The sequence below is a fragment of the Streptomyces sp. NRRL B-24085 genome, assembly GCF_001282115.1.
Taxonomy (GTDB): domain Bacteria; phylum Actinomycetota; class Actinomycetes; order Streptomycetales; family Streptomycetaceae; genus Streptomyces.
Genome location: NZ_LJBR01000360.1, coordinates 1 through 42,115, shown reverse-complemented (window position 1 = coordinate 42,115; position 42,115 = coordinate 1). Strand labels below are relative to the sequence as shown.

Genomic DNA, 42,115 nt, shown 5'->3' with positions numbered 1-42,115 from the left:
CCCCACTACCGCCCTCCCCGAGGACCTGGCCGAACTCATCCTCCAGGCGCGGCAGTCGGAGCAGCAGGGCCACCCGGACGCCCGGGCCTGCTTCGCCCGACTGCGCACGCTCGTCGCCGCCCGCGACTACACCCACCCCGACGACCCCGCCGTCGGCCCGCTGGTCCTGCTGCGCGCGGACCTGCTGGCCGACGAGGCGAGCCAGGCGGGCAACAAGGACGCGTTCGCCGAGGCCGCGGCCCTCCACGAGGAGGCCGCAGCCCTCTACGACGACGCCGCCGAGCCCGGTCTCGCCGCGGTCGCCCGCGCCTGCGCCCTGTTCGCCACCGCCCAGATCCCCGGGGAGGAGGCCGACGAGGCCCGGGCGGCCACGCTGACCGCCGCCCACGCGTCCCTCGTCCGCCTGCACGAGGAGACCACCGGCCTCGCCCCCTACCAGGAGGCCCGCCTCCTGCGGCTGCGGGCGACCGCGCTCGGACTGCGCCTCCAGACCACGGGAAGCAAGGAGCACGTGGCGCCGGTCTTCGCCGAGGCGGACCTGCTGCACGCCTTCGCCACCCGGCACGACCTCGACGGGCAGATCTCCGGGGCCCTGCTGCTGCGGGCCAGCACGCACGCCATCTCCGGCGACCTGCCCGCCGCGGTCACCGAGATCGACGCCCTCCTCGACCGGCTGAAGGCGCAGGGCCCCGCCTGGCACCTGCCCCGCACCCTCGGACTGCGCGCCCGGCTCCAGCTCGCCCTCCAGGACCCGCAGGCCGCGCACACCGACCTCACCGAAGCCCTGCGCCGGGCCGCCGAATGGCCCGCCGACACGGTCGACCTCACCCGCCTCCACGGCGATCTCGCCGAGGCCAGCATGCATCTGGGCCGCCCCGACGAGGCCCTGCGGCACCTGACGCGTTCGGCGGAGGCCGGCCTCCGTGACGGCAACCGCATCGACGCGTTCTGCACCTACAGCAACGCCGCCCAGCTCAGCCTCGACCTGGGCCGCGTCGAGGACTGCATCGCCCTGCTGGACTCCCTGCTGACCGAACCGGACGTCGCCGCCGGGGAGCTGGACGACCGGCTCGCCGCCCAGCTCCGCCTGACCCGCGCCCGCGCCCTGCGCGCGGGGGAGGACACCAAGGCCGCCACGGCCGAGTTCGTCGCGCTCGCCGCCGAGTCGGCGGGCTGGGACGACGACCCCGGCAGCCACGCCATGATCGCCGCCGAGACGGCCGTACTCCTCGGCGAGTCCGGTGAGTTCGGCTCCGCCCGCGAGGCCGCGGACCAGGCGATCGCCGCCCACGCCAAGGCCCCGCGCTACGAACTGCTCAGCAACTGCCTGCGCGAACTGGGCCGGCTCCAGGCGCAGCAGCGGGGTGCCGAGGGCCTGGCCGACGCCCTCGCCTACCTCGCCGACGCCCGCCGGATCGCCGACGAGGCCCGCGCCGCCGGGTACGAGGCGGCCGGCCGGTCCCTGGACTCCGCCCTGGCCTACGAGCACGGGCGGGTCAACGCCTACGCCGGCGCGTACGAGGACGCGCTGGCCGCCCTGGAGAAGGCCCTGGCCCTGCTCGGCGAACCGGGACCGGGGGACGACCGGGCCGGCGAGTGGGCCGAGTGCGTCCGCCTCGCGGGCGCCGTGGAGGGCATCTACCTGGAACGCCCCGCCCCCGCCCTCACCCGCCTCGACGCGGCGATCGCCCTCCTGACCGCCGTCGGCCACACCGAGGAGACCGAGTCGCTGACCTCCCTGGCGGCCCGGCTGCGCGACGAGGAGTGACACGGCGGCCGGCCCGCGGGCACGGGTTCCCGTTCCGTGGGCCGAGCCCGGTGTCATAACCTCGGGAGGCAGACATCGGTGGCCCGGTGCGTCCGTCCACGCTGAGGAGGCGATGGTGCTCGGAAAGGGCACGTGGTTGATCGTGGGGGCCATGATCGTGGCCTGGATGGTGCTCTCCGGTCCCAGTGCCCCGAGCGGCGCCCTCGACGCAGGATCGCTGCCCCCCGAACCGGTCCAGGACGTGGTGCCGAACCGGGTCATGACGTGGAACCTCTGCAACCCCTGCGAGACGGGCAACGACGACCGGGCCGCCGAGATCGCCCGCTTCGCGCCCCAGGTCGTCGGCGTGCAGGAGGCGTGCGTGGGCGACGTCGAGAAGATCCGCGACTACCTGGAGAACCTCCACGGGCTCGTCTACCACGTCGAGTACGGGGCGGTTCTGAAGAGCTGGGGCCGGTGCGGGGGAGCGCCCTGGAACCCGGGCGGCTACGGCGAGGCCATCCTCTCCGTGGCCCCGATCAGCGACGTCGTCACCGAGGAGTACCCCGACGGCGGCTCCGAGGACCGCGGATACATGGCGGTCACCACCACGGTGGGCGGCCGGCCGGTCCGCGTCTTCAACACCCACCTCGCCGAACGGCGCCAGGAGCCGGTCCGGGCGGAACAGGCCGGGGTGCTCGCCAAGGAGGTCGCCCGGCACGACCGCACCATCGTCATCGGCGACTTCAACGCCGTGCCGGACGCCTACGAACTCACCCCCCTGTGGAAACTCGCCACGGACGCCGACCCCGGGTGCCGACCCGGCGGCGACGGCTCCTGCGAACCGACCACCGACTGGCAGAGCAAGTTCGACTACGTCTTCCTGCGCGGCTACGCCCCCGTCCGGCACCGGGTCGACCCGAACCCGGTGTCGGACCACCATGTCCTGTACGCCGACGTGAACCCGGCGTAGGGGGCGACCGGACCCGGCCTAGAAGAACCCGAGCTTCTTCGGCGAGTACGAGACGAGCAGGTTCTTCGTCTGCTGGTAGTGCTCCAGCATCATCTTGTGCGTCTCCCGCCCGATCCCCGACTGCTTGTACCCGCCGAACGCGGCGTGCGCCGGGTACGCGTGGTAGCAGTTCGTCCAGACGCGGCCCGCCTGGATCGCCCGTCCCGCCCGGTACGCGGTGTTCATGTCCCGGGTCCACACGCCCGCCCCGAGGCCGTACAGCGTGTCGTTGGCGATCTTCAGGGCGTCGTCGAAGTCGTCGAAGGACGTCACCGAGACGACCGGGCCGAAGATCTCCTCCTGGAAGATCCGCATGCGGTTGTCGCCCTCGAAGATCGTCGGCTGGACGTAGTAGCCGCCCTTCAACTCGCCGTCGTACTCGATGCGTTCACCTCCGGTGAGGACCTTCGCGCCCTCCTGCCGGCCGACGTCCAGATAGGAGAGGATCTTCTCCAGCTGGTCGTTGGACGCCTGGGCGCCGATCATCGTGTCGGTGTCGAGGGGGTGGCCCGGCCTGATGAGCTCGGTGCGGGCGACGGCCGCCTGGAGGAACTCGGCGTAGTTGCCGCGCTGGATCAGCGCCCGGGACGGACACGTGCAGACCTCGCCCTGGTTCAGGGCGAACATCGTGAACCCTTCGAGGGCCTTGTCCCGGAAGTCGTCGTCCCGGGCCCAGACGTCGTCGAAGAAGATGTTCGGCGACTTGCCGCCGAGTTCGAGGGTGACCGGCTTGATGTTCTCCGAGGCGTACTGCATGATCAGCCGCCCCGTGGTGGTCTCGCCGGTGAACGCCACCTTCGCCACCCGCGGACTCGACGCGAGCGGCTTGCCCGCCTCCACCCCGAAGCCGTTGACGATGTTCACCACGCCCGGCGGCAGCAGGTCCGCGATCAGGCTCATCCAGTAGTGGATGGACGCCGGGGTCTGCTCGGCCGGCTTGATGACGACCGCGTTGCCCGCCGCGAGGGCCGGGGCCAGCTTCCACACCGCCATCAGGATCGGGAAGTTCCACGGGATGATCTGTGCGACCACGCCGAGCGGCTCATGGAAGTGGTACGCCACCGTGTCGTCGTCGAGCTCGCCGAGCGAACCCTCCTGCGCGCGGACGGCTCCCGCGAAGTACCGGAAGTGGTCGATGGCGAGGGGGATGTCGGCCGCCAGCGTCTCGCGCACCGGCTTGCCGTTCTCCCAGCTCTCCGCCACGGCGAGCTTCTCCAGGTTCGCCTCCATGCGGTCGGCGATCCTGAGGAGGATGTCGGAGCGTTCGGTCACCGAGGTCCGGCCCCAGGCGGGCGCGGCGGCGTGCGCGGCGTCCAGCGCCCGTTCGACGTCCTCGGCGGTGCCCCGCGCGACCTCGGTGAAGGACTGGCCGTTCACCGGGGACGGGTTCTCGAAGTACTGCCCGCGCGCGGGAGGCACGTACTCGCCACCGATGAAGTGGTCGTAGCGCGCCTGGTAGGAGACGATCGCGCCCTCGGTGCCGGGTGCCGCGTAACGGGTCATACTGGCCAGCCTCCTTCAGCAGCGCCGCCCGCCGTTGGGCGGCTCTGCGCGTGAGGCTAGGAGCGCGGACGTTGCAACCACGTTGCCGTCGGCGCGGCCAGCTCCGACTCCAGCGCGGCCAGCCGGGCCCGCACACTCGGCGTGGGCCGTACCGCCGCGAGCGCCCGCCACACCTCGACGTCGTCCTCGCCCCACGGCGCGTGTGCCCAGTCCGCCAGCAGGTCGGGGTCCCGGCGGGCGACCAGCGCCGTGCGCAGCCCGTCGGCGACCCGGCGCCTGAGCCGTACCACCGCCGGGGCCTGCGAGGCCGGCAGCAGCGGGCCGCCGTACCCGCGCGCCGCCGCCGTCACCGCCCCGCTCTCCAGCCGCCGCTCCACGACCGCCACGTCCGACTCCACCGGCACGGTCAGCCGGTACGGCCGTGAGGCCAGCAGCCCGGGCCCCAGGACCCTGCGCAGCCTGGCCAGTTCGGCCCGCAGCGTCACCGGCGTCACCGACTCGTCCTCGTACAGCGCGCACAGCAGCTCGTCCCCGGTCAGGCCCTCCGGGTGCCGGGACAGCAGCACCAGGATCTCGCTGTGCCTGCGGCTGAGCCTGATCCTGCGGCCGCCCGCGGCCAGCAGCGCCTCGTCCCGGCCCAGCGCGCTCAGCTCGGGCCGGTCCGTGGCCGGCTGCTGCGGCAGGAGCAGCGCGAGCTGGGACTCGGCGGCCCGCGCGACCGCCTGGACGAAGCCCAGGCTGTGCGGATGGGCGAGCCCGTCCCCGCCGGTGATGTCCACGGCCCCGAGCACCCGCCCGGTCCGCGGATCGTGCACCGGCGCCGCCGCGCAGGTCCACGGCTGCACCCGGCGGATGAAGTGCTCCGCGGCGAACACCTGCACCGGCCGGTCCACCGCGACCGCCGTACCCGGCGCGTTCGTCCCCACCGCGGTCTCCGCCCACCGCGCGCCCGGCACGAAGTTCATCCACTCCGCCTGCCGGCGGGTGCGCGCGTGACCCTCCACCCACAGCAGCCTGCCGTGCTCGTCGCACACCGCGAGCAGGTGCTCCCCGTCGGAGGCGAAGGTCCCCATCAGCTCACGGAACAGCGGCATGACCCGTGCCAGCGGATGCTCGGCCCGGTACGAACCCAGGTCACCGTCGCTGAGTTCGACGCTCGCCGTCCCGTCGGGCCCGACGCCGGCCCGCGCGGAACGCCGCCACGAGTCGGCCACCACCGGCCGCACCGGCCGCTGCACCGTGCCCGCCTCGGTGAACGTCTCGTGTGCGCGCCGCAGCAGCCGGACCCGCTCGGCGGGGTCGGCGCCCGGCTCCAGGGCCACCCACGGATCGGTCAACTCGGCCTCCCGGAACGCGACGCGGCTGAGGACATCGTCACTCCCGGTACGCGCGCAAACAACCTCTTCGACAGGCGTCACCCGAACGATGGGCGGCTCACACGGCCTGGACCATGCGCAGGTAGCGGTCCCAGTCCCAGAGCGGACCCGGGTCGGTGTGGTCCGTGCCCGGCACCTCGTAGTGGCCGATGATGTGTGCGCGGTCCCTGGGGATGCCGTGTCTCCCGCAGATCCCCGCCGTGAGCTTCGCGGACTCCTGGTAGAGGGCGTCGGTGAAGTAGGCGGGCCGGTCCACCCACCCTTCGTGCTCGATGCCGACGCTGTGGGTGTTGTAGTCCCAGTTCCCGGCGTGCCAGGCGACGTCCGCCTCCCGTACGCACTGCGCGACATGACCGTCGGCCGAACGCACGACGTAGTGGGCGGACACCTTCTTCGCCGGGTTGCGGAAGATGTCCAGGGCGTCGCCGTAGGTGGTCTGGGTGACATGGATGATCACCCGGTCCACCTGGTAGGACCAGGGGCGGTCGGAGGCCGTGAAGTTGGCCGACGTGGCCGGCTGCCACTCGGCGAACGGGTGGTCGACGGGCTGCGGGGCTGCCCCGGCCCGGGTCTCGGGGAGCAGCGCGTACGGTACGGCGGCCAGGACGGCCCCCTTCAGCAGCCGCCGGCGGTCGAGTGGCGGTCTGGCGCGTTCCATGGTCAAGTGCCTTTCGTCTCAGCGGCGTTCGGCCGAGCGGGGTCACCGCGGTCGCACGGAGCCGGTCAGGTGCTCCGGGGTCGCACGGAGCCGGTCGTCCGCTCCGCGGTGAGTCTCGCGCGCCGACGACCGTTACGGGCGGATCTCCGTGACGTGGGTGCGGTTGGTGTCGCGGACGGACCGGGCCTCGCGAAGACCGTTCGTCCGTCCGCGGCAGCGGCGTGCCTCGTGTGCACCACGCTACGGCCGAAGCGGGCCGGGCGGGACGATGCCGGCGTTCCGGTGGACGACGCCGTGCATGTGGACAACTCGCTCACCCGAACGGGTGAGTTGACGGGGGCTCAGGCCCGTTCGCCCACAGCCGCCGGGTCGTCCAGGACGGCCCGCACCACCGAGTGTGCGGCCCCCAGCAGTGGTCCCTCGGAACCCAGGTCGGACACCGAGACCGGGCAGGCAGGACCGGCCGTGCGCCGGGCCAGCTCGTCCCGCAGGGAGGGCAGCAGCCAGGGCGCGAGCCCGGCCAGCGCACCGCCGAGCACCACGGCCTGCGGGTCCAGCAGATTGACCGCCCCGGTCAGCGCGATCCCCAGCGCCTGCCCGGCCTCGCGCAGGGCGCCCCGTACGGCCTCGTCGCCGTCCGCCGCGTGCTGGGCGAGCAGTCCGACCCGGTCCTCGCCCGGCTCCAGGCCGGCCGCCCGCAGCACGGCCTCCTCACCGGCGTACTGCTCCAGGCAGCCGCGTCCGCCGCACGGGCACCCGGGTCCGTCCGGGCGCACCGGGACATGGCCGAGCTCGCCCGCGAAACCGCGGGTGCCGCGCAGCAGTTGCCCGTCCACGACCAGCGCCGCGCCGATGCCGATCTCCGCCGAGACGTGCAGGAAGTCGTGGGGGGTGCCGTCGCCGAGCCAGAGTTCGGCCAGCGCGCCGAAGTTGGCCTCGTTGCCCACGGTCAGCGGCAGGTCCTCGGGCAGCAGGGTGCTCAGGTCCGTGTCGTGCCAGTCGAGGTTCGGGGCGCGGACGACGGTCCGGGCGTCACGCGCGACCAGACCGGGCACGGCCACCGCGAGACCCGCGGGCCACAGACCCTCGCCCTCGGCCTCCGCCACCACCCGGCGCACCAGCGAGGTGAGTTCGGCGATCACCGGTGCGGGGGAGCGGTCCCGGTTCGCGGCGTAGCGCACGGCCCGCGACCGCACCCGGCCGCGCAGATCGACCGCGCAGACCGCGAGGTGGTCGACGCCGATCTCGGCGCCTATGCCGGCGGGCCCGCGTCCGCTGACGGCGAGTGCCGAGCCCGGCCTGCCGACCCGGCCGGGCCGCTCGGGGCCGAGCTCCTCCAGCAGCCCCGAGCGTATGAGTTCGTCGACGAGGGTCGACACGGCGGCCCGGGTCAGGCCGATGCGTGAGGCGACCGCGGCACGCGAGAGCGGTCCCTCGGCACGCACGGCGTGCATCACGCGGGCCAGGTTGCGGCGGCGCATGCCCTGCTGGGTGTCGGGCAGGTCGCGCCCCGGTCCCGCCGGGTGGGCGTCGTGCAGCGGTGCGGTCATGCCTCCCTCACTCCCCAGAGGTCCCCCGCTCCAGCAGCGGCGCCGCGTCGGAGAGTACCCCGGAGATCCTCGCCAGCGTCTCGTCGTCCCGCTCGACGGCCTCCAGCACCGGTCCGGCCGCGGTGTTCCAGCGCCGGGCGACCGCGCCCGGGTCCTCGCCGGTCAGCAGCCCCGCGGCCTGGGCGGCGGCGCCCAGGGCGACCAGTTCCTTGGCCTCGGGTACCTGGACGGGCCGCCCCGAGAGCCGTCGGACGGTCTGCTGCCAGGCGGTGCCCTGGGCGCCGCCGCCGATCAGCAGGAGCGGCGTCGAACGGTCCGCGTCCTCGTCCAGCACCAGGTCCAGCGCCCCGAGCAGCGCCTGTACGGCACCGTCGTAGGCGGCCTGGAGGAGCTGGCCGCCGGTGGTGTCGTGGCGCAGGCCGTGCAGCAGCCCGGAGGCGTTGGGCAGGTTCGGGGTGCGCTCGCCGTCCAGGTAGGGCAGCAGGGTGACGCCGGAGACCGGTTCGACGGCCTCTCGGTCCAGGTTGAGCAGGGCCGCGACCCGGTCGACGGCGAGCGTGCAGTTCAGGGTGCAGGCGAGCGGCAGCCAGTCGCCGTGGGCGTCGGCGAAGCCCGCCACGGTGCCGGTCGGGTCGGCGGGGCGGTGCCTGGACACGGCGTAGACCGTGCCGGAGGTGCCCAGGCTCATCACCGGCGTCCCGGGGCGCAGACCGAGGCCCAGCGCGGCGGCCGCGTTGTCGCCGGTGCCGGTGGCGACCAGGGTGCCCTTGGAGAACGGCAGGTCGTGGCCGTCGCGCACGGTTCCGGCCACCTCACCGGGCCGGACCACGCGGGGGAGCAGGGCGGGATCGAGGCCCACGTGGGCGAGGATCTCGCTGTCGTACGACTCCGTCGCGGACGCCCACCAGCCGGTGCCGGAGGCGTCGCCGCGGTCGGTGGTGCCCTCCCCGGTGAGCCGCTCGGTGAGGTAGTCGTGGGGCAGGCGGACGGCCTTGGTGGCGCGCAGGGCCTCCGGCTCGTGCTCGGCGAGCCAGGCCCACTTCGTCACCGTGAAGGAGGCGCCCGGGACGCTGCCGGTCCGCTCCGCCCAGGCCTTCGGTCCGCCCAGCTCCTCGATGAGACGCAGGGCCTGCGGTGCGGACCGGACGTCGTTCCAGAGCATGGCCGGGCGTACCGGCTCGCCCTGGGCGTCCAGCGTGACCAGGCCGTGCTGCTGGCCGCCGATCGACACCGCGGCTGCCTCGCGAGCGGCGTCCCCGCACTGGCGCAGGGCCTCGGACAGCGCGTCCCACCACTGGCGCGGGTCGCTCTCCCGGCCGGCCCCGGAGGACACGGTGTGCGGCGCCTGGCCGCGCGCGACGACCCGGCCGGTGGCGGCGTCGACCACCAGCGCCTTGGTGGACTGGGTGGACGTGTCCACGCCGACGACGAGCGGACCCTCGGCTGCTGACATCGGGCTCTCCCTTTTTGCGCGGCTCATGATCTTGATGCGGCTGATGTCTCACCCCGAAGACACCTTGTCTCTTCCCGGAGACGTGTGTGCATACTAATTTGTAAACCGCCATGACGAAATAGTCCGGAGCAGCAAGGAGCCGCGTCATGAACTACCAGCCCACCCCCGAGGACAGGTTCACCTTCGGCCTGTGGACCGTCGGCTGGCAGGGAAGGGACCCGTTCGGCGACGCCACCCGACGTGCCCTCGACCCGGTCGAGACGGTGCAGCGCCTGGCCGAGCTCGGCGCCCACGGCGTGACCTTCCACGACGACGACCTGATCCCCTTCGGGTCCTCCGACAGCGAGCGCGAAGGCCACATCAAGCGCTTCCGTGAGGCCCTGGACGCGACCGGCATGAAGGTGCCGATGGCGACCACCAACCTCTTCACGCACCCGGTCTTCAAGGACGGCGGGTTCACCGCCAACGACCGCGACGTGCGCCGCTACGCGCTGCGCAAGGTCATCCGCAACATCGACCTGGCGGTCGAGCTGGGCGCCGAGACCTACGTCGCCTGGGGCGGCCGCGAGGGCGCCGAGTCGGGCGGGGCCAAGGACGTACGGGTCGCCCTGGACCGCATGAAGGAGGCCTTCGACCTCCTCGGCGAGTACGTCACCGAGCAGGGCTACGACCTGAAGTTCGCCATCGAGCCCAAGCCGAACGAGCCGCGCGGCGACATCCTCCTGCCCACCGTCGGCCACGCGCTCGCGTTCATCGAGCGCCTGGAGCGCCCCGAGCTGTACGGCGTGAACCCCGAGGTCGGCCACGAGCAGATGGCCGGGCTGAACTTCCCGCACGGCATCGCGCAGGCCCTGTGGGCGGGCAAGCTCTTCCACATCGACCTCAACGGCCAGTCCGGCATCAAGTACGACCAGGACCTGCGCTTCGGCGCCGGCGACCTGCGGGCCGCCTTCTGGCTCGTCGACCTGCTGGAGAGCGCCGGTTACGCCGGCCCGAGGCACTTCGACTTCAAGCCGCCGCGGACCGAGGACCTCGACGGTGTGTGGGCGTCGGCCGCGGGCTGCATGCGCAACTACCTCATCCTCAAGGAGCGTGCTGCCGCCTTCCGCGCCGACCCGCAGGTCCAGGAGGCGCTGCGCGCGTCGCGTCTGGACGAGCTGGCGCAGCAGACGGCCGCGGACGGCCTCAAGGGGCTGCTCGCGGACCGCAGCGCCTTCGAGGAGTTCGACGTGGAGGCGGCCGCCGCCCGCGGCATGGCCTTCGAGCAGCTCGACCAGCTCGCCATGGACCACCTGCTGGGTGCGCGCGGCTGAGTCCCCCGCGCGGAATGTGCCGGAATCATGCGGTCCACGGCATGAGGCCGTATCAAGGTCCGGGCGGGCCTGGCCCGACGACCGGTTCGAGGCGACCGTGGACGGTATGGCCAAGCCGCCGGTACCGCCCCAGCCGCCCGGACCGCCGGGTGACACCCCGCCCCCGGGCGGGGGCTTCGGACCACCTCCCGACGACTTCGGGCGCAGCGGCCCGCAGGGGTACGGCGGTATGCCGTCGACCCAGCCGATACCGTCCGTCGGCCACGGCCCGGACGGACCCGGCCCCGGCGCCCCACGACGCCGCCGTGGCCCGTTGTTCGCTCTCCTGGCCGTGATCGCGGCGGCGCTGGCCGTCGCCGTCGTGGTGTTCATGGCGTCGGGCGACGACGGCTCGCCGGACGAGAGCCCGACCCCGTCGACCAGTGCGAGCGGTTCTCCCGAGCCGTCGTTCAGTCTGCCCACCCAGCTCCCCAGCGAGTTGCCGAGCGAGCTCCCGTCGCGGTTGCCGAGCGACCTGCCCAGCGAGTTCCCGAGCGATCTGGAGTCGTTGCTTCCGTCCCTGATCGGGTGATCGGGCGAGCGGGCGACCGGGGCGGGTCAGAGTTGGTGCGGCAGCCTGACGTACGTCACCGTCGTCTCCACCCCGCTGTCCACCAGCTTGCCGCCGGCGTCGAACGCCCCGGTTCCGTCCGTCATCCCGAGTCGTTGTCGTTGATCAGGGCCAGCGTGTCGTGATCCACGCGCGCGACACCCTCGATCTTCCCGGGCGTCTACCCCGTGCGTTCGGCCGAAGCGAGTTCCGCCGAGGCCAGGGCCGTCGCCGGGTCCAGCGCGGTCGGCCCCGCGGGCGTCCAGCGTCCGTGCTCCTCCCGGTACGGCCACCATCGGCCGTCCCGCCCCAGGCGCACCTGAGCCGGCGTGCCGACGACCGTCCACCGGTTGCCGTCCGCCGTGAACTCCGGCCGTTCGTCCTCGTCCCAGGCCGCGTCCAGAGCGGCACGCGCGCGTGCGAGCGCACCGCCCGAGGGCTCCCATTCCTCCTCCAGCACGGACAGCGCGTCCGCGCCTCCGAGCCCCCACGCTTCCGTGGCGTCCGCCAGCGACTGCGGAGTGCGCCCCGATCCGGCGGCGAGACGTTCCGTCAGCACCCGTTCGGGCGCGGCGACGGCGAGGCGTACGGCGTCCTGACCGAGAGGCAACTCGGTGATGCAGGCGTGGCCTTCGGACGGTTGCCGGATAGCCTCCGCGAGCAGCCGATGTGCCTCCACGGCGGTCCGGGCGGCCAGGTGGCGGACGGCGACCGGGTCGACTCCCGGCCCCGGTGACGCCTCGGTGTCCAGTGAGGGCGGCAGACCGGGCTCCTCGGGCGGTTCGGCGGGCTCGGGCAGGGGCGGCAGGATGTCACCGGCCGCGTACGCTTCGGCCGCAGCCACTCCTTCCGGCTCGGGAGCCTCCATTGCCGGCACGGCACTGCTGCGGGCCTGGAGGTCGTCCAGGAGGGCCTGCTCGCCCCGGCCGCGCATCAGCAGCAGCACGAAGGGGTCCTGGTCCAGCAGGCGGGCCATCTGGTAGCAGAGTGCCGCCGTGTGTCCGCAGTGGTCCCAGGCGCCGCAGTCGCACTCCGGTTCGAGATCGCCAAGGCCCGGCAGGAGTTCGATGCCCTCGGACGCCGCGTCCTCCACCAGGTGCGGCGGCATCTCGCGGTCCAGCAGCGCCGCGACGTGCCCCGCTCGTTCCACGGCCATGTCGAGGAGGCGGTCCCACTGGCCGTCCGACAGTTCGGCCAGCAGGACGTCGGCGCGGTGCCCGGTGCGGTCCCGGTCCTGCACGACGGCCGTGATGCGCCCGGGACGCACCGACACGGCACCCACCGCCCCCGCGCGTGCGAGGGCACGGCCCGTCTTCACCTGCCCCGAGTCCAGCGCGGTGTCCTCCAGGGCCCGCAGCCAGGCCTGGCCCCACCACGTCCGGGCGAAGCCCCGCCCGTGCGCGGGCGGCAGCGCCGCGAACGTGCGCTCCGTGTCACCCTCGTGCCCCGTCATCGTGCGCCCCCTCGCAGTTCCACCAGATCGGCCAGCTCCGCGTCCGTCAGCTCGGTCAGCGCCGCCTCGCCGGAGCCGAGCACTGCGTCGGCCAACTCCCTCTTGCGGAGCAGCATGTCGGCGATGCGGTCCTCGACCGTGCCCTCGGCGATCAGCCGGTGCACCTGCACCGGGCGCGTCTGGCCGATGCGGTACGCGCGGTCGGTGGCCTGCGCCTCGACGGCCGGGTTCCACCAGCGGTCGTAGTGCACGACGTGCTCGGCGCGGGTGAGGTTCAGACCGGTGCCCGCCGCCTTCAACGACAGCAGGAACACGGGCACTTCACCGTCCTGGAAGCGCCGCACCATCGCCTCGCGCCGGGCGACCGGTGTCCCGCCGTGCAGGAACTGCGACGGCAGACCGCGCGCCGCGAGATGCCGCTCGATCAGCCGGGCCATGCGCACGTACTGCGTGAACACCAGGACGCCCGCCCCTTCGGCGACCATGGTGTCGAGGAGTTCGTCCAGCAGTTCCAGCTTTCCGGAACGGCCGACGATGACCGGCTCCTCCTCCTTCAGGAACTGCGCGGGATGGTTGCAGATCTGCTTGAGCCCGGTCAGCAGCTTCACGATCAGTCCGCGCCGCGCCATGCTGTCCGCCCCCGCGATCTCCTCCAGGGTCTCGCGCACCACGGCCTCGTACAGGCCGGTCTGTTCCGGGGTCAGCGACACGGCACGGTCGGTCTCCGTCTTCGGCGGCAGCTCCGGGGCGATGCCGGGATCCGACTTGCGGCGCCGCAGCAGGAAGGGGCGCACGAGCCGGTTCAGACGCTCCGCGGCGGCCGGGTCCTGACCGCTCTCGACGGCCTGCGCGTACCGGGCGCGGAAGGCGCCGAGCCGTCCCAGCAGCCCCGGAGTCGTCCAGTCGAGGATCGCCCACAGCTCCGACAGGTTGTTCTCCACCGGGGTTCCGGTGAGCGCCACGCGTGCGCGTGCCCCGATCGAGCGCAGCTCCCGCGCGGTCGCCGAGTACGGGTTCTTCACGTGCTGCGCCTCGTCCGCCACGACCATTCCCCACCCGGCCCCGGCGAGCCGGGACGCGTCCAGCCGCATGGTGCCGTAGGTGGTGAGCACGAACTCCCCGTCGGCCAGGCCGTCGAGCTCGCGTCGCGGACCGTGGAAGCGGCGCACCGGCGTACCCGGTGCGAACTTCTCGATCTCGCGCTGCCAGTTGCCCATCAGGGACGTCGGGCACACCACGAGGGTGGGGCCGGCGGTCTCCGGTTCGGTCTGCCGGTGCAGGTGCAGCGCGATCAAGGTGATCGTCTTGCCGAGTCCCATGTCGTCGGCCAGACAGCAGCCGAGGCCCGACGACGTCATACGGGCCAGCCAGTTCAGGCCGCGCCGCTGGTAGTCCCGCAAGGTCGCGGCGAGCGCGGCGGGTTGCGGGACCGGCTCCTGGCCCTCCGGGTCCGCGAGCCGGTCCCGCAAAGCCGTCAGCCACCCGGTGGGCCGCACGTCGACCCGGCTGCCGTCGACCTCGGCGGAGCCCGTCAGAGCGGCTCTCAGGGCGTCCACGGGCGTCACCTTGCGGTCCTGCCGCGCGCGGGCCCGGCGCACCTCCTGCGGGTCGACCAGCACCCACTGGTCCCGCAGTCTCACCACCGGCCGGTCTGCCTCCGCCAGCCTGTCCAGTTCCTCGCGCGTCAGTTGCTGGTCGCCCAGCGCGAACGACCAGTCGAACGCGAGCAGGGCGTCGGCGGACAGGAACGACGGAGTGTCCGACAGGACCCGGTCGTGGCCGTCCGGGGGACCGACCGTCGCGCTCGTCGTGAGCCTTCTGGCCATGCCTTTCGGCCAGTGCACCTCGACGCCCGGCTCGGACAGCGCCCGTGCGCCCGCCGAGAGCAGATCGGTGATCTCCTCGTCGGCGAGTTCGACCGCGTCCGGCACGGCCGCCGAGAGCAGCGGGGCGAGCGGGGGCCACGCGCGTGCCGCCCGTCGGAGCGCCAGCAGTCCGTCCATCCGCGCGTGGGGGCCGAAGGCGGTGGCACCGCCCCATACGTCGGCGGTGTCCGCCACCAGCGTCGGATCGCTCACGCTGTGCATCTGGAGAACGGCCCGGAAAGCCGGCTCCCCACCTCCGTCCAGCCCGTGCGCCTCGATCCGCAAGGAGACGCGGACGCCCGCGTCGTGGCCCGCGGCGACATCGGCCGCCCACGCCCGCTGCTCGGGCATGTGCTGCGGTTCCCGGGCCGCGTAGGCGGGCCCGCCCGTCAATAGGGGCGCCGCGGGGGAACGGGGCAGGGCGTCGGCGACCGCGTCCAGGAAGGCGCGCAGCAACTGTTCGGGATCCGGCAGCCGCAGCGGCTCGGCGCTGCTCGACGGTAGGGCGGTGCTCAGTGGTTCGGCGGTGTTCGACGGGACGGCGGTGCTCTGTGACTCGGTGGTGCTCAACGGGACGGCGTGCGCCTCGGGCGGCATCGCCGCGGCGAGTCTGCGGACCAGCTCGACGTCCGCGGCGCCCAGGGGACCCACGCGCCAGGCGTCGTGGTCGGTGGGGGACAGGCCGGGCAGCAGCAGCCCCCGCGCCACGCATTGCAGGGCCAGCAAGCTCGCGGCACCCCAGAACACCGTCGCCCGGTGCCCGTGCGGGGAGGTACGCGCACGCGTGAGGACCGGCAGGGCGGCACGGACCGGGAGCAGCAGCGCGGGCAGGCTCACCAGCCCGACACCGCCGTCGTCGGGCCGTACGAGCGCCAGGTCCTCGACGGTCCCCGCCGCGACGGCGGGGGGAGGAGCGCCGTCGGGCCGCCAGAAGGCCACCCTGCCGGTCCGGGCCGGGTCGCCGGGCACGAACACGGCGCTACAAGAAGCCAGTTCGGAGATGTCGGACGGTGATGCCGCGGGGTACCTCTGAACAGGGATCGCGGGACTCCTCAAACTTGACTACTTGGTCGGAGTGGTCGAGGGTACCTCACCGCTCGACCCTTGGGGCCGTGTTCCACGTCACATCCGCGCGGAGGGTGTTGTCAGCCCCCCTGCGCGCCCGGTGCTGACCCCCGCACGTACCCGGGGGGTCACCGCATGGTCGCGGCAGGTCACCGGTCCGTACGTTTCCTCAGGTCAGCACGTTTTCCTGAGAGAGCCGGAGTCCGGACATGCCCCTGAGTGCCGCAACCGTCGCACCCCACCCGCGCGGTACCTCCGGATCCCCGCCCGGCGGAAGCGAGTTCGCACCCCTGCTGCGCGCGGTGAAGGGGCAGGGACTCCTGGAGCGCCGCCACGGCTGGTACGCCCGGGCCGTCGCCGTCAACGCGCTCGCCCTCGCCGGACTCGTCACGGCCGTCGCCCTGTCCGGCGACTCCTGGCGGACCCTGCTGCTGGCCCCGCTCCTCTCCGTGTTCTGCGCCCGCACCGCCTTCATAGGGCACGACGCAGGACACGCGCAGATCACCGGCGACAAGGCGACCGGCCGCCTCATCGGCCTCCTCCACGGCAACCTGCTGCTCGGGATGAGCTACTCGTGGTGGAACCACAAGCACAACCGCCACCACGCCAACCCCAACCACATCGACAAGGACCCCGACGTCGCCGCCGACGTCCTCGTCTTCACCGGCGAACAGGCCGCGGGGCGCACCGGCTTCAGGCGCTGGCTCACCCGCCACCAGGCCTGGCTGTTCTTCCCGCTCACCCTCCTCGAAGGGATCGCCCTGAAGATCCAGGGCTTCCGGGACCTGCGCCGACAGGCACCGGCGGAGCGTGCCGTCGAGGGCGCTCTCCTGGTGACCCACATCGCCGCCTACGCCACCCTGCTGCTGACCACCCTGTCCCCCGGGAAGGCGCTCGCCTTCGCCGCGCTCCACCAGGCGCTGTTCGGCCTGCACCTCGGGATGGCCTTCGCCCCGAACCACAAGGGCATGGAGATGCCGGACCCGGACGGCGAGTCCTGGGGCCACCTGCGCCGCCAGGTGCTCACCTCCCGCAACATCCGGGGCGGCCCCCTCACCGACTGGTTCCTCGGCGGCCTCAACTACCAGATCGAACACCACCTGTTCCCCAGCATGCCCCGGCCCCATCTGCGCCTCGCCCAGCCGCTGGTGCGCGCCCGCTGCCGGGAACTGGGTATCCCCTACACGGAGACGGGGCTCGTCGAGTCCTACCGACAGGCACTGAGCCACATGCACGAGGTCGGCGAGCCGTTGCGGGCGAACCACTAGCGGGCCGCGCATCCGGGGCGTCTCGGGGGCGAGGTCTCAGGGATGTCTCAGGGTCGCGGTACGGAACTGCGGGAAGCACGGACCCGTTTCTCTGGACAGAGAGCGGACCCGTCTCTCGGACAGAGAGCGGCAACCGCCGCGAAGGAGGCGACGCACATGTCGAAGAACGCGAAGATCGCCGCGGGGGGAGTGGCGGTCGGACTGCTCCTGCTGATCTGGCTGCCCTGGTGGGCCGCACTCCTGATCGTCGTGGGAGTCCCGGCCGCCGCGTACCTCACCCTGGACCCCTCACAGCGGCGCCGGCTGCGCCGCGTCACCCGCAAGGAACTCGGCCGCTGACGCACCCGCACCGGCCGGGAGACGGCGGCCCCGGACGGTGCGGCACGACGGCTCAGCTGGGACGCACGGCCATCTTGTCGAGCGCTTCCAGCAGCCCGGGCAGCTCCGGGCCCCGGCCCACCGGCAGAACCTCCCCGGGCTCGTCGTCGAGCAGCACGAACGCGATGTCGTCGGTCCTGGCCACCAGTGACCAGCCGGGACCGTCGGCGCGCAGCGTCCGCGCATCGCCCGACGCGAAGGACGACCGGACCCGCCCGAGGGGCGGCGGCGAGTCCACGTAGGCGCGGGCCTCCGCGAGGACACGCCGCACACCGCTATGCCCCTTGAAGGCAGACCTCCCGGTCGCGGACTTCCCGGTTGTGCCGGAAGCCGTGGATCCCGCGACGCCGCCGCCGCTTGCGGTACGACCGCCCGAAGCCGCGTCACCCGGACTCCCGTCCGCCGCCGCACCGTCTTCCCCGGCATCACCGCCCGTGCGCCCAGCCTGCGCGACATCGCCGACCGAGGCACCCAGGGCGGAGGCACCGCGGTCCGGAGCGTCGCCGCCCGAGGCCGCGCTGTCCGTCGCGCCGTCCGCGGTCGCGCCATCCGCGGTCGGGTCCTTCGCGGCCCCGCCGTTCACCGGCTCGGCACCCGCCGCGGACCCGCCGTCGGGGCTGGAGAAGGCCGTGTCGTCGATCTGTTCCCGCCACATCGCCCACTGGAGCGCGATCTCGTCGGCACCCAGGCGCCGCTGGGCGGATCCCCACGTGGAGGTGTCCGGCGGCGCCAGCAGCGGCCCGTCGGCGATCCCGGGATCGGGGTCGTGCGGAGCCGGCACACCGGGCGCGGCGACGGCGACCGCGAGCGGCCAGCCGGGCAGGGCGGCCACGACCGTGCGCTCGTCCGGCGACAGGTCGTACTCCATGCCGCAGTCCCAGGACGCGATGGCGACGGCGACCAGCGAGACGTCGTCGATGACGACGGTCCACCGGGCGCCGCTCCCGTCCTGGCCGAGCACCAGGCCGTACCCGTCCGCCAGCGGGGCCAGACCGAGCGCCGCGCAGGCCTCCGGATAGTCGTCGCCCAGCACGCTCGGGAACTTCGCCGGCGTCAGCAGCACCGCCGTCAGCACATAGAGCGCGTCGTCCGCGGCGGCGACGGCGTCCTCGTCCGTCCCGGCCATCCCAGCCTCCCCATCGGTTCGTCCAACGGCGCGCACCCTAGTGTGCGAGGAAGGCGCTTGTCACGACCTCCAAGAACACCCGGAGCTGCAGTTTTCCGGCTGGACGGGGCGAATCGACCATCCCTTGCCGGCCGCTCAGGCCGCCGGCAGTCCGAGGAGCGCCCGTGCCACCGTACGCGGGGACTCGTCGCGCTCCCGCGCGAGGGCGATCACGGCCCGGCACGCGAGTTCGTTCACCCCGAACGACAGCGCCTCCGGCGAGACCCACGCCGAGGCCTCGTCGATCCGGTCCTGGTCGTCCTCCGCGCAGGCCGAGACGTACGCGGCGGCGGCCTCGAACAGGTTGTGCGTGCGGGTCTCCCGGCCGCCGGTGGGCGGCTCGGTGCGCAACGAATCGACGATCCTGGTACCGGACCTGCGGATCCTGTCCCACATGCCGACCACCTTCCCGCAGCGTGATGTGATCCTGTCGCACGTTCGCCTTCCGCTCCTCAACGTAAGGTCGCGGCGCCGGCGGCAGAAGAGGGCCGGAGCGTCACCGTACGGTCGAGGTCGGCGCGAAGGCCGCCGTCCGGCCGCGTTCAGAAGGGCCGGAAAACGGTCAACCTGTTCGGCGGGACGGGATACTTGTGTCTTCTCGCGAAGATGGCGACCAGGGGAGTGGATCGGTGAACGCTGCCGCAGACAAGGGCCGTCGGGGAGCGGGCGGCGGCCGGGGCGGACGGCATGCCGTCGTCGTGGGCGGAAGCCTCGCGGGGCTGCTCGCGGCCCACGTCCTGGCCGGGCACGCCGACCGGGTGACCGTCGTCGAGCGCGACCGCTACCCGGAGGGCCCGCAGCCACGGCCCGGCGTACCGCAGGGGCGTCACCCGCACGTCCTGCTCAAGGGCGGCCAGACGGCTCTGGAGTCGCTGCTGCCGGGGTTCCTGACGGAGCTGCGGGAGGCGGGCGCCCCTCGCGTGGGCATGCCGGAGGACATGGTGCTGTGGCAGAGCGGCCGCTGGTTCCGGCGGGTGTCCGCGACGACGCACATCTACACCGGCTCCCGCGCGCAGCTCGAGGAACTGGTGCGGCGGCGCGTCCTCGCCGACCCGGTGATCAGCGTGCTGGAGGCGACCGACGCCGTCGGACTGCTCGGCGACGCCACACGCGTGCGTGGCGTGCTGGTGCGGGACCGTTCCGGAGAGGCCCGCGCGGAGCCCCGCCCCCTGGAGGCCGATCTGGTCGTCGACGCCTCCGGCAGCGGTACGAAGGCCCCGCAGTGGCTCACCGCGATCGGCGCCGAGCCGCCGCACGAGGAGACCATCGACACCGGCCTCGCCTACGCCTCCCGCGTCTACCGCGGCACGAACGGCGCCCTCGACGGCGAGACCCGCGGCTACTACGCCTATCCGGACCCCGAGCAGGTGCATGCCGGAGGTGCGCTGCCCCTGGAGGACGGCACCCACCTGGTGATCGTCTCGGGTCTGCGCGGCGACGAACCCCCCACCGGGGACGACCAGTTCGTGACGTATGCCAAGAGGCTGCCGCACCCGCTTCTGCACCGGTGGCTGGGCGAGGCCGAACCGCTGTCCCCGGCGTTCGGCTACCGGCGGACCGCGAACGTCCGCCGACGTTACGACCTGCTCGGCCGTCCGGCAGGCTTCCTCGCCACCGGCGACGCCCTGTGCACCTTCAACCCGATCTACGGGCAGGGCATGGCCGTCGCCGCGATGAGCGCGGTCGCCCTGCGGGAAGCGCTGGCCGACCGGCGCCGCACGCCCACGACACGGCGGGTGCAGCGGGCGCTCCTCGCGGCGTCCCGGCTCGCGTGGGACATCTCCGCCGGGGCGGACCGCAAGATGCCGGGCGCGGTGGGTACGGCGACCGACGGCGGGTCCGCGGACCGGTTCGCCGGGTGGTATCTGAGCCGCGTCCAGGAGCGCGCCCCGGGCGACCCCGTCGTGGGGCGGGCCTTCCGGGCCGTCCTGACGCTCTCCGAGCCCGTCACCGCCCTGTTCGCCCCGCCCGTGGCGAGGGCCGTCCTCTTCGGCCCGCCCGCGCCGACGCCGACCGAGCCGCCGGCGACACCGGAGAAGCCCGGTTCCCCGGCGTCCTGATCACCCGGAGAGCGACGTGATCGTCTCGCGCAGCCAGCCGAGCTCGGCCCGGGACGTGGCACGCGCGATGGTCAGCACTCCGCGCCGGAACGGATCGTCCAACTCCTCGGCGCTCAGCGGACGGTCGCCCTCGTAGAAGAAGCTGGCGGGCTCCTCCAGGAAGGCGAGCCGGCGCCGCAGTACGGCCGCCTGCGCGCCGGCGTCGTCCAGGTGCCGCAGGAAGGCGAGAACCGTGAACCACCGGTTCTCGTCGGTGATGTCACGCGCGGCCGGTTCGGCGAGCCGGCGGCGCAGCTCCTGGCGGCCCTCGGCGGTGAGCGTCAGGACGTGGCGGGGCGCGGCCACGGCACCGGGCTCCGTCGCCCGCGCCAGCAATCCCGCCTTCTCCAGCCGCTTGATGGCCGGATAGAGCGTGCTCTCGGCGACGGGACGCACGTGACCCGCCAGCGCCGTGATGCGTTTGCGCAGCTCATAGCCGTGCAGCGGGGTGTCGTAGAGGAATCCGAGGATGGCGAGCTCCAGCATGCACGCATTCTGCCGCACCCATGCTGTACCTCGCTGCCGTCTTACTGCGGCTTCGCAATACATCGCTACCGATGTATTGTCCTGGGTGACGAATCGAGGAGGGGCACATGAGGCAGGCCGAGTTCGACGGCAGGGGAAGCCGCATCCGCTGGACCGAGACGCCCGGTGAGGAACCGGCACGCGTGTACGTGCACGGCCTGGGAGCGGTCTCGGCCGTCTATCACGCGCACATCGCGGCCCGGCCCGAACTCGCCGGCCGACGCAGTCTGTTCGTCGATCTGCCCGGACACGGCACGAGCGACCGTCCCGAGGACTTCGGATACACGCTGGAGGACCACGCGGACGCCCTGGCTGCCGTTCTGGACGCCGCGCACCTGAGCGGTGCCGAACTGATCGCGCACAGCATGGGCGGGTCGGTCGCGCTCGTGCTCGCCCACCGGAGGCCGGAGCTCGTCTCCCGGCTGGTCCTCACGGAGGCCAACCTCGACGCCGCGCCCCCGGCCACGGCGGGCAGCACCTGGATCGTCGCCTACGAGGAGGACGACTTCGTGGGAGGCGCCCACGCGCGCGTGCTCGCGAAGGCCGGTCCCCTGTGGGCGGCGACCATGCGGCTGGCCGACCCGCGCGCCCTGCACCGCAGCGCGGCCGGACTCAGGCGGGGATCGGCGCCCATGATGCGCGCGATCCTCGAAGGCCTGCCGATCGAGCGCGTGTACCTCCAGGGTGAGCTCAGCGGCGAGGTGGAGGGGCGAGAGGCGCTGGAGGCGGCGGGAGTGCGCGTGGTGACCGTCCCGGGCGCCGGACACAACGTCATGTTCGACCACCCCGACGCCTTCGCCGCGGCGGTCGCCGGGAAGGAGTGACCGCGTTCAGTCCGCGCGGACGGCCAGGGCCAGGAAGCGGTCGTCCTCGTCGACGTACGACCGCATGCGCCACCCCGAACCGGACAGCAGAGGACGGAGGTTGGGCTCGGCGCGCAGGTCCTCCGGCGTGACCTGGCGTCCCTGGCGCGCGGCGAGCGCGGCCCTGCCGATCGGATGGAACAGGGCCAGGACGCCGCCGGGCCGCACCACCCGGGCCAACTCGCGCAGGTTCTCGGACGGACTGGGCAGATGGGAGATCAGGCCCGCTCCGAAGACGGCGTCGAGCGACCGGGAGCGGAGCGGCAGCGCCGCCACGTCGGCGAGCAGCAGCCGTCCCTCGCGGTCCCTGCCGGCCCGTACGGCCGCCTGGAGCATGGCCGGGGTCAGATCCGCGCCCACGACCACTCCGGAGGGCCCCACGGCCGCCCGCAGGGGCGGCAGGGCACGTCCGGTGCCGCAGCCGGCGTCGAGCACGCGGTCGCCCGCACGCAGCCCGAGCTCCGCGACCGCGGCGGCGTAGGCGGGGCCGTCGTCCGGGAACCGGCTGTCCCAGTCGGCGGCACGGGCCGAGAAGAATTCCTGGACGTGTGTGTGGTCGTCGCTCATGCTCCGCATGATCCCTCACCGACACGGATGACGACCGGGCGCACACGTTCGGGCGTGATGCGATCGTTCCGACGCATCTCTGTGCCATATTGCAACACCTTTCGAAATGCGCCCTCTTTGTGCGCCCCTGCGCCGACTAGCGTCCCCTGGCCATGGGACACCTGGACCACGCAGCCCTGGGCTGGCTGACGCCCGCGCTCTCGTACGTCATGGCCTGCATCGGCGCCGCGCTCGGCCTGCGCTGCACCGTGCGCGCCCTCGCGGCCACCGGACGGTCGCGCCGCAACTGGCTGATCACCGCGGCCTCGGCCATCGGAACCGGCATCTGGACCATGCACTTCGTGGCCATGCTCGGCTTCAGCGTCAGCGGTACCGACATCCGCTACGACGTCCCGCTGACCATCGCGAGCCTCCTGGTCGCCATGGTCGTCGTCTCCGCGGGCGTCTTCGCGGTCGGCTACGGCCGCGACCGGGTCCGCGCGCTCCTCCTGGGCGGACTCACCACCGGCCTGGGCGTGGCGAGCATGCACTACCTGGGCATGGCCGCCGTACGGCTGCACGGTGGTGTCCGCTACGACCCGGTGCTCGTCGGACTCTCCGTCCTCATCGCCGTCGTCGCGGCGACGGCGGCCCTGTGGGCGGCGCTCAACATCCAGTCGCCCGTGGCCGTCACCATCGCCTCGCTCATCATGGGCGCCGCGGTCAGCAGCATGCACTACACCGGGATGTTCGCGGTGAGCGTGCGGGTCTCGCCCTCCGGGGCCGCGCTGCCCGGGGCCACGGCGATGCAGTTCATCTTCCCGCTCGCCGTCGGCCTCGGCTCCTACCTGTTCCTCACCTCGGCCTTCGTCGCGCTGTCGCCCACCTCAGGAGAGCGCGAGGCATCCGCCTCTGCGCAGCGCGCGGTCGAGGGCGTCCCCTCCTAGCGGCGGATCCGGGCCCGGCCGGCCCGGCGACACGCCCCCGAACCACTCCCGAGCGAGGAGGCCATGCGTACACCGCGTAGGACCCCCACAGCCGGCGCCGAGACGCCGCAGCAGACACCCGCACGCGGGCGTCGCGCCCATGCCGGACCACCCGCCGACGAAAGCCCGGACGACCCCGCGGGGCCCCCGGCCGAGGACATACCCGCGCGCGCGGGACACTGGGGGATACGCCCCCGCACGGTCCGCGCCAAGATCGTCTGCCTGCTCATGGTGCCCGTCGTCTCCCTGCTCGCACTGTGGGCGTACGCCACCGTCAGCACCGCCCAGGACGTGTCCCGGCTGCGGCAGTTGCAGCGCGTGGACGACACCGTCCGCTCACCCGTCGCCGCCGCCGTGACCGCGCTCCAGGCGGAACGTGCCGCCGCCGTCCGTTACGCGACCGACCCGTCCGCCGCGCGCAGCGACGGCCTCCGCAGGCTCGCCGGGCGCACCGACGAGGCCGTGGCACGGCTGCGGCTCGGCGACGTCAACACGGTCGCCGACAGCGAGGAACTGCCCGCCGGAGTCGCCCGGCGGCTCGAGGACTTCGTGACCGGCGCGGAACAACTGCGCTCCGTGCGCGCCGCCGTGCTCGACCGCAGCGCCGGATGGGACGAGACGTACGGCCGCTACACCAGCGCCATCGCGGGCGCCTTCGCGGTGGGCGGAGCCCTCACCGGCATCCAGGACGCCGAACTCGGCTCCGACGCGCGCGTGCTGCTCGAGTTCTCCCGCGCGGGCGAGTCGCTGGCCCAGGAGGACGCCGTACTGGCGAGCGCGCGGCCGGCAGGTGTCCTCGCCGGAGAGCGGCTGCGGCTGTTCACCGGGGCCGTCGACACCCGCCGGGCCCTCACGCAGAGCGCCGTGGCCGACCTGCGCGGCTCCGACCGGGACGTCTGGCGGAAGGTCGCAGGCGGCGCCGCCTACGCCACGTTGACCGCCGCCGAGGACCGGGCACTGGCCGCCGCCCCCGGGGCCCGCGCCGTCCGGTCGACGCCGGAGCACACCTGGCAGACAGCACACACGCGTGTGCAGGACGGCATGCGGGCCGTCGAACGGACCGCGGGAAGCGGCGTCGCCCACCGCGCCGACCCGTTCACCCGGGGACTGCTCACCCCGGCCGGAGCCGCCGTCCTGCTCGGCCTGATTGCCGTCGCCGCGTCGCTCGTCATCTCCGTGCGCATCGGACGCGGCCTCGTCGTCGAGCTCGTGAGCCTGCGCAACAGCGCCCTGGAGATCGCCCGCCGCAAACTCCCCGAGGCCATGGACCGGCTGCGCGCGGGCGACGAGATCGACATCCGGTCCGAGGCCCCGCCAGGGCCGCCGGCGGAGGACGAGACCGGTCAGGTCGCCGAGGCCCTGGCCACCGTGCACCGGGCCGCACTACGGGCCGCGGTGGAGCGCGCCGAACTCGCCAGCGGCATCTCCGGGGTCTTCGTCAACCTGGCCCGCCGCAGCCAGATCCTCGTCCACCGTCAGCTCAGCCTGCTTGACAGCATGGAACGCCGCTCCGACGACCCGAACGAACTGAGCGACCTCTTCCGGCTCGACCACCTCACCACCCGTATGCGCCGCCACGCGGAGAGTCTGATCATCCTCTCCGGAGCGGCACCCGGCCGCGCCTGGCGGATGCCGGTCCCGCTGACCAACGTGGTCCGCGCGGCCGTTTCCGAGGTCGAGGACTACGCCCGCGTGGAGGTGCGCCAACTGCCCGACGCGTCCGTGATCGGCGCGGCGGTGGCCGACCTCACCCACCTGCTGGCCGAGATCATCGAGAACGCAGCCCAGTTCTCACCACCCCACACGCGCGTGCGTGTCACCGGCGAACCCGTCGGCAACGGCTACGCCGTCGAGGTCGAGGACCGCGGTCTGGGCATGGGCAAGGAGACCCTCGCGGAGGCCAACCGCCGTATCGAGCAGTCCGAGGCACTCGACCTGTTCGACAGCGACCGGCTCGGCCTGTTCGTGGTCAGCAGGCTCGCCGCCCGGCACGGCATCAAGGTGCACCTGCGCACCTCGCCCTACGGCGGCACCACCGCGGTCGTCCTGCTGCCCACGGCGCTGCTGCACATCAAGGCGGCGGAACGTTCCCCCGACCGGGCCGCGGACCACGAACGGCTCACGGAACGCGAGTACGCGCGCGTGGCCGCCACCGAACGGGAGCAGGAGTCCGTGCCCGCCCCGTCCGAGCGGCCCGCTCTCGTGGCCCCCCTGACCGCCGCGGCCGACCGGGAACGGTCCGGGACCCCGCCCCCCGGAGTCACCGCCCTGCGGCTGCACCGACCGCCCGAGGAACCGGAGGAGGCCGACGACCTCCCCCGCCGGGTCCGGCAGGCGAGCCTCGCTCCCCAGTTGCGCACGCAGCGCTCCGAGGAGCCGCCCCCGGCGGCCGTCGCCCGGGACGACGACGGGCGTACACCCGAGGCCGTCCGGGACCGGATGGCGGCCTACCGGGACGGCTGGGCGCGCGGCGGCGGCAGGCAGCCCGGCCGCGGTGCCACCCCAGATTCCCCAGCGGGCAGAGACAGCAGCGAAGGAGACCGAGGATGATCCAGGACCCGAGCACGAGGGCCGACATGGGGGTCCCCCCGCGCGAGCGCGGCCGGGAATGGGGGAGGTCCGGCGAACTCGACTGGCTGCTGGACGACCTGGTGCTGCGCGTGAGCGAGGTCCGGCATGCCGTGGTGCTCTCCAACGACGGCCTCGCCGTGGGCGCCTCGACGGATCTGCGCCGTGAGGACGCGGAACACCTCGCCGCCGTCTCCTCCGGTTTCCACAGTCTGGCCAAGGGCGCGGGCCGCCACTTCGGCGCAGGAGGAGTGCGCCAGACCATGGTCGAGATGGACGACGGCTTCCTGTTCGTGGCCGCCGCCGGGGACGGTTCCTGTCTCGCCGTCCTCACCGCGGTGACCGCGGACATAGGCCTGGTCGCCTACGAGATGGCACGGCTGGTCAAGCGGGTCGGCGAGCACCTCTACACGCCGCCGCGCGTGGGCGCGCGGCCACCCGCCGCCGGATGAGCGGGAAGGGCGGTCGGCTGAGATGACCGAGGACATGGCGGGCGTCCCGTACGGAGAGGGAAGCCAGTGGTACGACGGCGAGGCCGGCCCCCTCGTCCGCCCCTACGCGATGACGGGCGGCCGCACCAGACCGGGCCCCACCGGGGTGCGTTTCGACCTGATCGCCCTCGTCACCCTCGACGTCGGCGCGCCCGGAGCCGGCGACGACACGGCGCTCGGGCCGGAGCACCGGGCCCTCATCGACCTCTGCCGCACCGAGACGCAGTCGGTGGCGGAGCTGTCCGCGGGCGCCGATCTGCCCGTGGGCGTGGTCAGGGTGCTGCTGGGGGACCTCCTGGAACTCGGCTGTGTCACCGTCAGCCGCCCGGTGCCTCCCGCGCAGTTGCCCGACGAACGGATTCTGCGCGAGGTGATCGAAGGGCTGCGGGCGCTGTAGATGAACGTTCAGAACCGGGCAATAAGCGGTCCAAACCCCCGAAGGGGGACTCCAGTTGTCATGATGCTGCCTTCGCGACCCCGTACCGACGTCGCCGCCCTTCGCCGGCCCTCCCGAGAGAAGTGATCGATGGTCTCCGAGAACTCCGACGCCCAGGGCGGCGAGACGACCGCCCTCGCGCTGAAGATACTGGTCGCCGGCGGGTTCGGCGTGGGCAAGACCACCCTGGTCGGCGCGGTCAGCGAGATCAGGCCGCTGCGCACGGAGGAACTGCTCAGCGAGGCGGGCCAGTCGGTGGACGACACCGACGGTGTGGACCAGAAGGTCACCACCACCGTCGCCATGGACTTCGGGCGGATCACCATCCGCTCGGGCCTGTCCCTCTATCTCTTCGGCACCCCGGGCCAGGACCGCTTCTGGTTCCTGTGGGACGAGTTGTCACAGGGGGCCCTGGGTGCCGTGGTCCTCGCGGACACCCGGCGCCTGGAGGACTGCTTCCCGGCCGTGGACTACTTCGAGCACCGGCACATCCCGTTCGTGGTGGCCGTCAACTGCTTCGCAGGCGCCCGGACCTACGGCGCCCACGACGTCTCGCGCGCCCTCGACCTCGACCAGGGCACCCCCGTGGTGCTGTGCGACGCACGGGACCGCGACTCGGGCAAGGAGGTGCTGATCAGGCTGGTCGAGTACGCCGGGCGGATGCACACCGCCCGGCTGCTCGACTCGGTGGGCTGACCGGGCGAGGGGCCGGCCCACCGGCACGTCACTCCGCGACGGCCTTCTCCGCCAGCACCTTGTCGATCCGCACGCGGACGAGGAGTTCGCCCGGGACGCCGTTGCGGGCGCCGAACTCCTCGGCCCGTTCCTCGCCCATGTACCGCGCCCCGATCCGGCCGGCCCAGTGCCGGACCTCGTCGAGGTCCTCGGACAGCAGGGCCCGGCCACGCAGCACCACGTAGTCGAAGGGCGGCCGGTCGTCGTCCACACACAGGGCGACACGGCCGTCCCGCGCCAGGTTGCGCCCCTTCACGGTCTCCTTCCCGGTGTTGAACACCAGGTCATCACCGTCGAGCACGAACCAGATCGGCGCCACATGCGGACTTCCGTCGGCCCGGACGGTCGACAGCTTGCCGGTGCGGGTGCCGTGCGAGACGAACTCCCGCCATTCCTCATCGGTCATCTTCTGTGCCATGTCCCCATTCTCCTTGCCCCGTTGACGGTCGTGGGGAAGGCTTGCTGGGGGATCCTCCGGGCAGGAGGGGACGTCACACGGGGAGACGGGACACATGCCGCAGAAGCAGGGGCTCGGCTGGCTGCTGGACGATCTGACCGAGCGCGTCGAGCACGTGCGGCACGCACTCGTGCTGTCCAACGACGGGCTGGTGACCGGCGCCAGTACCGGGCTGCGCCGCGAGGACGCGGACCATCTCGCCGCCGTCTCGTCGGGACTGCACAGCCTGGCCAAGGGCTCGGGACGCCACTTCGGCGCGGGCCAGGTACGGCAGACGATGATCGAGTTCGACGACGCGGTGCTGTTCGTCACCGCGGCGGGCACCGGTAGCTGTCTGTGCGTGCTGAGCGGCTCCGAGGCCGACATCGGCCGGATCGCCTACGAGATGACGCTGCTCGTCAACCGGGTCGGCGAGCACCTCGACGTGGACGCCCGCCACCCCGAGCGGAGCCCTGCGACAGAGCTCTGACCTGCACCTTCTCCAGTGCCTCGGAGTTATCCACAGGCTCCCTGCGCTCCTCGTCCCACCGGCTGCGGTTTCTGTCACAGCGAGCGCACTCAGCGTGAGCGACGACTCCACGGGGGAGCGAGCATGGCGAGCACCACCATCACCCAAATCCAGCGGACCGCCTACACCTCCAGCCGCGCCGCGCGGGAACTGGGCCTCAAGCGCAGCGAGTTCGACCTCGCGGTCCACCTCGGCCGGATCCGGACGGTCCCCGACGAAGGGGGAGGGGGCCGACGCGTCACGCGGTCGGAGGTCGACCGGCTGCGGGCCACGGACGGCTTTCCCGACTCCCTGCGCGAACGGGTACGGCTCGTGGGCACCACCGAGGGCGCGAAGGTCATGGACATTCCCGTCGGCAGGTTCACACGCCTCGCGCGCCTCGGCCTGTTCTCGCCGGTGCGCTTCTACCTGAACCGGTACCGGGCCGTCGTCTGGCTGTATCTGGCGGATGAACTACAGGAGTTCGCGACCGTGGAGGAGAACAGCCCGCTGCTGACCGCACGGCGGATGCCCGAGAGCCTGCGCGACCTGCTGGACGAGGGCGTGGACCTGCGCGCCCGCAACTGGCGCGGACGCCACCGCGGGTTCCTCCTGCGACTGGCCCAGGACCCCTGGGAGAGTGCCGGAGTCCTTGCCGCGTTCCTCGACCCCGTCCGGATCGCGGAGCTCGTCCCGGACCCCTACGAGCGGTCCCGACTGAGCCGCTTCCGGCCGGCACCACCCGCGCACGGGGCACCGGGCACCCCCGCCGGGCAGCTCATCGAGAAGATCATGACGGCGGACGACCCTGCCGAGACCGCCTGGCTGAGGACCGAACTGGCGCGCGCCCTCGAGGACGCGCGGCGGTTCCGGCCGGCGCCGCGGCCGGCGGACCGGCCGGCGCCCTCCGTGCTGCCGGCGGCGGAGCCGGCACCGCGGGAACCGTCCCGCGGACTGCTGGGCTGGCTCCGCCGCAGAAGTGCCTGACCTACAGCGGGCGGAACAGCCCCTCCTGGACGACGGACACCAGCAGCCGTCCCTCCAGGTCGTAGATCCGGCCACGGGCGAGCCCGCGGCCACCCGTCGCGATGGGCGACTCCTGGTCGTACAGGAACCACTCGTCCGTGCGGAACGGCCGGTGGAACCACATGGCGTGGTCCAACGACGCGATGTCGAAGCTCCGCGGGCCCCACAGGGGCTGGACCGGGAGGCGGACGGCGTCCAGGAGCGTCATGTCGCTCGCGTAGGTCAGCGCGCAGGTGTGCACGACCGGGTCGTCCCCGAGCGGCCCGACCGCGCGCATCCACACCGCGCTGCGCGGCTCGGCGTCCTTGACCTCCTCGGCGGTCCAGCGCAGCCGGTCCACGTAGCGGATGTCGAAGGGCTGGCGGCGCGCCATCCGCTCCAACTGCTCCGGCAGCTCGCCCAGATGCTCCCGGATCTCGTCGCTCACCCTCGGCAGGGACTCCGGGTCCGGGACCTTGCGGGCGGGAGGGAGCTGGTGCTCGAAGGGACCTTCCTCGGGCTTGTGAAAGGAGGCGGTGAGATTGAAGATCGTGCGGCCCTGCTGCACGGCGGTGACCCGGCGCGTCGTGAAGGACCGCCCGTCCCGCACCCGCTCGACCTGGTACACGATCGGTACGCCGGGCCGGCCCGGGCGCAGGAAGTACGCGTGCAGCGAGTGCACCGGGCGCTCGCCGTCCGTGGTGCGGGCGGCGGCGACCAGCGCCTGGCCCGCCACCTGGCCGCCGAAGACCCGCTGGAGGGACTCGTGCGGGCTTCGGCCGCGGAAGATGTTGACCTCGATCTGCTCCAGGTCGAGCAGGTCGACGAGCCTCTCGGCCGGGTTCGTCATGGGTGGGATTCTCCTTGGCTCACAACTGGCCTGGGGCTCACAACTGGCCTGCGGCTCACGGCAGGACCATGGCTCACAGCTGGCCGACGTCGGTGACCCGGACGACCGCGCGGCCCTCGGCGTCGGAGGCGGTGAGGTCGATCTCGGCGCTGATGCCCCAGTCGTGGTCGCCGTTCGGGTCGGCGAAGGTCTGCCGGACGCGCCACAGCCGGTTCTGCGGCTCCTCCTCGATCCGCAGCAGCTTGGGGCCGCGGGCGTCGGGGCCGGTGCCGAGGTCGTCGTACTCGTCCCAGTACTTGTCCATCGCCTCGCCCCACGCGTCGGCGTCCCAGCCGGACTCGCCGTCCATCTCGCCGAGCTCCTCGACCTGGTCCAGGGCGGCGAGTTCGACGCGGCGGAACAGGGCGTTGCGGACCAGGACACGGAAGGCGCGCGCGTTGGCGGTGACCGGCTTGACCTCGTCGGCCTTCTCCTGGGCCTCCTCGGCGGTCATCTCCTCCGGGTTGGCGAGCTGCTCCCACTCGTCGAGGAGGCTGGAGTCGACCTGGCGGACCGTCTCGCCGAGCCACTCGATCAGGTCCTGCAGATCCTCGGACTTCAGGTCGTCCGGGATGTTGTGGTCGAGCGCCTTGTAGCCACTTGCGAGGTAGCGCAGGACGATGCCCTCGGTGCGGGCGAGATCGTAGAAGGACACCAACTCCGTGAAGGACAGCGCCCGTTCGTACATGTCCCGGATGACGGACTTCGGGGAGAGGGGATGGTCGCCGACCCAGGGGTGACTCTTGCGGTAGGTGTTGTACGCGTGGAAGAGGAGCTCTTCCAGGGGCTTCGGGTAGCTGATGTCCTGGAGGCGCTCCATGCGCTCCTCGTACTCGACGCCGTCCGCCTTCATCGCGGCCACCGCCTCGCCCTTCGCCTTGTTGAGCTGGGCCACGAGGATCTGCCGGGGATCGTCCAGCGTGGACTCCACGACGGACACCATGTCCAGGGCGTAGGACGGCGATTCCGGGTCGAGCAGTTCGAACGCGGCGAGCGCGAACGTGGACAGCGGCTGGTTGAGCGCGAAGTCCTGCTGGAGGTCCACGGTGAGGCGGACGATCCGTCCGGTGGCGTCGGGCTCGTCGAGCTTCTCGACGATGCCGCCGTCCAGCAGCGAGCGGTAGATGGCGATCGCCCGCCGGATGTGCTTGAGCTGCTGCTTGCGCGGCTCGTGGTTGTCCTCCAGGAGGTGCCGCATCGCAGCGAAGGCGTTGCCGGGGCGGGCGATCACCGACAGCAGCATGGTGTGGGTGACCCGGAACCGGGACGTCAGCGGCTCCGGCTCGGAGGCGATCAGCTTCTCGAAGGTGTTCTCCGACCAGGCGACGAACCCCTCGGGCGCCTTCTTGCGGACGACCTTGCGGCGCTTCTTCGGATCGTCGCCCGCCTTGGCGAGCGCCTTCTCGTTCTCGATGACGTGCTCGGGAGCCTGGGCGACGACGAAGCCCGCCGTGTCGTAGCCGGCCCGGCCCGCACGGCCGGCGATCTGATGGAACTCACGGGCGCGCAGGGTGCGGACGCGGTTGCCGTCGTACTTGGTCAGCGCCGTGAACAGGACCGTGCGAATGGGCACGTTGACACCGACGCCGAGGGTGTCCGTGCCGCAGATGACCTTCAGCAGACCGGCCTGGGCGAGCTTCTCCACCAGCCGGCGGTACTTGGGCAGCATGCCGGCGTGGTGGACGCCGATGCCGTGCCGCACGTAGCGGGAGAGGTTGCGGCCGAACTTGGTGGTGAAGCGGAAGTTGCCGATCAGGTCGGCGATCTGGTCCTTCTCCTCGCGCGTGCACATGTTGATGCTCATCAGCGCCTGCGCCCGCTCCACGGCCTGCGCCTGCGTGAAGTGCACGATGTACACCGGCGCCTGCTTGGTCTCCAGGAGTTCCGTCAGGGTCTCGGTGAGCGGGGTGAACTTGTACTCGTAGGAGAGGGGCACGGGACGGGTCGCCGAGCGGACCACCGACGTCGGCCGGCCGGTGCGCCGGGTGAGGTCCTTCTCGAACATCGAGACGTCGCCGAGCGTGGCCGACATCAGGACGAACTGCGCCTGGGGCAGCTCCAGGATCGGGATCTGCCAGGCCCAGCCGCGGTCCGCCTCGGCGTAGAAGTGGAACTCGTCCATGACGACCTGGCCGACGTCCGCGTTCCTGCCGTCGCGCAGCGCGATCGACGCCAGCACCTCGGCGGTGCAGCAGATGACGGGGGCGTCGGCGTTGACGGAGGCGTCTCCGGTCAGCATGCCGACGTTCTCCGTGCCGAACATCTTGCACAGCTCGAAGAACTTCTCCGACACGAGCGCCTTGATGGGCGCGGTGTAGAAGGTGACCTCGTCACGGGCGAGGGCGGCGAAGTGCGCACCCGCCGCGATCATGCTCTTGCCGGAGCCGGTGGGCGTCGACACGATCACGTTCGCGCCGGACACCACCTCGATCAGCGCCTCCTCCTGGTGGGGGTAGAGCGTCAGACCCCGCTCCTCCGTCCACGACTCGAAGGCTTCGTAGAGGGCGTCGGGATCGGCGGTCGGCGGGAGCTGATCGATGAGGGTCACCCACCCATCTTGCCTGCCCGGATGCCCGAGGGGGGAATCGGATGCGAGTCCGAAGATCACGACCAGTACGCTGTGTCGCCGACGGAGCGTCAGCGGCGCCGGTCAACTGGACAGTGGCACACGAGGAATGGGGCGGGCGACGCCGATGATGGGACCAGCACACTCGCTGTCGGGCGCCGCGGCCTGGCTGGGCGTAGGAGCGGCTGCCGCCGCCTCGGGACACACCATGCCCTGGCCTGTCCTGCTGGCCGGGGCCCTGGTCTGCGCGGGTGCCGCGCTCGCTCCCGACCTCGACCACAAGGCGGCCACGATCTCGCGATCCTTCGGGCCGATCTCGCGGGCCCTGTGCGAGATCGTCGACAAGCTCTCGTACGCCGTCTACAAGGCCACCAAGAAGCAGGGCGACCCGCGTCGCTCCGGCGGGCACCGCACGCTCACCCACACCTGGCTGTGGGCGGTGCTGATCGGCGCGGGATGCTCGGTGGCGGCGATCACCGGTGGCCGCTGGGCCGTGCTGGCGATCCTGTTCGTGCACATGGTGCTGGCCATCGAGGGCCTGCTGTGGCGGGCGACCCGGGGATCCAGCGCGGACGTTCTGGTGTGGCTGCTGGCCGCGACCAGTGCCTGGATCATCGCGGGCGTCCTGGACAAGCCGGGCAACGGCTCGGACTGGCTGTTCACGCAGCCGGGCCAGGAGTACCTGTGGCTGGGGCTGCCGGTCGTCCTCGGTGCGCTCGTACACGACATCGGGGACGCGCTGACCGTCTCTGGCTGCCCGATCCTGTGGCCGATCCCGGTGGGCCGCAAGCGCTGGTACCCGATCGGCCCGCCGAAGGTCATGCGCTTCCGGGCCGGGAGCTGGGTGGAGCTGAAGGTGCTCATGCCGGCGTTCATGCTGCTCGGGGGAGTGGGCTGCGCGGCGGCCCTCAACTTCATCTGAGGCGGGGACACGGGCCGGGGCGTGGGGGCTTCCCGTCAGCCCTGACCGGTCCCGGTTCCGCCTCCGTAGCGCCGTTCGAAGGCGGCCACGCGTCCCTCGGAGTCCACCGTGCGCGCCTTGCCGGTGTAGAAGGGGTGGCTCTCGGAGGAGATCTCCACGTCCACCACCGGGTACGTCTCGCCGTCGTCCCACTCGATGGTCTGCTCGCTGGTGGCGGTCGACCGGGTCAGGAAGGCGTAGCCGGCGGAGCGGTCGCGGAAGACGACCTCGTGGTAGTCGGGGTGCTTGTCCTGCTGCATGGATGCTCCTCGGGAGACGTGGCGTACGGCGTGGGCAGTACGGCGGTGGGGGCAGGCGCTGGAACGGCCGGGCGGCAGCGCGGGTCAGCCGGGCAGGGACTCCTCGTCGACGATGTGCATCGCGGCCTCCTCCGCGGACGCGGCGGCCCCGTCGATGCCCACGTCCGTGGCGACGAGCGCGCTCTCCTCGTCCTCGTGGACCCCTTCGTCGGGGGCCACGAGACGGCCGGAGCGCATCGCGCCGACTTCGTTGTCCAGCAGTTCGCCGTCGGTGCCGTCGCAGTCACCGATGCCGTCGCCGTCGACCGGCGCGAGGTCGGGCGTCTCCTCCGCGAGCCGCTGGTCCAGCGTCTCGCCCCGGCGGCGCTCGGCGGCCGTCACACCGCTGTGCTCCACCGCCCACGGCCTCTCCGGCGGGGACCAGCCGCGGTCGAGCGGATCGCCGACTCCGTCGTCCTCCAGGGTGTCCTCCGCGTCGAGCAGACCCGCGTCGTCCTGGATCTCGGAGCCGTCGGGCTGGTAGACGTCGTCTCCCCATCCGTCGGAGCTGTCCACGGATACCTCCAGGTGACGGGGACGGACCCGGTCCTGCCGCGGCCCGGGGCGGACCGCGGACTCACGGGGCACTCGCCGCGCCCACCGTCGAACCGTGCCGTCCGCGGGCGCTCCCTGAGCCGGTGCTGCTGTCCAGCCTTCCACCCCCGCTCGGGACTGCGCAACGCCAGCGCGGGCGCCGTGGCGGCCGGAGCGGGTGGCGAGCGACGGGGTGCGCCAGGTCCGGCGGTACCGGGGCGGGTGCCCCGGTACGCCAAACCCACCGCTTCACCCGTGCCAGGACCTCCACAGCGCCGCATACGCCCCGTCCGCCGCGACGAGCTCGTCATGGCTGCCCAGTTCGCTGATGCGGCCGTTCTCGACGACGGCGATGACGTCGGCGTCGTGGGCGGTGTGCAGGCGGTGGGCGATGGCGACCACGGTGCGGCCGTCGAGGACGCGGGCCAGGGAGCGCTCCAGGTGACGCGCCGCCCGGGGATCCAGCAGCGAGGTCGCCTCGTCCAGGACGAGCGTGTGCGGGTCGGCCAGCACCAGGCGGGCCAGCGCGACCTGCTGGGCCTGGGCCGGGGTGACGGTCAGCCCGCCGGAGCCGACCTCGGTTTCGAGGCCGTCGTCGAGCGCCCGCGCCCACCCGTCCGCGTCGACCGCGCCGAGGGCCGCCCACAGCTCGGCGTCCGTGGCGTCCGTCCGGGCGAGCAGGAGGTTGTCGCGCAGGGAGCCCACGAAGACGTGGTGCTCCTGGTTGACGAGGGCCACGTGCTCGCGGACCCGTTCGGCGGGCATCCGGGACAGCTCGGCCCCGCCGAGGGTGATCCTGCCGTCCCGGGGCGCGTAGATGCCGGCCAGCAGCCTGCCCAGGGTGGACTTGCCGGCGCCCGAGGGGCCGACCAGCGCCAGCCTGGTGCCGGGCGCGACCTCCAGGGACACCTTGCGCAGGACGTCGACGCCCTCCAGGTAGCCGAAGTGCACCCGGTCGGCGTGGACGTCCCGCCCCTCGGGGGCGAGCCCGGCGTCGCCGGCGGCCGGCTCGATGTCCCGGACCCCGACCAGCCGGGCCAGCGACACCTGGGCCACCTGGAGCTCGTCGTACCAGCGCAGGATCAGCCCGACCGGATCGACCAGCATCTGCGCGATCAGGGCGCCCGTCGTCAACTGGCCGACCCCGATCCAGCCCTGCAGGACGAACACCCCGCCCACCATCAGCACCGACGAGAGGATCATGACGTGGCTGACGTTGATGCACGGGAAGAGCACCGACCGCAGCCACAGCGTGTACCGCTCCCAGGCCGTCCACTCCTTGATCCGCCGCTCCGACAGCTCGATGCGGCGCGCGCTCAGGCGGTGCGCCTCGACGGTGCGCCCGGCGTCCACGGTCTCGGCGAGCGCGGCGGCCACGGCGGCGTATCCGGCGGCCTCCGAGCGGTACGCCGAGGGCGCCCGCCTGAAGTACCAGCGGCAGCCGATCACCAGGACCGGCAGGGCGAGGAGCACGGCGGCGGCCAGGGGCGGTGCGGTGATCACCAGACCGCCGAGGAGCAGGGCCGCCCACACGACGCCGATCGCGAGCTGCGGCACGGCCTCCCGCATCGCGTTGCCGAGCCGGTCGATGTCCGTCGTGATCCGGGACAGCAGGTCACCGGTGCCGGCCCGTTCCAGGACGCCAGGCGGCAGGCCGACCGCCCGGACCAGGAAGTCCTCGCGCAGGTCGGCCAGCATGCGCTCGCCGAGCGTCGAACCGCGCAGCCGCACCTGCCGTACGAAGACGGCCTGGACGACCAGTGCGATCAGGAACAGCCCGGCCGTCAGCTCCAGATGCAGTTCCCGGGCCCCGTCCGACACCCGCTCGACGAGGTCGCCGAGGAGCCAGGGTCCGACCATGGAGGCCACCACCGCGACGGTGTTGACGCCGACGAGGAGCGCGAAGGCGCGGCGGTGCCGGTGGAACAGTTCGGCCACGTAGGCGCGTACGGTCGCGGTGGCCCCGACGGGCAGGGTGGTCGCCGTCGTCGGTGCCGCCGGGTCGTACGCCGGTGGCGCCACGCCGATCATGCGCTCTCCTCGATCTCTTCCAGTTCGTGCAACAGGTCCTGGTCGTCCAGTACATCTGGTTCGTGCAACGGGTCCCGCTCGTCCAGTACATCTGGTTCGCGCACCATGCCCCGCTTGTCCAGTGCGGCTTCCTTGCCGGGTGCGTGCCGGTCGAGCGGCACGCCGTCCGACGCGGCCTCCTCGTCCGTCTCGCGGGTGACGACCGCCCGGTACCGGGGCTCCTTGCGCACCAGTTCGCGGTGCACGCCGACGGCCACCACCTCGCCCTCGTGGACGAGCACCACGCGGTCGGCGTGGTCCAGGAGCAGCGGCGAGGAGGTGAACACCACGGTGGTGCGCCCGGCCCGCAGGTCCCGGATGCCCTGGGCGATCCGCGCCTCGGTGTGCGAGTCGACGGCGGAGGTCGGTTCGTCCAGGACGAGCACCTCCGGGTCGGTGAACAGGGACCGGGCGAGGGCCAGCCGCTGGCGCTGGCCGCCGGACAGGGACCGCCCGCGTTCGGTGATGCGCGCGTCCATCGGGTCCTCGGCGTCCAGGGAGCCCTGGACGAGGGCCGCCAGCACGTCCGCGCACTGCGCGGCCGCGAGCGCCTCCTCGGCGCCGACGTCACCCGAGGCGGGCACGTCGAGCAGTTCGCGCAGGGTTCCGGAGAGCAGGACCGGGTCCTTGTCCTGGACGAGGACCGCCGTGCGCGCCGAGTCGAGCGGCAGCTCGTCCAGCGGCACCCCGCCCAGCAGCACCGACGTGCCCTGCTCCGCGGGGTGCCCGCCGAGGCGTTCCGCCAGCAGCCCCGCCGCGTCCGGGTCGCCGCACACCACCGCGGTGAGCCGGCCGGAGGGGGCGAGCAGACCGGTGGCCGGGTCGTACAGGTCCCCGCCGGGCGGTCCGTCCCCGTCCCGGCCCCGGTCCCCGGAGCCCTCGGCGGACGTGGCCCGCTCCAGCGACAGCACCCGGGCGGCCCGCGTGGCCGACGGCCGGGAGAAGGAGTACGCCATGGCGATCTCCTCGAAGTGCCGCAGCGGATAGGTCAGGATCATGACCGAGCTGTAGACGGCGACCAGTTCGCCGATCTCGACGCGGCCCTGCCGGGCCAGGTGGACGCCGTACCAGACGACCGCGATGAGCAGCAGCCCCGGCAGCAGCACCTGGATCGCGGCGATCAGCGACCACATCCGGGCGCTGCGCACGGCCGCGTGGCGGACCTCCTGGGAGGCCCTGCGGTAGCGGTCGAGGAAGAGTTCCTCGCCGCCGATGCCGCGCAACACCCGCAGACCGGCGACGGTGTCGGAGGCCAGTTCGGTGGCGCGGCCGGCCTTCTCGCGCTGGAAGTCGGCGCGTCGGGTCGCGCGGGGCAGCAGCGGCAACGCCGCGAGGGCCAGGACCGGCAGGCCCACGGCGACCACCACGCCGAGCGCCGGCTGGTAGACGACCAGTCCGGCGCAGACCACGACGATGGTGACCGCCGCCGCGGTGAACCGTGACCAGGCCTCCACGAACCAGCCGATCTTCTCGACGTCGCCGGTGGAGACGGCCACGACCTCGCCGGCCGCGACCCGCCGGGTCAGCGCAGAGCCCAGGTTGGCGGCCTTGTGCGCCAGCAACTGCTGGACGCGCGCGGCGGCCGTGATCCAGTTGGTGACGGCGGTGCGGTGCAGGAAGGTGTCGCCGAGCGCGCTGCCGAGGCAGCACAGGGCCAGCAGGCCGCCGGCGAGGGCGAGTCGGCGGCCGGAGTGGTCGACGACCGCCTGGACGGCCACCCCGACGCAGAGGGGCAGCGCGGAGACGGAGAGGAAGTGCAGCAGTCCCCAGGCCAGTGACTTGAGCTGTCCGCCCAACTGGTTCCTGAAGAGCCACCACAGGAACCGGGAGCCCGAGCGGGCGTCCGGCACTCCCGGGTCGGGATACGGAAGGTCTTGGATCTGCATGACGTGTGACGTCCCAGTGGCTCGTGTCAGGGGGTGGGAGGGAGCCGCACACGGCGGCTGCAAACCGTGAAAGGTTCGCCGCAGAGCGTGGTCGGAGGCAACAGGTTTTCCGCCGCGCCGCACAGATCCGGCTGCGCCGACCGGACCGCTGGGGGAGGCGTCATTGCGGGACGTGCCCGACTCGCCGTAGAACACGGCCATGAAGAGACGGATCGCCATGTCCATGCTCGCCGGAGCGACCCTCCTGGCGGGCACCCTGTTCGGAGCGGCACCCGCCCAGTCCGCGCAGGCCAGACCCGCAGCAGCCCAACAGGCCGCCGTCCCCGCCGAGTTCGGCACCGACTGGCACGACCCGGTCACCGCCGCGCCGCGCGTCACCAGGCCCTCGGGCCGGTCGTGCCAAGTCACGGTCGCCGAGGCGCAGTTCCGGGACTTCACCCCGTACACCGGCAGTTACGCCCCGCCCGAGGGATGCGGTGACCGTTGGAGCAAGGTCGTGCTGCGCATGGACGGCAAGGTCAAGGGGCGGCAGTTCGACCGGCTCGGGTATCTGCACGTCGGCGGGGTCGAGATCTTCCGTACGTCCACCCCGCAGCCCTCGCCCGACGGCATCGAGTGGTCCGTCGAGAAGGACGTCACGCGGTACAGCGACACCTTCCGCGGCGCCCACGACGTGGAGATGCTCATCGGGAACGTCGTCGACGACACGTACACCGGGATCATCGACGTGAAGGTCACGCTCACCTTCTACCCGGGCCGCGAGGCCGCCTCGGTGCCGGACCGGGTGCTGACGCCCGACGGCAACACCCTCACCACCCCGCGCAACAGCGAACGCGTCGTCGCCGAGGTGTACGCCACCGGCTCGGGCGGCGGCTGTGAGGAGTACTGGTACCTGGCGGTGCCCTCGAACGCGCCGTACTCCTGCCGGGCCGACGGCGGCCCCTACCGCGAGGTGCAGATCAAGGTGGACGGCCAACTGGCGGGAATCGCCGCGCCGTTCCCGACCGTGTGGACCGGTGGCTGGTCGAACCCCTTCCTCTGGTACGTCGTGCCGGGCCCCCGCGCCCTCGACGTCAAGCCGATCGAATACGACCTGACCCCCTTCGCCGGCATCCTCAACGACGGGCGCCCGCACCGCGTGGAGGTCGCCGTCGTCGGTGTCCCCGAGGGGCAGCCGGGCTGGAGCACCCCCGTGAACGTCCTCGTCTGGCAGGACACCGAGCGGGCCCACGTCACCGGGAAGCTCACCGCGCACACGAGCGGTGAGCTCGCCGACTCCTCGACGTACACGCCCGGTTCGGAACACCGTGTGGACACCCGGGGTGACCATCGGCTCACCGTCGCCGGGTACGTCGACACCTCGCACGGCCGCGTCACGACCACCGTCCGGCGCTCGCTCACGAACACCTCCACCCACCGCTGGGCCGACGGCGAGAACCCCGACGCGCTCCGGGCGACCTGGACGGACGACGAGTCGGTCACCGTCGACGGCCGCGGCCCGGCCAGGACCACCCGCACCCACCGCACGTACACGATGGACGGCACCACCACGATCGGCACAGGCGACCGGCTGCGCACGGTGCTGACCCTCGGTGACCGCGCCGACGTCACGGTGACCCGGGCCGGTCACCGCACCGGGTGGTACCGGCTCGACGACACCTACACCGGCGACGCCACGTACACGATCAACGTCCCGCGCGACCAGCGGCACGCGGTGGGGACGAGCAGTGAGCGCTACCGGATCCGTGGTTCGGCCGGCTGCCACGACCGCTACCTCGCCACCGCCCAGGGGGTGGTGACCGAGCAAACCGATCGCTGCTGACGCGAGTTGTGTGCGATGCGTCACAGGTGCCGTGATTTACCTGACCGAAACGCGACGGTCTCGGGCGTGATCGACGGGCCCTTCAGAGTGATCGACACGGAAGCAGCTTTCCGTATCGCAGAAGTCTCCGCTCGGCTTCTGCGTCCCCCCTCGCTCAAGGAGTGCCCGTGCCGCCGTCCGTCCCGTCCCTGCCGCGACGTGTCGCACACATACTGCGTACCTCTCTCTTCGCGCAGGTCGCCTGCGCGCTCGTGCTCGGTGTCCTCGTCGGAAAGCTGTGGCCCGGTTTCGCCTCGGACCTCCAGCCGCTCGGCGACGGCTTCACCCGGCTCATCAAGACGATCATCTCGCCGCTCGTGTTCTGCGTGGTCGTCGTCGGCATCGCCAAGGCCGGTGACCTGAAGGCGTTCGGCCGGATCGGGCTCAAGGCGCTGATCTGGTTCGAGGTCGCGAGCACCCTCGCGCTGGTTGTCGGTCTGCTCGCCGCCAACGTCGTCCAGCCCGGCTCGGGGATGCACGTCGACCCGGCCACGCTCGACTCCACGGCCGTCGACGCCAAGACCGGCGGCGGGCACCTGCCCTCGACGACCGAGTTCGTCGTCAACGCGCTGCCCACCAGTTTCATCGGCGCCTTCGCCGAGAACTCGCTGCCCCAGGTGCTGGTCCTGGCCTGTCTGGTGGGTGCCGCCCTGCTGCACCTCGGCCACACCAAGGTCCCGCAGGTGCTGCCCGCGATCGAGCAGGCCCAGGAGATCATCTTCGCCGTCGTCGGCTTCGTGATGCGCCTCGCGCCGATCGCGGTGTTCGGCGCGATGGCCGTCCTGATCGGCCAGTACGGCCTCGGCGTCATCGAGACGTACGCCAAGCTGATCGTCCTGTGCTACGCGGCCGCCGCCCTCTTCGTCGTGCTGCTGGCCGTGGCGCTCAAGGCGCTCACCGGGCTCAGCCTCTGGAAGTTCCTGCGCTACATCCGTGAGGAGATGCTGCTCGCGCTCGGCACCGCGTCCACCGAGTCCGTCATGCCGCGCGTGATGCAGAAGCTGCGCAGGGCCGGCGCCCGTGACGACGCGGTGGGCCTGGTGCTGCCGACCGGTTACTCCTTCAACCTCGACGGCGCCTCGCTCTACCTCTCCATCGGCACCGTGTTCATCGCCCAGGCGGTGGGCGTCGATCTGAGTCTCGGCCAGCAGATCACCGTGGTCCTGGTGCTCATGCTCACCAGCAAGGGCATGGCGGGCATCCCCGGCTCGGCCTTCCTCGCCCTGTCGGCGACCGCCTCCTCGCTCGGCGCCATCCCCGCCGGTGCCGTCGCCCTGCTCCTCGGCGTGGACCGCATCATGGACTCGATGCGCGTGGTGACCAACCTGCTCGGCAACTGCGTCGCGGTCTTCGCGGTCTCCCGCTGGGAGGGCGCGCTGGACCTCGACCGGGCGAGGAAGGTGTTGGGCGGCGACACCGCGCCCACCGTCGCGGAGGCCCCGGTACCGGTCCCGCC

The 42,115-nt window shown here is 72.6% G+C and carries 35 protein-coding genes and 2 pseudogenes; 18 read left to right on the top strand and 19 right to left on the bottom strand.

The genetic code is table 11. From position 1 onward, the window contains the following. Together AOJ26_RS32620 and AOJ26_RS32615 are read left to right on the top strand one after the other, a co-directional pair. Positions 1-1,768: pseudogene (locus AOJ26_RS32620) on the top strand (hypothetical protein); the annotation flags it as partial. A 112-nt stretch (positions 1,769-1,880) separates the two neighbouring features. Continuing rightward, complete coding sequence (locus AOJ26_RS32615; protein WP_053851975.1) at positions 1,881-2,720, top strand: endonuclease/exonuclease/phosphatase family protein; 840 nt, start codon at positions 1,881-1,883, stop codon at positions 2,718-2,720. Between the two features lie 18 nt (positions 2,721-2,738). On the opposite strand, the gene AOJ26_RS32610 is transcribed toward AOJ26_RS32615, so the two are convergent. The 5 genes from AOJ26_RS32610 to xylB form a co-directional block, all read right to left on the bottom strand. After that, on the bottom strand, positions 2,739-4,262 hold the full coding sequence (locus tag AOJ26_RS32610; protein WP_053851974.1) for an aldehyde dehydrogenase family protein: 1,524 nt from the start codon (positions 4,260-4,262) through the stop codon (positions 2,739-2,741). 56 nt (positions 4,263-4,318) lie between these two features. Continuing rightward, positions 4,319-5,599, bottom strand: a complete 1,281-nt coding sequence (locus AOJ26_RS32605; protein ID WP_053851973.1) for a GAF domain-containing protein — start codon at positions 5,597-5,599, stop codon at positions 4,319-4,321. Positions 5,600-5,696: 97 nt separating this feature from the next. Beyond that, the gene (locus tag AOJ26_RS32600) at positions 5,697-6,296 is read right to left on the bottom strand and encodes an N-acetylmuramoyl-L-alanine amidase (RefSeq protein WP_179200389.1); all 600 of its coding nucleotides are present in this window, start codon (positions 6,294-6,296) and stop codon (positions 5,697-5,699) included. Positions 6,297-6,637: 341 nt separating this feature from the next. Continuing rightward, positions 6,638-7,846 carry an ROK family transcriptional regulator gene (locus AOJ26_RS32595; RefSeq protein WP_053851971.1) on the bottom strand — a complete coding sequence of 403 codons (1,209 nt, stop codon included), beginning with the start codon at positions 7,844-7,846 and terminating at the stop codon, positions 6,638-6,640. Between the two features lie 7 nt (positions 7,847-7,853). Continuing rightward, the gene (xylB, locus tag AOJ26_RS32590; protein ID WP_053851970.1) at positions 7,854-9,299 is read right to left on the bottom strand and encodes a xylulokinase; all 1,446 of its coding nucleotides are present in this window, start codon (positions 9,297-9,299) and stop codon (positions 7,854-7,856) included. 146 nt (positions 9,300-9,445) lie between these two features. On the opposite strand from xylB, the gene xylA reads away from it, so the two are divergent. Further along, complete coding sequence (gene xylA / locus AOJ26_RS32585) at positions 9,446-10,612, top strand: xylose isomerase (RefSeq protein ID WP_053851969.1); 1,167 nt, start codon at positions 9,446-9,448, stop codon at positions 10,610-10,612. Between the two features lie 106 nt (positions 10,613-10,718). Further along, positions 10,719-11,183, top strand: coding sequence for a hypothetical protein (locus tag AOJ26_RS44645; protein ID WP_234358730.1), 465 nt, complete (start codon positions 10,719-10,721; stop codon positions 11,181-11,183). 26 nt (positions 11,184-11,209) lie between these two features. Here AOJ26_RS44645 and AOJ26_RS43105 read toward each other — a convergent pair. The 3 genes and pseudogenes from AOJ26_RS43105 to AOJ26_RS32570 all read right to left on the bottom strand — a co-directional run. Then, positions 11,210-11,379, bottom strand: a pseudogene (locus tag AOJ26_RS43105) (esterase-like activity of phytase family protein); the annotation flags it as partial. Positions 11,380-11,382: 3 nt separating this feature from the next. Then, complete coding sequence (locus AOJ26_RS32575; RefSeq protein WP_053851968.1) at positions 11,383-12,654, bottom strand: SWF or SNF family helicase; 1,272 nt, start codon at positions 12,652-12,654, stop codon at positions 11,383-11,385. After that, the gene (locus tag AOJ26_RS32570) at positions 12,651-15,494 is read right to left on the bottom strand and encodes a DEAD/DEAH box helicase (RefSeq protein WP_234358729.1); all 2,844 of its coding nucleotides are present in this window, start codon (positions 15,492-15,494) and stop codon (positions 12,651-12,653) included. The genes AOJ26_RS32575 and AOJ26_RS32570 overlap by 4 nt, the downstream gene beginning before the upstream one ends. 299 nt (positions 15,495-15,793) lie before the next feature. Here AOJ26_RS32570 and AOJ26_RS32565 point away from each other — a divergent pair, with 299 nt between their 5' ends. Further along, positions 15,794-16,852, top strand: a complete 1,059-nt coding sequence (locus AOJ26_RS32565; protein WP_053851966.1) for an acyl-CoA desaturase — start codon at positions 15,794-15,796, stop codon at positions 16,850-16,852. 156 nt (positions 16,853-17,008) lie between these two features. Next, a complete protein-coding gene (locus tag AOJ26_RS32560) occupies positions 17,009-17,191 on the top strand; it encodes a hypothetical protein (RefSeq protein ID WP_053851965.1) in 183 nt (60 codons plus the stop codon). Between the two features lie 52 nt (positions 17,192-17,243). Here AOJ26_RS32560 and AOJ26_RS32555 read toward each other — a convergent pair whose 3' ends face one another. After that, on the bottom strand, positions 17,244-18,356 hold the full coding sequence (locus tag AOJ26_RS32555) for a hypothetical protein (protein ID WP_053851964.1): 1,113 nt from the start codon (positions 18,354-18,356) through the stop codon (positions 17,244-17,246). Positions 18,357-18,491: 135 nt separating this feature from the next. Beyond that, positions 18,492-18,791, bottom strand: a complete 300-nt coding sequence (locus AOJ26_RS32550) for a hypothetical protein (protein WP_053851963.1) — start codon at positions 18,789-18,791, stop codon at positions 18,492-18,494. Between the two features lie 302 nt (positions 18,792-19,093). Here AOJ26_RS32550 and AOJ26_RS32545 point away from each other — a divergent pair, with 302 nt between their 5' ends. Then, positions 19,094-20,455, top strand: coding sequence for an FAD-dependent oxidoreductase (locus AOJ26_RS32545; protein ID WP_053851962.1), 1,362 nt, complete (start codon positions 19,094-19,096; stop codon positions 20,453-20,455). Here AOJ26_RS32545 and AOJ26_RS32540 read toward each other — a convergent pair whose 3' ends face one another. Further along, positions 20,456-20,980: a PadR family transcriptional regulator gene (locus tag AOJ26_RS32540; protein ID WP_053851961.1), complete on the bottom strand. Its 525-nt coding sequence runs from the start codon at positions 20,978-20,980 to the stop codon at positions 20,456-20,458. It abuts the gene before it with no gap. Between the two features lie 107 nt (positions 20,981-21,087). On the opposite strand from AOJ26_RS32540, the gene AOJ26_RS32535 reads away from it, so the two are divergent. After that, positions 21,088-21,843 carry an alpha/beta fold hydrolase gene (locus AOJ26_RS32535; RefSeq protein ID WP_053851960.1) on the top strand — a complete coding sequence of 252 codons (756 nt, stop codon included), beginning with the start codon at positions 21,088-21,090 and terminating at the stop codon, positions 21,841-21,843. 6 nt (positions 21,844-21,849) lie between these two features. Here AOJ26_RS32535 and AOJ26_RS32530 read toward each other — a convergent pair whose 3' ends face one another. After that, positions 21,850-22,449 (bottom strand): class I SAM-dependent methyltransferase, encoded by a 600-nt coding sequence (locus AOJ26_RS32530; RefSeq protein ID WP_053851959.1) that lies wholly within the window; start codon positions 22,447-22,449, stop codon positions 21,850-21,852. A gap of 152 nt (positions 22,450-22,601) precedes the next feature. Between AOJ26_RS32530 and AOJ26_RS32525 the strand changes: the two genes are divergently transcribed. The 5 genes from AOJ26_RS32525 to AOJ26_RS32505 all read left to right on the top strand — a co-directional run bounded on the left by AOJ26_RS32525 (position 22,602) and on the right by AOJ26_RS32505 (position 27,605). Then, positions 22,602-23,375 carry an MHYT domain-containing protein gene (locus tag AOJ26_RS32525; protein ID WP_053851958.1) on the top strand — a complete coding sequence of 258 codons (774 nt, stop codon included), beginning with the start codon at positions 22,602-22,604 and terminating at the stop codon, positions 23,373-23,375. A gap of 63 nt (positions 23,376-23,438) precedes the next feature. Continuing rightward, a complete protein-coding gene (locus tag AOJ26_RS32520; protein WP_053851957.1) occupies positions 23,439-25,964 on the top strand; it encodes a nitrate- and nitrite sensing domain-containing protein in 2,526 nt (841 codons plus the stop codon). Further along, positions 25,961-26,434: a roadblock/LC7 domain-containing protein gene (locus AOJ26_RS32515; protein ID WP_037707777.1), complete on the top strand. Its 474-nt coding sequence runs from the start codon at positions 25,961-25,963 to the stop codon at positions 26,432-26,434. The genes AOJ26_RS32520 and AOJ26_RS32515 overlap by 4 nt, the downstream gene beginning before the upstream one ends. 22 nt (positions 26,435-26,456) lie before the next feature. Beyond that, complete coding sequence (locus AOJ26_RS32510) at positions 26,457-26,870, top strand: DUF742 domain-containing protein (protein WP_053851956.1); 414 nt, start codon at positions 26,457-26,459, stop codon at positions 26,868-26,870. Between the two features lie 129 nt (positions 26,871-26,999). After that, positions 27,000-27,605, top strand: a complete 606-nt coding sequence (locus AOJ26_RS32505; RefSeq protein WP_053851955.1) for a GTP-binding protein — start codon at positions 27,000-27,002, stop codon at positions 27,603-27,605. A 28-nt stretch (positions 27,606-27,633) separates the two neighbouring features. Here AOJ26_RS32505 and AOJ26_RS32500 read toward each other — a convergent pair whose 3' ends face one another. Next, on the bottom strand, positions 27,634-28,062 hold the full coding sequence (locus AOJ26_RS32500; protein ID WP_053851954.1) for a PPOX class F420-dependent oxidoreductase: 429 nt from the start codon (positions 28,060-28,062) through the stop codon (positions 27,634-27,636). Between the two features lie 94 nt (positions 28,063-28,156). Here AOJ26_RS32500 and AOJ26_RS32495 point away from each other — a divergent pair, with 94 nt between their 5' ends. Continuing rightward, positions 28,157-28,570 (top strand): roadblock/LC7 domain-containing protein, encoded by a 414-nt coding sequence (locus AOJ26_RS32495; protein WP_053851953.1) that lies wholly within the window; start codon positions 28,157-28,159, stop codon positions 28,568-28,570. Between the two features lie 123 nt (positions 28,571-28,693). Further along, complete coding sequence (locus tag AOJ26_RS32490) at positions 28,694-29,575, top strand: DUF6397 family protein (RefSeq protein WP_053851952.1); 882 nt, start codon at positions 28,694-28,696, stop codon at positions 29,573-29,575. 1 nt (position 29,576) lies between these two features. Here the strand turns inward: AOJ26_RS32490 and AOJ26_RS32485 are convergent, their stop codons facing one another. Further along, positions 29,577-30,443, bottom strand: coding sequence for an acyl-CoA thioesterase (locus tag AOJ26_RS32485; RefSeq protein WP_053851951.1), 867 nt, complete (start codon positions 30,441-30,443; stop codon positions 29,577-29,579). 73 nt (positions 30,444-30,516) lie between these two features. After that, on the bottom strand, positions 30,517-33,030 hold the full coding sequence (locus AOJ26_RS32480; protein WP_053851950.1) for a DEAD/DEAH box helicase: 2,514 nt from the start codon (positions 33,028-33,030) through the stop codon (positions 30,517-30,519). 145 nt (positions 33,031-33,175) lie between these two features. Between AOJ26_RS32480 and AOJ26_RS32475 the strand changes: the two genes are divergently transcribed. Then, complete coding sequence (locus AOJ26_RS32475; RefSeq protein WP_053851949.1) at positions 33,176-33,970, top strand: metal-dependent hydrolase; 795 nt, start codon at positions 33,176-33,178, stop codon at positions 33,968-33,970. A 35-nt stretch (positions 33,971-34,005) separates the two neighbouring features. Here AOJ26_RS32475 and AOJ26_RS32470 read toward each other — a convergent pair whose 3' ends face one another. From AOJ26_RS32470 to AOJ26_RS32455, 4 genes are all read right to left on the bottom strand, one after another. Then, complete coding sequence (locus AOJ26_RS32470; protein WP_053851948.1) at positions 34,006-34,269, bottom strand: type B 50S ribosomal protein L31; 264 nt, start codon at positions 34,267-34,269, stop codon at positions 34,006-34,008. 84 nt (positions 34,270-34,353) lie between these two features. Next, complete coding sequence (locus tag AOJ26_RS32465; protein WP_053851947.1) at positions 34,354-34,824, bottom strand: DUF5709 domain-containing protein; 471 nt, start codon at positions 34,822-34,824, stop codon at positions 34,354-34,356. A 267-nt stretch (positions 34,825-35,091) separates the two neighbouring features. Then, positions 35,092-36,873, bottom strand: coding sequence for an ABC transporter ATP-binding protein (locus AOJ26_RS32460; protein WP_053851946.1), 1,782 nt, complete (start codon positions 36,871-36,873; stop codon positions 35,092-35,094). Next, the gene (locus AOJ26_RS32455; RefSeq protein ID WP_053851945.1) at positions 36,870-38,798 is read right to left on the bottom strand and encodes an ABC transporter transmembrane domain-containing protein; all 1,929 of its coding nucleotides are present in this window, start codon (positions 38,796-38,798) and stop codon (positions 36,870-36,872) included. The genes AOJ26_RS32460 and AOJ26_RS32455 overlap by 4 nt, the downstream gene beginning before the upstream one ends. 199 nt (positions 38,799-38,997) lie before the next feature. Here AOJ26_RS32455 and AOJ26_RS32450 point away from each other — a divergent pair, with 199 nt between their 5' ends. Together AOJ26_RS32450 and AOJ26_RS32445 are read left to right on the top strand one after the other, a co-directional pair. Then, positions 38,998-40,620: a peptide-N4-asparagine amidase gene (locus tag AOJ26_RS32450; RefSeq protein WP_053851944.1), complete on the top strand. Its 1,623-nt coding sequence runs from the start codon at positions 38,998-39,000 to the stop codon at positions 40,618-40,620. 167 nt (positions 40,621-40,787) lie between these two features. Further along, the coding region (locus AOJ26_RS32445; RefSeq protein WP_053851943.1) for a cation:dicarboxylate symporter family transporter at positions 40,788-42,115 on the top strand (1,328 nt) is incomplete at its 3' end.

Coding starts and splice junctions, on each gene's coding strand:
- AOJ26_RS32615 (WP_053851975.1), top strand. CDS start 1,881: ATGGTGCTCGGAAAGGGCACGTGGTTGATCGTGGGGGCCATGATCGTG.
- AOJ26_RS32610 (WP_053851974.1), bottom strand. CDS start 4,262: ATGACCCGTTACGCGGCACCCGGCACCGAGGGCGCGATCGTCTCCTAC.
- AOJ26_RS32600 (WP_179200389.1), bottom strand. CDS start 6,296: ATGGAACGCGCCAGACCGCCACTCGACCGCCGGCGGCTGCTGAAGGGG.
- AOJ26_RS32595 (WP_053851971.1), bottom strand. CDS start 7,846: ATGACCGCACCGCTGCACGACGCCCACCCGGCGGGACCGGGGCGCGAC.
- xylB (WP_053851970.1), bottom strand. CDS start 9,299: ATGTCAGCAGCCGAGGGTCCGCTCGTCGTCGGCGTGGACACGTCCACC.
- xylA (WP_053851969.1), top strand. CDS start 9,446: ATGAACTACCAGCCCACCCCCGAGGACAGGTTCACCTTCGGCCTGTGG.
- AOJ26_RS44645 (WP_234358730.1), top strand. CDS start 10,719: ATGGCCAAGCCGCCGGTACCGCCCCAGCCGCCCGGACCGCCGGGTGAC.
- AOJ26_RS32575 (WP_053851968.1), bottom strand. CDS start 12,654: ATGACGGGGCACGAGGGTGACACGGAGCGCACGTTCGCGGCGCTGCCG.
- AOJ26_RS32565 (WP_053851966.1), top strand. CDS start 15,794: ATGCCCCTGAGTGCCGCAACCGTCGCACCCCACCCGCGCGGTACCTCC.
- AOJ26_RS32560 (WP_053851965.1), top strand. CDS start 17,009: ATGTCGAAGAACGCGAAGATCGCCGCGGGGGGAGTGGCGGTCGGACTG.
- AOJ26_RS32555 (WP_053851964.1), bottom strand. CDS start 18,356: ATGGCCGGGACGGACGAGGACGCCGTCGCCGCCGCGGACGACGCGCTC.
- AOJ26_RS32550 (WP_053851963.1), bottom strand. CDS start 18,791: ATGTGGGACAGGATCCGCAGGTCCGGTACCAGGATCGTCGATTCGTTG.
- AOJ26_RS32540 (WP_053851961.1), bottom strand. CDS start 20,980: ATGCTGGAGCTCGCCATCCTCGGATTCCTCTACGACACCCCGCTGCAC.
- AOJ26_RS32535 (WP_053851960.1), top strand. CDS start 21,088: ATGAGGCAGGCCGAGTTCGACGGCAGGGGAAGCCGCATCCGCTGGACC.
- AOJ26_RS32530 (WP_053851959.1), bottom strand. CDS start 22,449: ATGAGCGACGACCACACACACGTCCAGGAATTCTTCTCGGCCCGTGCC.
- AOJ26_RS32525 (WP_053851958.1), top strand. CDS start 22,602: ATGGGACACCTGGACCACGCAGCCCTGGGCTGGCTGACGCCCGCGCTC.
- AOJ26_RS32520 (WP_053851957.1), top strand. CDS start 23,439: ATGCGTACACCGCGTAGGACCCCCACAGCCGGCGCCGAGACGCCGCAG.
- AOJ26_RS32515 (WP_037707777.1), top strand. CDS start 25,961: ATGATCCAGGACCCGAGCACGAGGGCCGACATGGGGGTCCCCCCGCGC.
- AOJ26_RS32510 (WP_053851956.1), top strand. CDS start 26,457: ATGACCGAGGACATGGCGGGCGTCCCGTACGGAGAGGGAAGCCAGTGG.
- AOJ26_RS32505 (WP_053851955.1), top strand. CDS start 27,000: ATGGTCTCCGAGAACTCCGACGCCCAGGGCGGCGAGACGACCGCCCTC.
- AOJ26_RS32500 (WP_053851954.1), bottom strand. CDS start 28,062: ATGGCACAGAAGATGACCGATGAGGAATGGCGGGAGTTCGTCTCGCAC.
- AOJ26_RS32495 (WP_053851953.1), top strand. CDS start 28,157: ATGCCGCAGAAGCAGGGGCTCGGCTGGCTGCTGGACGATCTGACCGAG.
- AOJ26_RS32490 (WP_053851952.1), top strand. CDS start 28,694: ATGGCGAGCACCACCATCACCCAAATCCAGCGGACCGCCTACACCTCC.
- AOJ26_RS32485 (WP_053851951.1), bottom strand. CDS start 30,443: ATGACGAACCCGGCCGAGAGGCTCGTCGACCTGCTCGACCTGGAGCAG.
- AOJ26_RS32475 (WP_053851949.1), top strand. CDS start 33,176: ATGATGGGACCAGCACACTCGCTGTCGGGCGCCGCGGCCTGGCTGGGC.
- AOJ26_RS32470 (WP_053851948.1), bottom strand. CDS start 34,269: ATGCAGCAGGACAAGCACCCCGACTACCACGAGGTCGTCTTCCGCGAC.
- AOJ26_RS32460 (WP_053851946.1), bottom strand. CDS start 36,873: ATGATCGGCGTGGCGCCACCGGCGTACGACCCGGCGGCACCGACGACG.
- AOJ26_RS32455 (WP_053851945.1), bottom strand. CDS start 38,798: ATGCAGATCCAAGACCTTCCGTATCCCGACCCGGGAGTGCCGGACGCC.
- AOJ26_RS32450 (WP_053851944.1), top strand. CDS start 38,998: ATGAAGAGACGGATCGCCATGTCCATGCTCGCCGGAGCGACCCTCCTG.